Below are 57,671 nucleotides of genomic sequence, written 5' to 3' on the forward strand. Positions count from 1 at the left end.
ACTACTTAGGATCATGCCGACGACAATAAAGAAAACGAGGGAAGGCAAGCCGAGCCGCGAGGAAAACTTGGTGGTAAACACTCCGATGAACAACAGCAGGGAGAAGAGAAGAATCGTATTGTCGATGGTAAAGGGCAAACGATCACCTTCCTTTATCTGCTTGATAACTATATTTTAACTTTTCGTTGAGGTGCTCGACAATTCATTTATATGCCTCGTACCGATTTTTTCGACCTTTCGTGTTTATTTAATCCATACCTAGATTCATGATATAGTGAATGTTTTCGCAAATAAGTCCGCTTTTTGGCCGCCTCCTGTCCTTTGCATGTCCGTTTATTGACCGATGGAAGCTGTTGAAAGGGCCTAAAATGATAGTGTCGATCACAAAATATTAACCTTGCAGGGCTGCGATGGATTTATCGTGGCTCTTTTTATTGCAATTATAGGCAATGCGATGAAAAGAGCACGGTTCGGCGAAGGGAGGTAATGGTGTTGAGTTGGGATATATAGGTACATTATCCCTATTTATCAATTATATAGGAGATCCGATAAGAAATAAGGGAGAATAAACCCTTAATATGGAATTGGAGGGAATTTGTATGAGGGTAAACAAGGCAATATTATCTTGTTTTGCCGCCCTGTTGTTTTTAGGAAGTTTGGGGCCGGTGTCGCTAAGGGCAGAAGGAGAATCCAGGTGGAATTCCCTTGAGGAGGCAAAGCCACCTCTTGAACACAATTCTAGCCCATCCGTGACTACGGACGTATATACCGTAACGAATAGCGTCTATCTGCTCGCAGTTGAGAAGACGGAATTAGTCATCTATCCGGGGGAGAGCGTCCGATTTACAAACGATACATCCAGCTCAATCTCGATTACAACGGACGCCAAGTCCAGCAATGATATTCGCTACGATTATGTTTCTTACAACAGTGAAGGAAAGGTAACCTATGACGATCTCGCCCATACTGGCAGTGCAAGCGTGCTATCTAAAGGGGGAACCACGGTAATTACTGTGGATTATCCTTATCCTCTGACTGTCAGTTTTAATTCGGAACTATCATATGCTTACTCCCCGGTTCCTGCCCTGTTAAAAAGAACGCTGCACCGAGGAGAGAGCTACTTCATTTCCAATCAAGCTTATGCAGGTCGATCCATTATGAGTGATGCGACTTCGGCAAACGGGAAACGTTACGATTACGCGGTTTATAGAGAAGATGGTTCTTTAGAAAAGTCGAGTTTTGATACGTATACCAAACCATCCTTCAGCGTTGGCGATTCGATCATTCTAACTGGAGCATCGGATGAGCCTGTAACGGTTGGTGTTCCATATGAAGGCTTTATTGGTTATGAAACGGATGAACCAGCCTATGACAGCGTGTTATTGTATCCGGGAGAGAGCTACATGTTTACAAACGTAGGCACGAAATCGGATCGAATTGAACATTCTGGAACCACCAAAGACAAATTTGACTATGTAGTTTATGACGCGAATGGTACGGAAACCTCACGGGGGACGAATACCTCCACCATGCCTTTGGTTGCCGTGGGAAGGTATGTGACGCTAACCCTTCTCACCAATAATCCGGTTCGGGTTGGGGCCCCGTACAGATCCTTTATGGGCGGGAATCGCCAGGATGACGCGATAAGCCGGGTAACGTTATCCCCCGGTGTTTCTTACAAGTTCACCAATAACGGCACCCTTCGTAATCCTGTGAATAACAATGCCAGACAGGTGGATGGTCTGTACGATTATACCGTTTATGAGGCGGATGGCAGCTACTCCTCCCAAGGCTTTGACTCGATCAGCACACCGCAGCTGCCTCCCGGCGGGTTTGCGATTATTACCGTGCAAGGGTCGGTCCCTGTGACTTTTGATTATACGGACGATTTTTCTGCTGAAGCCAGTGCGGAGCCATCCCATTTCCGGGTAACTCTCTCGCAAGGAGAGAGCTACGAATTTACGAATATTTCTTCTAAACTTCGTACATTGCGTTCCAATGCGACCTCCAGCAACCGATTTGATTGGGTAGAGTACTATCCAGACGGAACGCAGCAAGGGAAAAGGGAAAATACGTATACAGACCCTCAGGTATCTAGCGGGAACTCGATTGTTGTTACGGCAGTTTCGGCTCCGGTAACCTTCGGTGCGAATTATCGCCTGTTCTCGTGGAAGGACAAGCCCGGGGAGGCGATCTCCAAACAGATCGTTCGGTTAGGCGAGTCTTATACGTTTAGTAACTCAGGCTCAAAGTCGATTGTTATCAACAGTGATGCGCGGGATGTTGGAGGCATATATGACGCCGCCGTTTACCGCACTGACGGCAGCGTCTATAACGTATCGTTTGAAGAGACAGGGAATGTGACGATTCCCGCCGGGGGGTATGCGATTATTACAGGCCAATCTGCGAGCCCGGTGACGATCTCTTATACGGATACGATCACAGTAGTTTCTTCGGCGAATCCTGCATTACTTCGGGCTACGGTTGCTCCGGGCAATGCTTATACCTATAAAAATATTAGCAATGAAACAGAATTCTTGTACAGTAACGCCACCATGAATACGAATGAGTTTGCCTATGTCATCCGGCGTCCGGATGGGACAGTGCACAGTGAAGCGACGAGCAGGTATATGTCTGTGCAAGTTCCAGCAGGCTACTCCATTGCGGTAACCCCGTTGACGTCTCCGATTACATTCGGAGCGGTATACACCTCGTTCACAGGTGAATCGGGCGAGGATCCGACGATTAAACGAGTGACTTTATACCAAAACGAAAGCTATCTATTTACCAACCTGCAAGCTTCCTCTCAGACTTTGATGAGCGATGCGAAGGCAAGTCTTGGAGCGTGGTATGACTATGCAATTTACCGGGCGGACGGTACACCGGAAACGGCTAAATTTGATCAGGACGGTAATCTCTCCATTCCAGCGAACAGCCAGGTCGTGGTTACGGTAACATCGGATCGTTCTGTGACCTTCACCTACGGACAAGCTTTTCAAGCAAGTCCAAGCGCTGAACCGGCACTACTGAAACGCGTACTGGAACCGGAACAACGGATCGGTTTCAAAAACATCGGCAGCTTTGAGGCGAAGCTGACGACCAACGCCAACACTTCGGCTAACCGGTACTTTGACTTCACGATTCTGGATGCAAACGGAAACATCGTCCGGCAAGGGAATAAAACCGCGACCTCGTACGGTGTTCCCGCAGGTGGGACGATCCAAGTGAAGACGACTTCGGCTAACGCGGTTCTCTTCACGGCTCCTTACCGCAACTTCGAATTTGTGGACGGACAGGAGTACGTGTTTGAGGATTTGTTGCACCGTCAGGTTTTGTACGTGTACAAAGAAGCCGGACAGAGTGGCTATTACCGATTTACGGCTCCTGAAACAGGACGTTACCGTTTTGCAACCAAAGAGTTGCAAAATTTTGCGATTCAACCGATCCTTACGTTGTACGATCAACCGGATTTGCGTACGGCGCTTGCCTCAAGCAGTGAGGAGGAGCAGGAGTTCGGACTCGATTACACCGTTCTGGAGTTTGATCTTCAGGCCGGCAAGACGTACTACTTGAGACTTGAGGAGAAGAACGCTCTTCCACTTGAACTGCAATTGATGGCGTCGATCATGACAGTGATTCCGGAAGCGAAATTTAATTATCGTCCGGATGGACGGCTCACAGAGATTGTGTTTCCAACTGGAGACAAGTTGATTTACGACTATGACCCGAATGGGAATCTGAAATATCGAACGAAAAAAGTATTTCCGTTCCAGTAAAGTGAGGGCAATTGAACCAAATATAAAACTCACGGGGTGATCAAGGATGTTTAAGAAAGTCATGGGCCTAGTGCTATGTATATCACTGATTAGCACGGGTTTATTGGAGGCCGTGTCTTTTGGCGCTACTGCGGATCGCGGAGGAACGGAGAATACAACAGCCGGTTCCTCGGCTTCCGCTGATTTCCTGACTGTATCCGGGATCATGCGTCAATTTGACGTTCATGAAGACTGGATGGACGAGCAGCTGTCCAAAGGATACACACTTTATCAGATTTATAAGGCATTACTTGGCGGAAAGGACGGTTATAAAACGGCCATTTCTCAGTTCAAGCCAGCGTGGGAGATCGAACAAGCTATGGATTCGGCCCTGACGTCCGGGTGGGCGAAAGAACCTTCGGCGCAGGTGGCCAGCCTTCCAGCAGTATCCGCCGCTGCCGCCGATTACGATCAATCGGCTATCGAGCAGCTGTCGCTGCTGGATGAATCTTCGATGTATGAAATGGGTTACGCCGAGGATTCAGTTGACGCTGCTACTGGCGACGTGAAGCTTCGCGCCACGGATTTGACCCTGCCCGGGGCACTTCCTTTCGGACTAACGCGTATATATGACAGCGCTCGGGCCAGCGAGGAAATCGGCGTTGCATTGGAGAACGGAGTGGTTGTGAACCGGACGGCCGTCCGTCGGGAAGAGCGGGATTCTGCGCTGGGCCGGGGCTGGAGATGGGCACTTCCCTTCATCGAAGAACGGGAAGGAACGCGGATTTTGGATTTTCCGGGAATTGGGCGTTATTCAATATCGGATGATCTGAAGCTGCAAGGGTATCCATGGAAAGACCTGTTGCTGACCGCGGATGCAACTAAGACGGTTGGAGGTCTAACCAGCGACACGAAGGTTTCGGTGCTGAACGGGAATCAGTATTATTTCAGCGCTTCAGGCCATCTCATTCTGATTGCCGACAACTATGGAAATCAGGTTGAATTCCACTATACCGCGCAAAATAACGCAAAGGTTCTGTCCCGAATCAAGAACAGTGACGGGAATGAATTGACTTTCGCATATGCAGCGGGACGGGTTACCGTAACCCAGACGGGTACAGATCGGAAAATGGAGTACTACACGGCAGTCGATGACGGCCAACCTGTTTTGAAAGAGGTTAAAGATGCGCTGGGCCGGAGTACCAAATATTTCTATTCTTATCCGGAGTCTCGCTATAATTTCTTGGCGGCATTAAAGGATCAGGAGGGGCAGCAGCCGGTAAAGCATTCGGCCCTTTTGATGCGTGTGATCTATCCCGCTTCAGGAACAACCGAGTTTGATTACGTACCCGCCCGCAAGCAAATCGGTGAGTATGCAACAGATTTTGTTTTTAAAGCGAAGGAGCGCAAAAACGTCTACTCGACACCGCTAGGAGATGTTGTTCTCCGCCCTGTGGAGTTTAGTTATTCCGGTGAAGACTTGAACAGCTTTGGTCAGGCGGCAGCCTGGACAACAACTATTAAGGAAGCTCGCACCACAGATACTTTAAAATTTCGGAAGGCTTTTCACGGTAGCGGTCAACCGGATCGGTTGTATCTTGATGAGCAGAGAAGCGAAGAAGCGACTACGGGATATAAGCGGCAATTTAGTTATGATGATACGACGGGCTGGAATGTGCCTGTGCAGGTCTCTGAAAACTATTCGCAAGGAGGCAGCGAATCGCAGCCTCTGACGGTAACCTACCGATACAATGAACAGGGGCAAGTGTTATCGGAAAACTGGAGTACGGGACAAGAGACGATTTACGAGTATGCCAGTTCCTCCGCTCCTTACTTCTGGTCTCTGCCGAATCAGGTTCAAGCCAAGATCAGGGATGGACAAAAGCGAATCAAGCGTTTCCAATACAATGACCAGGGAAGCGTGTCTCAATCCTCGGTAAGAGAAAATAGCGCTACCGGCAAGCTGCTGGCTCAAACCGATTGGGAATATGATAATTACGGCAATCCGTTAGTAAAGAAGGTTAAGGACGATAAGCGGACGAATACAGTTAATTTTTCTTATGCATCTCCTTACGGGAAGCAATTGCTCACCAAGCAATCGATGGTCATTCACGCGGTTGACGGAACATACACTGAAACGAAGCAGAATTTTACCTATACGGCCGCGGGTGATCTTCTTACGGCGGAAGATGAGGCAGGAGCCGTCACGACTTACACGTACGATGCGCTTGGACGAGTCATAAAGGTGCTGTACAGCGATCAGACCCAGACAACGGTTCAATATGACGATGACCATAATACCGTCACAACGACTGGACCAGAAGGCATCGTCACCTTGGAGAAGTACGACCCATTTGGCTTTTTGGTTAAAGAAGTGGTGGATGACACCATTTTTGAATACACCTATGATGAAGCAGGGAACTTGGACCAACAAATTGATGCCGAACAAAACATCACAAAATTCACTTATGACGGGTTCAATCGACTAACAAAGACGCTTTACGCTGACGGGTCGCAGGATGAAACCAGCTATGATATGGTGAATCGCACGGTAACCTACACGGACCCTGCAGGAGTTAAGCAGCGGCAGAAGCTGGATTTGCTGGGGAACACTCTAGCCGTGGAAGAATGGAAGAACGGTGCCTTTACCCCATTGCAACAAGCTACTTATGATCTGGAAGGTAATGCACTGTCCGTGACGGACGGCAAGGGGCAGCAAACCCTTTATGAGTATGACACATTAGGACGGCTTGTGGCCATAACCGACCCGGAGCAACGTGTTACGAAATATACGTATAGCTTGGCCGGCGATTTGATCAAGATCGAGTACCCAGACAACACTTACGTGGAAAAAGAGTATAACGAAGCGGGCAGCTTGATTCGTCAAATGAACGAAGAACATTTGGTGGAAGCTTATTTTTATGATTCAAGAGGGAATCTGATCAAATCGTTAGACCATTCAAGCCGGTTTACGGAGTATCAATATAACAGCGATAACTTACTTACAAAAATCCAGGCCCCGGATCAAACGATTCAGTACGCCTATGACGCGATGGGCCGACGTACAAGGATGACCGATGCCACGGGGAGTACGACATACAGCTACGATCCGATGGATGGCTCATTAACGTCCATTCGGTATCCGGATGGCACGCGTATCGACTATACCTACAACAAACAAATGCGTACGGGATATACGCTGACGGACGCCAATGGAAAAGCGGCAGGCGCAAGCTACACGTTAGATAAAATGAACCGGGTCAGCACATTGGGTGTAGTGCGAAATGCAGCGGGGACTAGGAAGTCCGCGTTGGCGGCTGCCCCAACGGCCTTGTCGGAAATCGACCAGATTACATTTGATTACAAGGCCAATGGATTGCTGGAACAAGGTGCGTCTGTTAACGGACCAAGTACGTCTTACAGCTATGAAGGTTATGACTTGACGGAGATGACGGTAACTGCTGGAGCTGCGGTCACTGCAAAGAAAGCGGCTGTAAACGCAAAAGAGAACTCCGCGACCGTAACCGAAGCGGCATATGGCTTGGCCAAGATGAGTGTAGCCACGGGGCATACGTTTAAGTATGAATATGACCTTAACAAGAACATCATCAGCCGTACACAAAACGGTGCTGTCGATACTTTTACGTACGATCCGCTGAATCGAATTCAGACAGAAAGCGGGTTAAAGAACAAAAGGTACGCTTATGATGAACGCGGTAACTTACTGAATGTGGAGGGCCGGGACCTTCGGGGCTTAACGAATGCGACTTTCACCTTCGATAGTCTGAACCGTTTAACGAAGGTAAAACTGGAAGATGGCAAAGAAGTGAGCTATGTCTATAACGGGGACGGCTTACTCTATGAGCGTGTAGAAGGGGATAACCGAACCCGGTATTATTATGATGAGGAAGCGAAGTTGATCGCCGAGGCCAACGTCAGCGGCGGCACACCAAGCGTGACCTATACCTACATCTATGATCTAAACGGTCGTCTATGGTCCCGCGTAGATCAGGCTACGGGCGAGGTGCAGTATTACCAACTCAACGGACATGGCGACGTCGTTGGCCTGACCGACAGCCAGGGCAACCAACTCAACACCTACACCTACGACATCTGGGGCAACCCGGAAACCGAAGAAGAGACGGTTCCGAACGTCTTCCGTTATTCGGGAGAGTATTGGGATAACACGACGGATCTGCAGTATCTTAGAGCTCGTTGGTATGATCCGAACGCGGGAAGATTCGTGTCCAAGGACCCGTACCAAGGCAGCATTGCTAACCCGCTAAGTTTGAACCGGTATTCGTATGTGGAGAATAATCCGTTGATTTATGTGGATCCGAGTGGGCAGTATATCATGCCTATGGGACCAACTCCTTCGTTAACTTGCGCTGCGGACATGAAAAATTGTAAGACGAACCTTGATGCGCAGATCAAGGGAGGACAACAAGCCTTTGATATTGTTTATCTGGATGATGCGAAAACTTTAATGAGCAAAGATGCAAGTGGTCTTGAAAAAGCTGGGACGCTTATTCAGATAATTCCCATTTTCAAGGCATATAAAGTTGTCAAAAAGACAGAAAAGGCAATAGACTCAGGTAAGGAAGTTATTAAATATACAAAAAAAGTAGAGAAAGCGTGTAACTGCTTTACAAGCGGAACGAAGGTTCTTACAGACGAAGGGGAGAAACCTATCGAGGAAATCGAGGTAGGGGACAAAGTTCTGGCCAAAGACGATGAAACTGGTGAGCTTGCTTACAAGGAAGTCGAGTGGCTCTTCCAACGTGATGTTGAGGAAACGTATAATATCACTGTTGGCGGAGAAGTCATCACGACTACTGACGAGCATCCGTTCTGGATTGTCGGCAAAGGTTGGGTGGAAGCACAGCATCTAACGGTGGGAGATGTTTTGACAACCTCAGATGGTAAAGAACTAGCAATTGAGAACATTGAGGTTAAGAAAGAGCATGCTACGGTTTACAACTTCAAGGTAAAGGACTTCCATACGTATTTTGTTTCTAACATAGGTATTTGGACACATAATGCTTGCAGTACGCCTAATACAACTAAGAAGTGGGATATTAAATCAAATGCACAAGCAGAATTAACCTATAATTTCCATGGGCAAAAAGTAAAAGCCTATCAAGACAGTAATGGGTACTGGTGGGCGAAAGATACCACTGGTCATGGCGGCTCTGCTTACAAGGTATTTGTAAAGAAAGGTAAAGAACTGCATTGGGTTGCGGACGCAGATGAGTACGGTAACTGGATTACTGATAAGCATAAGAGTCAGACCGGTATGATAATCAAACTGAATTAATGCATTTGGTGGAGGGAGGGGAATGTCCCCCCCCCCTTCCGTCATACACATATCATGGGTGGTGTATAAATGGGTTATAATAAACAATTAGATGAGTTTTTATCGAGTACGTTTCCAGGGCTTCAATTAAAAAACCCCCTTTTTTACAGTTCGGAAATTGCAATTAGATTTGAACTAGGGGGAAATCTTAATGAGAGTAGTAGGATCGAAAGAGTAGTTCATAGGGCATTGTCTATATTTAACGAATTTAATCAGCCTACTGATGACGTATATCTAACGGTTTTTGTTGATAGTTGGGATGAAAATCCGGTTGCTTCTTTTGAGAAGGATGTTTATGAACTATTTCTCACGTATGCGTCTGGAGTCAGATATGAAAATATTGACAAGCTAGAGCAAGAGTTTCGCTACAAAGACCCGGATGACAATAACGACGACGATACTATTACGTTACGATATTGCACAAAGGTGAAAGTGAAAGATTTGAAGTTAGAAGAATTACTAGGTGCAATTGCAAATCGAGAAATTGGTTACGAGCCGCGCGTTATTGGAGATATCTTTGTGGTCAATGAAACGAAGAGATCCATATTTTATGTTTACGATGACAGAGGAATGGATGTTGTAGCAGATAATACAAAGACGTTAAGAGCAGTTTATGAAAAATATAATAACTGGATATTAGATTATGACCGCAGTCGAATAGATAAAATATTTTCTTGATAAGTCCTTGGAGGATATTCCCTCAAAGGCATTTTTGTACCCCAGCCAGTGCCGGATGAAGGGGTCAGTTGCGTTAATGCTTAGTGTTATTGTTAATGAATCAACTATAGAGATGAGTAATTCTGGAATAATTACAGGACAAATCTATTTTCAAATTGAGGATATATATTTTCCTGAGTTATATTGGGACGACTTTGTTGTAAAGACGCTTGAAAAAGCTGACGCAGGTGCCATAGCTGAGTTTAACTTTATGGATAAAAATCGTGAAAAGTGGCGTTGAGTTTTTTGTGAAGAAAAAAGTTGGTGAAGAAGTAATTTTTAAAATAGAAACAGAGTTTAAACTTCTCCAAAAATCCATAGCTCGAGCTACTAAACAAGTAATTGGGGTAATTGATACTGAGCAATGGTTAACTGAAGATATTGAAAATCTAAAGAGATTTGTTTTGAGATTTAATTTTGAGCCGACCGTAAGGGGATTTCCCCGAAAGTTGCTTTTTTGAAAGCCAACGGTCGTCATCTATAGAATTCTACTTATCACAATAATTACAGCAATAACTCCAACTAAAATCAGCAAATTAGTGATTTGTCTTAACAACCCGGGCACTCCAGTGGAGTGGAGTTTATGTTCATTCGTATCAAAATGCGCCTTGGCGCCGTGCGGATCGGCTAGATGAGAGAAGGGTTTTCCATGATCGTTATTATCCATGAAGTGTACCTCCTTTCTTAATTGAAATTATTGTACCAGTTATTTACTTTCACTACACCGTTATGAGCTATACTAGATTCAAACGATATGGGAAATGGGGTGCCAGATGAACGAGGAACGGAGAGACGAGATCGGGCGGAGTTTTCTGTTGACGCCGGAGATTTCGCAGGAAGAGCTGGATGGGCTGGAGATTCAGGAGCTGATTTTTCTGGTGCATGCGGCCAAACGGTTTAAGGCGGAGGAGGCTTTTCCGGATGTGTATTTGGATGAACGGATGAAGGCCTTTATTGGCGTGCTGTACGAAAAAATAAAAACCGCCGAAACGCTCTACCTCGCGTGCGACCAGGCAACCGGATATCCTTACGTGGATGGGGACGATCGGGTATGGATGTTCTCGCGGAAGGTATTCGCCGAGAACGCGGAGGATTATTTCCGGCAGCAGCTGCTGATGCTGGAGATGCAACCGATCGGCGGGGAAGAAGTGCTAAAGACGTTCGCGCAGCTTCATATTTTGGGGTTATCGAAGGTCCTCGTGGACAACGGGCAATATCATATTGAAATCCAGCGGGATGAGATCTTGCCGCCACCGGATTGGACGGGGACGCCGGAGATCAGCATTCCCGTCACGAATCCGGGGTTGCAGCGAGCAATGATTCGTTTCTTCCAGACGTTGCACGCACCGACTGGCGATCCGGAGGCCCGGGGGCAGCAGCTGAACGCGCTGGAGGCTGAGATGCTGGATGAAATCCTGCAGGCGAAGTTTCTGGTGCCCATGCAAGTGAAGGAGTCCGACGCCTCGCCCGCGGATGAGCACGGCATGAAAACCTTAAAGCAAGGGACAATCCTGCAATTTGGCGTGCTCAGCGCGAAGGATGGCTCGGCGTGGCTGCCGGCATTTACGGATTGGCCGGAGTTCGAGAAGGTCTACGATAAAACGGCTTGGAGCAGCAACATCGCATCCTATGACGACCTGCTGACGGTATCTGGTAACTTGGAGGGGGTCGTCATTAACTGCCGCGGCATCTCCCTGCAAATCGACGCGAAAAATCGGGAGCGGATCGAAGCCTTTCGTCAGGAGCGCGGTGTGTAGCCGCAGCGGTCCACCGCTATAGTGCAAAGTAACCCGCTACTGTCTGCCGAAGCCCCGTAGCAGTGCGGTCTTTTTCGCATAAATCCCCCGACTTTGGCACAACCTTCCTGCATGGATGTCATTTGTTCAGGGAAGGTGGATGGGGCTGATGATGTGGCTCTTTGTTTTGATTGCTTTTGTGGTGCTTCTGGCGGTTGGATGGGATTTATTTCGGAAGCTGTACCCGCCTTTTGGAGGGAAGCCGTCGCCTGCAGACCTGCAGCGCTACCGGAAATCTCCGAATTATAAAGGAACGAAGTTCGAGTACCCCTTGGAAACAAAAATATATAAGCCGTCACTGGGCAGTTTCTTTACGGCGATGCGCGAATATGTGCAGCGGAAACCCGAACTGAAGCCAAAGCGGCCATTGCCCCAAGTCAAGCTCGACCGGGAGGTGATGGAAGAGATCCAGGAGGATACGGTGATCTGGTTTGGCCATTCGGCGCTGCTGTTGCAGATCGGGGGAACCCGGCTGTTGTTAGACCCGATGTTTGGCCAGACTTCGTCGCCGATTGGAGGCGGCAAAAGATTCAACCGTGAGCTGCCCTTCGGCCATCTGGACGAGCTTCCTCCGGTGGATGCTGTCGTGTTGTCTCACGATCACTATGACCATCTGGATTACGGGACGATCCGGCGAATTAAGGATCGGGTCGGGCAGTTCATCGGACCGCTGGGCATCCGTTGTCATCTGGAGCGGTGGGGCGTCAAGCCTGCTCGAATCAGCGAATACGATTGGTGGGAGGAGCTGGAGCTTCATGGTGTCCGGTTGGTCTGCACGCCGGCTAGGCACTATTCAGGCAGAGGGCTGCTTAGCCAAAACGGCGGGCTCTGGTGCTCCTGGGTCATTACCACGCCGGAGAAGCGGGTTTATTTTAGCGGGGATAGCGGGTATGGCCCGCATTTTAAGGAAATTGGCGACAAATACGGCCCCTTCGACCTCACTTTGATGGAATGCGGTCAGTATGACGACCGATGGTGGGATATCCATATGCTGCCGGAGCAAACGGTACGGGCTCATCAGGACGTGAAGGGGAACGTGTTGCTTCCCATTCATTGGGGGACTTTCTCGTTGGCGATGCACAGTTGGTATGATCCCATTCGCCGGCTAAGTATAGAAGCTAGGTTGCGGGAGATATCGTTAACGACGCCTAAAATCGGGGAGCCGGTCCGGATTGGGAGTTCGGAATACCCGACCGAGGTTTGGTGGCCAGCCGTCAGCGCAGCGCGAAAGACTCCCAAGTTTCGTGGGGCTCGTCCCTCCGGTACAATGGAGTAGGGAACGATGAACGTCTTGCGGGGAGATCCGTCAGGGGTAACCTTGCAAGGACGATGAGAAGGAGAACGTGATGAACGAACCAAGCGCAAATCCGAACGCCGGATGGAATTTCGATCATAGTTACGCTAGGTTGCCGGAGTTTTTCTATACGAAGCAGGAGGCCAAGCCGGTTCGGGCACCCCAGCTGATCGTGCTCAACGACAAGCTGGCGGCAGAGCTTGGGCTGAATGCGGAGGCGCTGCGAAGTGAGGAGAACGTGGCCGTCTTTGCCGGCAACCGGCTGCCGCCGGGGGCGGAGCCGCTGGCCCAAGCTTATGCGGGCCACCAGTTCGGGTATTTCACGATGCTGGGGGACGGCCGGGCCCTGCTGCTCGGGGAGCAGATCACGCCTGGCGGCGATCGCTTCGACATCCAGCTCAAGGGCTCCGGCCGGACGCCGTATTCGCGCGGCGGGGACGGGCGTGCCGCGCTGGGGCCGATGCTGCGGGAGTATATCATCAGCGAGGCGATGCACGCGCTGGGCATTCCGACGACCCGCAGCTTGGCGGTGGTGACCACCGGCGAGACGGTGGTCCGCGAACAGGACTTACGCGGGGCGATTCTCACCCGCGTGGCGTCCAGCCACGTGCGCGTCGGCACGTTCCAGTACGCCGCGCAATTCGGCGAGCTGACGGACGTCCGCACGCTCGCCGACTACGTGATCCAGCGCCATTACCCGCAGCTGGCCGAGCTCGCCGACACCGGCGAGGCTGGCCGCTACCTGGCGCTGTTACGGGAGGCGACCCAGCGCCAGGCCGCCCTGATCGCCCAGTGGCAGCTTGTCGGGTTCATCCACGGCGTGATGAACACCGACAACATGACCCTCAGCGGCGAGACGATCGACTACGGGCCTTGCGCCTTTATGGACGCGTACGACCCCGCGACCGTGTTCAGTTCCATCGACCGTCATGGCCGCTATGCCTACGGCAATCAGCCATCCATTGCGGTATGGAACTTGTCCCGGTTCGCCGAAAGCCTGCTGCCGCTGCTGCATGACGAGGAGGAGCAAGCCGTCCGGCTCGCCGAAGAAGCGCTGAAGGGCTTCGCCGGACAGTTCGAAGCGGCATGGCTGAAGGGGATGCGGTCGAAGCTGGGCTTGTTTGGCGAACAGGCGGAGGACGCCGCCCTGATCCATGATCTGCTTGGCCTGATGCACCAGCACCATGCCGACTACACCAATACGTTCCTCGCTTTGACCTTTGGCCGGTTGGAGGAGCCGCCGATGGCGTGCACGCCGGAATGGGCGGAATGGCTGGAGCGTTGGCGGGCACGGCTCGCAGGACAGCCGGAAACGGACGACGCGGTCCGGGAGCTGATGCACCGCAGCAACCCGGCGGTCATCCCGCGTAACCATCGGGTGGAGGAAGCGCTCGAAGCCGCCGTGAAGCGGGAGGATTACAGCGTGATGGAGCGGCTGCTCCAAGCGTTGGCACAGCCTTTCGCCCATACGCCGGAGCAGGCGGACTACGCCGAGCTGCCGCCAGCCAGCGACCGGCCGTACCGGACGTTTTGCGGGACATAACCGTGCGGCGGGTACGCAACTTTTTTACGTTGAGGAGTGATTTTTTTCGTTATGAGCCTGATTGCGAAACTGGATAAATCCGATGTCAAACAAGCGATTCTGGAGGCTTATCACTTCCGTCATGCCTGCAAGCAATTCGATCCGGACCGAACCCTTCCGGAGGAAGATTTCCGGTTTATCCTGGAGGCAGCCCGCTTATCCCCCAGCTCGGTTGGCTTAGAGCCGTGGAAATTCGTTGTGCTGCAGAAGCCGGAGCTCCGCGAGAAACTTCGCGCCGTCTCCTGGGGAGCTCAAGGGCAACTGCCGACCGCCAGCCATTTTGTCGTGATTTTGGCTCGGACGATGAAGGATCTGAGATATGACGCCCCTTACGTCACGCATATGATGAAAGAGGTCCACCACATCCCCGACGAAATTGTGGACCAGATGCTGATGGGGAATTACCGGACCTTCCAGGAGTCCGATTTCCGGCTGCTCGAAAGTGACCGTGCGATGTTCGACTGGGCGTGCAAACAGGCTTATATCGCCCTCGGCAACATGCTGACAGCCGCGGCGCTGATCGGCGTAGATTCCTGTCCGATCGAAGGCTTTGATCGAGACAAGGCAGAGCAGATCCTCCGGGAGGAAGGTCTGTTGGAAGATGACCGGTTTGGCATTGCTTGCTTCGCCGCCTTTGGCTACCGCGTGAAGGAGCCGCGTCCCAAATCGAGGCAGGCGCTGGACGACATCGTGACCTGGGTGCGGTAACCGCCTATCCTTCGTCTACGCCTTGTATAAGTTCGGCAGGATTAGTAACATTATCTACAAAGAAAAATCAAGAATAGAAGCAGAAAGCTTAGGAGGCGGCTAACATCCTCGGCTCTGCACACGAATTACGCCTATCGGCGTTCGGCTTCCTTCTTGGTGCTGTACGATCAGAAATAGACCGTTTCCTTGGTGAGTGGGCGGTCTATTTCTTTTTTAAGTAGCCTCATACCCCCCATTTGGCAACGCCCCCCGCAATGCAGTATACTCTGCTTGAATCCTTCGATCATCCACTCTTCACATAGGAAAAGGCGGTATCCTACATGTATATCACTTTAGGTATTTTACTTGTCATCTTCATCGGCGTTACGCTCTTTCTCCGACTGCACCCGGCCTTTGGCGGGAAGGCCTCTCCTGCGGAGCTGGCGCGTTACTCGCAATCTCCGAACCGGCAGGGAAGGAAGTTTGTGTACACCGCACCCACTTCCTTGCTCCAGCCTGCTTCGGGCAGCATGGTTTCGGTGCTGCGGGATTACCTGCGGGGGAATCCGCGGGTAAGGCCGGATCGGCCGCTTCCGGTCGTGCAGCTGACGCCGGAGACACTGGGGAACCTGGACCGCGACATGGTCGTTTGGTTGGGCCATTCGGCACTGCTCCTGCATTTCGGAGGTAAGCGTCTCCTGCTTGACCCGATGCTCGGCCCGTCGCCCACGCCGGTCCCTCCGTTTGGCGGCAAGCGGTTTAACCAGCAGCTGCCGTTTGATCTGGAGGACTTGCCGGCCGTTGATGCGGTGATCTTGTCCCATGACCATTATGATCATTTGGACTATGGGACCATCAAGAAGTTGAAGGATAAGGTGGGGCGGTTTTTCGTCCCGCTAGGGGTGGGCAGTCACCTGGAACGCTGGGGCGTGGATCCGGGGCGGATCAGTGAGCATGACTGGTGGGAAGAGCTGGAATGGAACGGCTTGAAGCTCGCCTGTACGCCAGCTCGTCATTTCTCGGGTCGGGGCCTTGCGAATCGGAACGGCACGTTATGGTGTTCCTGGGTGATTGCGTCGGCGGAGCGTAAAATATTTTTCAGCGGGGACAGCGGGTATGGTCCACATTTCAAGCAGATTGGTGAGAAGTATGGGCCGTTTGATTTGGCTTTGATGGAATGCGGACAATACGATCCACGCTGGATCGACATCCATATGCTCCCCGAACAGTCGGTGCAAGCCCATGTGGACGTACAGGGCGGCTTGCTCCTCCCGATTCACTGGGCGGCGTTCACGTTGTCGCTGCATGATTGGAACGACCCTATTCGCCGTGCGACAGCAGAAGCCGAACGCCGGAACGTGCCCATCGCCACGCCGAAAATCGGCGAATCGGTCTATATCGGAGACCCGGCCTATCCCAAAGAGGCCTGGTGGGCTTAATGCAGGCCATAACGAACATGAGGCTTTCCCGAGGTGGCGGCCATTCGGAAAAGCCTCTTTTTGCTAAGAATCTACTTATACCCCCGGAACGTCTGCTTCATGATCTTCTCTTCCAGCCGAATGCGGTTGAACAAGGTGATCAGATGCAGCACGAACAAAGGTGTAAACACGACCCAGCCCTGCGAAATGATCGCGAAGCTAAGCACCTCCGGGATGATGTTCAGGTAATAATTGGGGTGCTTGACGCGCCTGAACAGCGGGGTTTCAATCAACTGATGGCCCTTGGCAATATAGATTTTGAAGGTCCAAAAGCGTCCGAGCGTTCGCCTGAGGGAGTGGACGCCGTCAGCCGGTTGGTCGCGGCCTATACAGCGCTGATCAATCCGCATACGGTCGTGTTCTGCCATGATGAGGTCAGTGTTCTCTTGTTGAACGAAATCCAAGTGCAAAGCAGCTGGGACTTCATCTGATGATTTCAACCCGTGGATAAGGAGAAGGAGATAAAAACAGATGGCAACATTTTTTCTATTGATCATTTATTTGGCCTTCATCAGCTTAGGGCTGCCCGACTCGCTGCTGGGCTCGGCCTGGCCGATCATTCGCGGTGAGCTCGGCGCTCCGCTGGGCACCGCCGGCGTATTATATATGATCGTCGCCGCCGGCACGATCGTATCGAGCTTGGCCAGCGGCTCGTTGTTAGGCCGGTTCGGCACGGGCAAGGTGACCCTGGTCAGCTGCCTGATGACGGCTGCAGCCTTGCTTGGCTATTCGGCGGCACCGTCGGTGTTCTGGCTGGCCGTTTGTGCGATTCCGCTTGGCCTGGGTGCCGGGGCGGTTGACGCCGGCCTCAACAACTACGTGGCCGCGCACTACAAAGCGCATCACATGAGCTGGCTGCATTGCTTCTGGGGTGTTGGCGCGACGCTGGGGCCGGTCATCATGGCCGGGTTTATGTCCGGCGGCGGTCACTGGCGCAGCGGGTACTTGACCGTGTCGATGATTCAATTTGCGCTGGTTGTTATTTTGCTCTTCTCCCTGCCGCTTTGGGATCGTGTGGCCCGGATCGCCGGCGGTTCGCGGAAGGAAGAGCTAAGTGAATTGGAAGCGGAGCAGCCGGACACCGGTCCGGTGAAGCCGCTGCGGATTCCCGGCGTCAAGCTGGCCCTCGTCTCGTTTCTGTTCTATTGCGGGGTAGAATCCACGGTGGGCCTATGGGGCAGCAGCTATCTCGTTGGCATCAAAGGGGTTGATGCGGCGACGGCGGCGAGCTGGGTTTCGCTGTATTTTGCCGGTATCACGGTTGGCCGCTTTATAGCCGGATTCGTCACGTTCAAAGTTAGCAACCGCATGATGATTCGCGCTGGCCAGATCATCGCCCTGCTCGGCGCAGTCGTGCTGGTTCTGCCGTTGCCCGCGGCCCTGTCGTTGGTCGGCTTACTGATCATCGGCCTTGGCCTCGCCCCGATCTATCCGTGTATGTTGCATGAAACGCCGGTCCGCTTCGGCAAGCGGCAATCCCCGACGATCATGGGCTACCAGATGGCCGTGGCGTATACCGGCAGCACGTTTATGCCGCCGTTGCTCGGGTTCCTGGCTTCGCACTCGACGATTGGCGTGTTCCCGGTGTACATCGTGCTGTCGGCGGCAGCCATGTGGCTGTTCTCCGAGCGGTTGAACGTCTTCTTGAAAGCGAGAAGCCATGCCCCGCAAGAGAGCGTGGTCTCTCCGCAATAGTCCGTCCCTTCAGAAGCTAGCTTCGTAGGTGAGTCAAACCCTATGAGCCAGCTTCTTTTTCATGCCCCCGATTTTCATCCGTCAACCGGCTTTCTTGGCTAGAAACACGCCATAGGATAAATGCTTCCGGTAACGTTGCAGGAAGGCTTCATTTTCTCTGAAAAATATGCCCACGGCGGGATCCTGCAGCGCCTCTAAATCAATGATACGGTACGGATCCAAAGCGTTCTGCCAATCGAAGGACATCGCTCCGTCTGCGTCCCCTTTCTCCTGCTGCTGTCCGCTTGGGTCTATTCCGGTTTCCGGTCCCCACTGCCGAACGTCCTGAAAACCGGCATCCCGCAGCATCCGCATCCAGGCAGCAGCGTCAGGCAAACGCGGATTGCCGTACAGCTCGCGCATCTCCCGCTCCAGCGCCGGATGAGGCTGCGTCCGAAACAGCTCACGGTCCCACGCTTGCCCGCCCTTACGCAGGACGCGGTGATATTCACGGAACGCCTTCACGGGATCGGCGGCGAACACCGTCACCGACTCGGCGATGACCGCATCATAGGTGTCCGAGCGCAGCGGGATGGCGGTGATATCACCTTGAATCCATTCGATTTGCAGTTGCTGCTGCTGCGCTCTGTGCTCGGCTTTCTCCAGCATCACGATACTTTGATCCATCGCCGTGACCTGCGCTCCCATCTGGGCTAACAGGCAGGCCGTTCTGCCCGTTCCGCAACCAACCTCCAGCACGCGCATTCCAGGTGCAATGCCAACAAACTGAATAAAATCGAGGGTTCCCTGAAATCCCCCCGGATGTGCCGAGCCTTCCCCAACGGCGGCGATGATTTCGTGATAATTCATCCTATAGCTGCCCCTCCTTTATCAACTTCCCCCACTTCTCTCAACAGCAGAATATGCCGCCGCGTCTCCAGCGCGATTAAGATAGGCTTTCACCTCGGGAGGAGGCCGCGGTTTTGAAGATTTGTTTCGTGAGCAGGACATTCGCCCTGTACAAATATCCGGGTGGTGAATAGGATAAATGAGCATTCGAGAGGGGAGGCACGAGTCTATGCAACAGATCTATCCGCTTGGCGTAGAAACCTGCAAGCCGCATATCGGCAAAACCGTATGCGCTGTACTTCGGGACGGCCGCTATTACATTGGTACGATCACCGATGTGAACGAAAAGGGCATTCAACTGAACGGAGGATACGCTTCGGGGGCCAACGTTCTCTCTACCCAACCCGCCAAAGCCAAGAAGCAGCTCCAGCAGCTGAAATCCAAATCCAAAGGCAACCATAAAGCTTCAACCAAAGCGGTTCCCCAAGCCAACGACCAGGCACAAACGAAGGCGTACGGCTATGGGCCGGGGTATCCGGTTTATGGAGGATATCCGGGGTACGGTTTTCCGGGCAATCCTTATGGCGCCTATGCGCTGGATTGGGCGGCGATCGCTTTGCTGTTCCTTATTCCGTTTTTGTTTATCTGATGAAGCCTGTGCCGTCATGCGGCGATCCGAGTCAATTTCGTCTTTACGCGAAAATTGGCTCTTTTTTTATGCGCGAAGCAGAAGAAAACGCTTCATAAAAGGGCTTTCCGATGTATAATGAACATAGTTGTAGACAAGTAGACAAGATTACGCGGAAAAGAGGTTGAACCATGTTCAGAGCCACGGAGGATCAGGAATTCTACGAGTTGCTAAGTCCTACACTTCTGCCTAAAGCGTCGGGATTCCTATGGAACGAAACGATGATGATTCACATGAACTGCCGGGGATATGCTGTTGCCCAATTCATGCAGCCGGAGCCGGCCAAGTATTCGCATGCCCCGAATCTGGAAGCGAAGACGTTTATGCAGCCGGAACAGCCATATTATGCGCATCATCCGGGCCGTTTCGTGTTTGTGAAGGACGAGGAAGATCAAAGTCTGTTTTCTGCGCCATATGAACCGATGCGGGTCAAGACCGACAGCTATGCCTTTGCCTTGGGACAGAGCCGGATCGTCTGGAAGGTCGAGCATCAGGGCGTGTTGATCGAAATGAGCCTCAGCTTGCCGAAGAAGGATCCGCTGGAGCTTTGGCGGGTGAAGGTGACGAATGTGTCGCAGCGGGCGCGGAAGCTGAGTATCTACCCTTACTTCACTGTGGGTTATATGTCTTGGATGAACCAATCCGGCGAATACCATGAGGACCTGCAGGCAATCGTCTGCTCTTCGGTGACGCCGTATCAGAAATATCAGGATTACGATAAGATCAAGTTTTTCCGTGACAAAACGTTCCTGATCGCCGAACAACCGCCGGTGTCCTGGGAAGTGAATCAGGAGGCGTTCGAGGGAGAAGGCGGGATCACCCGTCCGTCCGCCTTGGAACAAGCGGAGCTCGCGAAGGGAGATGCGCGGTACGAGACGCCAGTAGCCGTTATGCAATACCGGATGGAACTGGCGGCAGGGGAAACGCGGGAATACCGCTTCCTGTTCGGCCCGGCCCGGGATGAGCAGGAGATTGCGCAAATTCGGGAGACATACTTCGGCAAGGCTGGCGATCTGGGAGAAGACGGATTTCTGGCTGCCGAACGCGAATACGACCAGTATATTCGGGAAGGACGGGGCTGCCTGACAATCTCCACCCCCGACAAGGATCTCGATCTGTTCGTCAATCGCTGGCTGCCGCGGCAAATTTATTATCATGGACAGACGAACCGCCTGACCACCGACCCGCAAACCCGGAACTATTTGCAGGATCACATGGGTATGAGCTATATCAAGCCGCAGGTGGCACGGGCATCGTTCTTGACGGCGCTGAGTCAGCAGAAAGCAAACGGCGCCATGCCGGACGGAATCGTGCTGCATCCGGACGCTGAACTGAAATATATCAACCAGGTGCCGCATACGGACCACTGTGTCTGGCTGCCCATCTGTCTCAGCACGTATTTGGATGAGACGGGAGACTACTCGATTCTGGAGGAAAAGGTGGCCTATGCCGACAGTGAGGAAGCCGAACCTGTATATGTCCATGTCGATAAAGCGATGCGTTGGCTGATGAACGACCGCGACGAGCGGGGGCTGAACTACATCAACCAAGGCGACTGGTGCGACCCGATGAATATGGTTGGCTACAAAGGGAAGGGCGTGTCCGGCTGGCTGACGATCGCCACGGCGTATGCGTTCCAGGTTTGGGCCGGCATTTGCGAGAACATCGGACGGCCTGAGGCTGCACGGGATTACCGTGCGGCGGCGGAGGAGACCAACGAAGTGGTGAACCGCTACTTGTGGGACGGCGAATGGTATGCACGGGGTATCACCGATGATAACGTCGTGTTTGGGATTAGCACTGATGAGGAAGGCCGGATCTTCATCAACCCGCAGGGCTGGTCGATGTTGAGCGGCGCGGCCGACGCCGACAAACGCGAGAAGCTGATGCGTGCGGTGCGCGAGCAGCTGGAGACGCCGTACGGCGTTGAGAAGCTCGCTCCTTCCTACACGAAGATGCGCGAGGATGTCGGCCGGGTCACGCAGAAGCACCCGGGCTCGGCGGAGAACGGCGCGGTGTACAATCATGCCGCTGCCTTCTACATCTACGCGTTATATACGGTGGGTGAGCGGGACGATGCCTTTCGGCTGCTGCGCAAAATGCTGCCCGGCCCGGATCTCGAGGATATCGTGCAACGGGGACAGCTGCCGGTGTTCATCCCGAACTACTACCGGGGAGCCTATCGGCAATTCCCGCGGACGGCAGGACGCTCCAGCCATCTGTTCAACACGGGCACGGTGCCGTGGGTGTACCGCTGCTTAATCGATGGGCTGTTTGGCGTGCAGGGCACGAAGGACGGCATCCGCGTGAGCCCGCAGCTTCCGTCCCATTGGAACGAAGCGGCGATCACGCGCGAATTCCGGGGTGCCACGCTGCACGTAGATATCCGGCGGGACGCAGCGGTAACAGAGACCGAGGTTTACGCGGATGGCGAGCGGCTGCCGGAAGGCGTGCTGCGGAATGTGCAGCCGGGCAAGACTTACCGCGTGCAGGTGAAGCTGCCAGCCGGAGCGTAAGCGAAAGCGGCGGAAGCAAGAAGAAGCAAGAAGCGCAAGCGTGTCGGGGAAGATCCCCTGCGCTTGCGCTTTTTTTCGCGTTGCCTGTGTTTCATGCGTCTCCCTCCTGCAATTTAAGAAAAACTTTATTTTTTCCTCCCATTCTTCTTAAATTATAAAAGTTATCCTAAGGGGGAAGAAAAGCTAGGGGGAAATCGACGTGAAAAAGTGGATAATTTGCCTAATGCTCCTGGTGCTGCTGGGATACGGGGTTTCTAAATTTAAGACCGAAACGGCCCGATCACCGCAGGATTCAGCGCCGCCCGTAGAGGACGTTGAGCCGAATGAGGTTTCGGATTCGTCGCTGGCTGCAGAAGGAATGACGATCCACGTCACCAAGGAGATGATATATCAGGGCGATTTGCTGCTGGTGAACAAGGACCATCCGGTTCCGAAGGGGCTGCACCCCGATAAGGAAGCCGTTAGTCTGGTGAAGAACCCCGAATTGATCGACGGATTTGGAGTGTTGGATAATAAAGTGCTGTTGTCGCCGCGCATGGCGGAACGTTTTGCAACGATGGTGAAGGCCGCCGGGGAGGAAGGAATCAACCATTTCCTGATCAGCAGCGGGTACCGGGACGAAGAGAAGCAGGACGAGCTGTACCGCCAAATGGGTTCCAAGCTGGCGCTGCCTGCCGGATACAGCGAGCATAACCTGGGGCTGTCGCTGGACATCGGGTCGTCCCAAGCGGAGATGAATGTCGCCCCGGAAGGCCGGTGGTTGAAGGAGAATGCATGGAAATATGGATTTATTTTGCGATACCCGGACGACAAAACGGCGATCACAGGCATTCAGTTCGAGCCTTGGCACTTCCGGTACGTGGGTCTGCCGCATAGCGCCATCATTCACGAAAACGGGTTTGTGCTGGAGCAATACTTGGATTATCTGAAGGAGCAACAGTCGGTGAGCATCACAGTACAAGGCCAGAAGTATCACGTCTTCTACTATCCGGTATCCAAAGATCGGACCATTGAGGTGCCGGCGCAGGGCAGTTATGAGATTTCCGGCAACAACATGGACGGAGTTATTGTGACCGTTCGCGAGTAATCCGGCAGCGAGGCAGGAGATCATGAAAGCGAGGGGATCCAATGGGGCCAATGGGAACGATTGCAATATACAAGAGAGGGCTGAATATGGGAATACCGGGGGCGATGATCGTTCCCTTTCGAGAGCTGCCGGATTCGGCGGCCTTTGGTTTGTTCGGCTTGTTTCGCGTGTTTGGTGAGAGCATTTGTTTTGCAAACTTTTTGTAAGTTTCTTGACAAAAGGAATCTTGGTGACTATCATTAACTCAAGTTTGATTAATTCAAATAAAGGATATTGGAGAAGTTCGGAATCGTACCTGATGGTGTAACAGCATTGTTTTGGGGCAAAATAATGTCAGGTGGATTAACGAAGCCAAGAAATCAATCGAGGAGGAAAATAGCCATGTCTAAATTGAACATCGGGATTATCCTGGGAAGTACCCGCGATGGGCGCGTGAGCCCGCAGGTCGGAGAATGGGTGAAGAAGCATGCGGATGCTCGCGGCGACGCCAATTATGAAATCGTTGACATCGCGGATTACAAACTGCCGTTGCTCGGCGAAGCCGATGCCAGCGAGCAAGCAGCGGCTTGGAATAGCAAGCTGAACAGCTTGGACGGTTTCGTATTCATCGTGCAAGAATACAACCACAGCATCACAGGTGCCCTGAAGAACGCGCTGGACTATGCGCGTGAAGCGTGGAACAACAAAGCAGCCGGGATCGTCAGCTATGGTTCCGTAGGCGGCGCTCGTGCAGCAGAACACCTGCGCGGCATTCTGGGCGAACTGCTGGTTGCGGATGTGCGTGTACACGTTGCCCTGTCGCTGTTCACCGATTTCGAGAACTACAGTGTCTTCAAGCCGGCAGACCTGCACTTGAAGAACCTGAACGACATGCTGGACCAAGTGCTTGCTTGGAGCGGCGCGTTGAAGACGCTGCGTTAAGATTCATTTCCGACTTCGATTTTGAAACCCCTGTGCCTAATGATATGGCGCGGGGGTTTTTTGCATGATTGCCGGTGCAGGTAATGCCTCGTATAACGATATCGATCTCCTGAGGCGCGCTATTGCTGTGACGTTTGTCATATCGATGAGACGGTACGTTTGCTAATTGTACCTTAGGAGGTGGACGACGCATGAAAGTCAATTATCCCTTGAAGGGAACTCCGGATCTCAAAGAGATCAAGGAATCCCTCAAACCGTTTGGCGGTCGCTGCGCAAAAATTGTCGATGGTACGTTGGAATATCAGATTAAGAATGAGAATGAGAAAGCCGCTTATGAAGCCATGAAGGAACAAGGCTACATTGAATAATTAGCAGCAATGAAAAAAAGGGTGTTCCCTGTCACGAAGTGACATGAGGGGCACCCTGCTTTTTAGTATAGATGTACATAAAATGTGGTGGATTCACCCAGCTTACTTTTGGCATAAATTTTTCCCTTGTGCTGTTCGACAATCGATTTCGCGATGGCCAGCCCAAGTCCATAACCGCCTTCTTTGCAGCAGGATCATCACCACCTGCGGAAAACGTATAGAACCTTCCGGGCTGTGACATCCAGGAAGACGAGTATATATCCGCTGTCCGTAGAGCGTACGTTGTAAATCCAGCGGCTTCCGTCCAGGCTGAATTGCCCGCTACTCTGGCGCTTGTCCACCGCCTTCTCCAACGCTTCGTTGTAAAAATCCTCATCCATGTCAAATTTGGACATGTAGGAGATCAACTCGAATTCTTGATCCGTTTGCAGCATAAATGAAATGGACCGATCAGGCGGTGCTTCTCCGGAACGATCCAGGGGCCGGTTTTTGCCCGGTGCGCCGCTTTCGACACTGCTGCTCCCGATTCCAGCGCCTATGGGGGGCCGTTGCGGCCGGGGGATTTTTCATAGGAATCCATGACTTTGTGTAAATCCATATTGATGTCGCTGTTCACGTTACCTTTAATCAACCTTAAGCTCAGATTTGGATGCGGTTGCTTCATTAATGAGCTGCGAATGATCTGATCTGCTAATGGGCTGCTTGTAGACACTTGTATGTACGTATGCGTTTGTATACACTTGTAGGCGCTCGAATGGCACGTATACGCTTGTATGCACTTGATTGTATGCCCTAACGCTGATGAGAAGCGCTAATGTGACGAAATCGAGGGTTTGGAAATTTTAACGCTGCTGAGGAGCACTATTTCAACAAAATCACTACTATTTAGTCGCAAAAAGAGGAAATAAGCACGTTGATCAGCGTTAGAGTCATAAAAAGAGCATTTTAGCCAATTTAAGCGCTGTGGCAAGCGTTAGATCCTTCGCGGTAAAGTGTCGAGGACGAATAAATTACGCCTCTCTGAGGTCCGTTACGGCTATGCTCCGCGCCGAATAGCTGTTGCTTGTCTTGCCCTTGTGCCCGGAGTAGCCGAGGTGGGGAGAGCATTTTAAACATGCCTTTCACATCTTTAAGGTTCGTTAAAGGTTAGGGGGCTATGATACAACCATGGCAAGCGGGAGATCACCTGCTGCAAGGCCGATAGCACTAGGAGAGAAAGGAAGGAACTGAAGTGTATGGCGATCAAGGTTTTCAATCGATACGAGAACAAATACCTGCTCGACGATGCGGCTTACCGACGGTTATATGCAGAGCTGCTGGAATATATGGAACCGGACGATTACAACAAACAACATGAATTTTACTCCATCAGCAACCTGTACTTCGATACCAAGGATGACACCTTGATCCGCACGAGTCTGGCCAAGCCCAAATATAAGGAGAAGCTCCGACTGAGAGCTTATGGTGTCCCGGACCCGAATGCGAAGGTGTACCTGGAGATCAAAAAAAGGTGTACGGGCTGGTGAACAAACGCCGGACGTCGTTGAGGCTGCAGGAGGCCTATGAGTTTGTACGGACGGGCATCGAGCCGGAGTACAAGGACTACATGCGGTGGATATCTCTATGTCGATGCGATGACCTTCTCGCAAACGCAGAAAGCAGGGACATTGGTCCATCTGGAGGATAAAGCAGGCAACGAAATCCTGACGTTTGCCCCGACGAAGAATTTCCAAAACGTCGTGATCAGCTCGCCGAAGTTGAAGAAAGGTAGCTATAACCTGTACACCGGCGGGACATCGACGGGCAGCGCGAAGGACGGACTTTATACAGATGGAAAGTACTCGGGTGGTACTGTTTTTGTCGAAAAATAGGGATTGACGGATTTGTATATACAAGTTAAAATGAAAACGCAAACAAAAAACATGTATATACAAGTTGAATAAAGGCGGTTTGGCATCATGTTCTATCGTTTGCTGCAAAATAAATTGATCATCTTTTAGGACATCAAGAAGGAGGAACCATCCATGAGTAACTACACGCAACCGGCAAACGATTTGCTGAAGCATGTCGGCGGCCGCGAAAATATTTCGGTTGTCACCCACTGTGCGACCCGCATGAGATTCGTGTTAAATGACCCGAAGAAAGCGGACGTCGAACAGATTCGGGCGATCAAATTGGTGAAAGGCACGTTTACCCAAGCCGGTCAGTTTCAGGTCATCATCGGTAACGAAGTGGCTTCATTTTATAACGAGTTCATTAAAATCGCCGGCGTCAGCGACACCTCGAAAGAGGAAGCGAAGGAAGCCGCCAAGCAGAACATGAACTTCCTGCAGCGGATGATTGCGCACTTGGCGGATATTTTCACCCCGCTGATTCCAGCCATCGTAGTTGGAGGTCTGATCCTCGGCTTCCGCAACATTATCGGGGACATCAAAATGCTGGACGACGGTACGAAAACCCTGGTCGAAGTATCGCAGTTCTGGGCCGGAACCCATGCGTTCCTCTGGCTGATTGGTGAAGCGATCTTCCACTTCCTCCCGGTCGGCATCACTTGGGCCGTCGCACGGAAGATGGGGGCTACGCCGATTCTCGGTATTGTGCTGGGGATCACGCTCGTCTCGCCGCAGCTGCTTAATGCTTATAGCGTTGCCGGTGCAACGGACATTCCGTTTTGGGACTTCGGGTTTGCCAAGGTGGAAATGATCGGTTATCAGGCACAGGTCATTCCGGCGATTCTGGCGGGACTGGTGTTGTCCTTCCTGGAGTTGAAGCTGCGTAAAATCGTGCCGCAATCGATCTCGATGATCGTTGTTCCGTTCTTTGCGCTGGTGCCTACCGTTCTGCTTGCCCACACGGTGCTTGGGCCGATCGGCTGGCATATTGGTTCGTTTATCTCGAATGTGGTTTATTCCGGTCTGACTTCGTCGTTCGGCTGGCTGTTCGCCGCGATCTTCGGATTCGCGTACGCGCCGCTGGTCATCACGGGGCTGCATCACATGACCAATGCGATTGACTTGCAATTAATGAGCGAGCTCGGTGGGACAAACCTGTGGCCGATGATCGCGCTCTCGAATATCGCGCAAGGCTCGGCCGTGCTGGCCATGATCTTTATCAATCGAAAAAATGAAGAGGAGAAACAGATCTCCATTCCGGCAACGATCTCTTGTTACTTAGGGGTTACGGAGCCGGCGATGTTCGGGATCAACCTGAAATACGGGTACCCGTTCCTCGCGGCGATGATCGGGTCGCTGGTGGCGGCGGTCATCTCGGTTGGCACGGGCGTCATGGCCAATTCCATCGGCGTTGGCGGCTTGCCGGGCATCTTGTCCATCCAGCCGCAGCACATGGTGACCTTCGCTTTGGCGATGGCCGTAGCGATCGTTATCCCGTTTATCCTCACGATGGTTTTTGCGAAAGCAAACATCGGCAAAGTATCTTTCAAGAAAAATTAAGCTCATGGCGGAGGAACAGGATTGTTCCTCCTTTGCGATTTTTGTGGGAAAGGGCAGGTGTTGGAAATGACGGAACCTTGGTGGAAGAAAGCGGTCGTGTATCAGATCTATCCGAAGAGCTTCAACGACACGACGGGCAATGGAGTCGGCGACCTGCAAGGAATCATTCGCAAGCTGGATTACCTTGCGGAGCTGGGCGTCGACGTGATCTGGCTGACGCCAGTGTACGACTCACCGCAACGGGACAACGGATATGATATTCGCGACTATTATCGGATCTTTGAGCCCTACGGCACGATGGAGGATTTCGACCAGCTGCTGGAGGAAGCCCATCGGCGCGGTCTCCGGATTCTGATGGATATCGTCGTCAACCATACGTCAACCGAGCATCCGTGGTTTGTCGCTGCCAAGTCGTCCAAGGACAACCCCTATCGGGATTACTATATTTGGCGGGACGGGAAGGAAGGCGGGCCGCCAAACAATTGGGTGTCCAAATTCGGCGGGGACGCTTGGCAATACGACGAAACAACGGACCAATACTATCTTCATCTCTTTGATGTGACCCAGGCGGATTTGAATTGGGAGAATGCCCGGATGCGCCAGGAAATTTACCAGATGATGAAGTTTTGGCTGGATAAAGGGGTAGATGGCTTCCGGCTGGACGTTATCAATCTGCTTTCCAAGGACCAGCGGTTTCTGGACGACGACGGATCGGTGGCTCCCGGAGACGGGCGGAAATATTACACCGACGGCCCGAAAATCCACGAATATCTGCAGGAGATGAACCGCGAAGTTTTTGCCGGGTACGATATGATGACCGTCGGGGAAATGTCGTCCACTTCGCTGGAGCACTGCATTCGCTATACGCATCCGGAACGGAAGGAACTCGACATGACCTTCAGCTTCCATCATTTGAAGGTGGATTATCCGAACGGGGAGAAATGGGCGAAAGGCGAGCTTGACTTCCTGCGGTTGAAGCAGATTTTGGCCGAGTGGCAGACCGGAATGTACGAAGGCGGCGGATGGAATGCGCTGTTCTGGTGCAATCACGATCAGCCCCGCGTGGTGTCACGGTTTGGAGACGACGGGAAGTATCACCGGGAATCGGCGAAAATGCTGGCCACAGCGATGCACATGCTGCAAGGGACCCCTTATATTTTTCAGGGGGAAGAATTCGGGATGACGAATCCGGGCTTCGAGCGGATCGAGGATTACCGCGACGTGGAGTCGCTCAACATGTACCGCATCCTGAAGGAGCGCGGCATGTCCGAGTCCGACATTCTGGAGATTCTGGCGCAAAAATCGCGGGACAACGGCCGAACGCCGGTGCAATGGAATGACGGACCCAACGCCGGGTTTACGACCGGTACGCCGTGGATTCACCCGGCGAACAATTACAAGGAGATCAATGCGGAGCGGGCGCTCGCGGATCCGGACTCGATTTTTTATCATTATCAGAAGTTAATCCGGCTGCGCAAGGAATATGAGGTGATTACAACCGGGCGGTTTGAACTGCTGGCCGAAGAAGACCCGGCGGTGTTTGCTTATGTGCGTGACGGCGGGGCGGAGAAGTTGATTGTGGTGAATAACTTTTTTGCGGAGGAGACGGAATTTCGGCTGCCTGACGGAGACGGCTGGCACGAGTACGAAAGCCGGTTGCTGCTGTCCAACTACGCGGATTCCCCGGCGGACCCGCAACATCTTCGGCTAAGACCCTACGAATCTGTGGTATATTATCTTCATAGAACGTAAAAAAGTTTGGGGTCGGAAGCATGACAAACAAGTATTTGGCGATTCACAACGACATTGCGCGGCAGATCGAAGCCGGGGAGATTGCGCCCCACTCGCTGCTCCCGTCCGAGCATGAGCTGAAGGAGCGTTACAACACGTCGAGGGAGACGATTCGCAAAGCCTTAACCCTGCTGGCACAGAACGGGTATATCCAGAAGGTGCAAGGCAAGGGCTCCATTGTGATCCGCAGCAGCATGGTGGATTTTCCCGTATCCGGGCTGGTGAGCTTTAAGGAGCTGGCCGGCAAGATGGGCGAGAAGCCCCGGACCCTGGTGCATGAGCTGTCCCGGGTGAAGCCAGATGCCTACGTGAAGCAGCAGCTCAATATCTCCAGTAAGGACGAGGTATGGAAAGTTGTGCGCATCCGGGAGTTTGGCGGGGGGAAGGTCCTGCTTGATAAGGATTTTTTGAACGCGAAGTACGTGCCGTCCTTAACCCGGGAAATCTGCGAGAACTCGATCTACGAGTATTTGGAGAAGGAGCTTGGGCTGAAGATCAGTTTCGCCAAAAAAGAAATCGTCATCGAGGAGCCTACCCACGAGGACAAGCAGCTGCTTGACCTGGAAGGCTTCCACAACATGGTCGTCATCCGCAGCCATGTCTATCTGGAGGACGCCAGCTTGTTTCAGTACACGGAATCCCGGCACCGGCCGGACAAATTCCGCTTCGTGGACTTCGCGCGGCGGATCCATTCCAATGGTTGAGCGTTACTCGCGCTAAGTCAGAAAGATAGCAAAGTTTGGAGCGTAAAGTAAAGACCGCCCTGAAATGGGGCGGCCTTTTTTGATGCAGTTGGACATTCAAATCAGCTTATGCGCATACCACTTCTTCCCGCGGAAGCGCCAGAGGAAGATGGCCCCGCGCACGCCCCACTCGCTGCACATCGCCACCCAAACTCCGAGGATGCCGAAGCCAAGCGTGATGCCAAGAACGTAGCCGAGAATGACCCGGAACAGCCACATCGTCAGCATCGAAGTGATTGAGGTGAAGCGCGAGTCACCCGCCGCCCGCAAGGCGGATGGCAGAATGAAGCTGATCGGCCAGAGCGGAACCTGGGCGATGGAGCTCACCAGGAGCACGAGAAAGATGTCGCCAACGATATCGGACGGCGGCGAGAAGATGCTCACGAGCGGTCGGAACAACGGCAGCAAAATTAAGCTAATCAAGGCCAGCGATCCGGACCCCAGCCAGAGGAAGGACTTAATGAACTTCCGCGCATCACTAACGCTGCCGCTGCCAATACATTGGCCAACGACGGTGACAATCGTCAGCGAGAGGGCGCCGGCAGGAATTTGGAACACCCCGGCCAGGGAACCGCCAATCGCATTCGTTGCAATCGCATAGGTGCCAAGGCTGACAATAAACACCTGAGTCAGCAGCTTGCCGCCGTTAAAGAATAGCTGTTCGGCGGCGAACGGGATGCCAATGAAAAGAATTTTTCGCAGTATCTCAATCGGGAAGTGGAACAGGTCGATCAGATGCAGGTGAAGAGAAGCCTCCATTTTGAACAAATAATAAAGTGCACAGGCCGCACCGGCGAACCGGGCGATATTGATCGCTAGAGTCATCCCGAGAACGCCCATGTCCAGAAGCGTGATCAGCAAGAGGTTCAGCAATACGTACAGCAGGTTCATGATCAGGGAAAGGGTTAAGGACGCCCGAGTTTTACCGATGCCCCGAAGTGCGGAGCAGACGGCCTGAACGACGGCCAGCCCGACGTAGGAGATGCTGCTGCCGATCAGATAGACGCGAGCATTGTCCAATACATCGGCCGACGCGGCGCCGAACAGCAGCTTGAGCAGCGGATTGTGAAAGCCGATCAACAGCAGCCCAATTACGACGGCGAGCAGGGTTACCGCCGTAACCGTAGCCGCAGAAGCGCGGGAGACGTTACGGTCGTTGCGGCTGCCTTTGTATTGGGCGACCACCACGGTTCCCCCGGTCGCGACAGCGACAAACACGCTGATCAGGAAGATATTCAGCGAGTCCACGATGTTCACCGCGCTGACAGCGGCGACGCCGGACGAGCTGATCATGGCGGTATTGACCAGATTAAGGCCAACGATAAAAGCCTGATCGATTAGAATAGGCAGAAACAAGGCAAAGATCTGCCGATAGTCCATGGACTCGCCGGACAGATGCTTTTCGAGGAAGGCGTTATTTTGCAGACGCGAAAATAGGGGCTTCAATCGTCATCACATTCTTTTCTTTATAATTGGTAGATCAAGCCAACACATTAATCTTATTATCGGATAATTCGTAATCAGGCTAAAGCAACTAAGTAACTAACCCGGATATCGCCGGGCAGGGTTGAAGATACCATTTCCGAAGGAGCCATGTCAATGCATTTCAGCGATCCTTGTTGCGGGGGGAGTTGGCGAGACGGGGGACATTTGGAAATTGCGGTTAGAGGTGGTACGATGTAGGGGATTGGGTGAATTTGACTTGGGAGGGGATTATTTTGAAAGCGCTATTTATTGGAGGCACGGGAACGATCAGCTCGGCGATTACCCGACAATTGGCGGAGGACAGCTCCTGGGAGCTGTATCTGCTGAACCGGGGGACTCGCAATAAGGATTTGCCGCCGGGCGTACATGTCATTGAGGTTGATATTCATCAGGAAGCCGAGGTGGCGAAGAAGCTCGAAGGTTATACCTTTGATGTGGTGGCGGATTTCATCGCGTTTGAACCGGCGCAGCTGGAACGTGATGTGCGCTTGTTTGCCGGGAAGACAAAGCAGTTTATCTTCATTAGCTCGGCTTCGGCGTATCAAACCCCTTTGTCGGATTACAGAATCACTGAAGGGACGCCGCTGTCCAATCCATATTGGGCCTACTCCCGCAACAAAATTGCCTGCGAGGAATATTTGATGAAGGAGTATCGCGAGAACGGCTTCCCCATCACGATCGTGCGGCCGAGCCACACTTATGATGAGCGTTCGATCCCGCTGGGTGTTCACGGCAACAAGGGGTCCTGGCAAGTGGCCCAGCGGATGCTGTTGAACAAGCCCGTTCTGATTCATGGGGACGGTTCGTCGCTGTGGACGTTAACGCATAACAGCGATTTTGCCAAAGGCTTTATCGGGCTGATGGGCAACGTTCATGCGATAGGAGAGTCGGTGCATATTACATCGGACGAAAGCGTGACCTGGAACCAAATTTACGAAATCATTGCGGATGCGCTGGGCGTGAAGCTGCGCGCGGTGCATGTCGCTTCTGAATTTTTGGCGGAGAACGGCCCGTACGACTTCCGCGGCGGACTGCTGGGTGACAAGGCCAATACGGTTGTCTTTGACAATAGCAAGCTGAAGCGGCTCGTGCCTGGCTTTACAGCTACGGTTCGCGTGGATCAGGGGATTCGGCGAACGGTAGAGCATATTCTGGCGCACCCTGAGCTTCAAGTGGCTGACCCTGAATTCGACGCCTGGTGCGACCGCGTGGTCGGGGCGATGGAAGCCGCCGCGAAGTTCATGAAGGAATAGGCGAGAGGCCATCGATGAGTATCGTACGTCAACCTACGTTCGTGTTGGCGCCGGATTCGTTTAAGGAGAGCATGACCGCCAAGGAAGTGTGTGAGGCTATGGAAAAAGGGCTTCGCAAAGCGTTCCCCGATGCGCATTACGTCCACATCCCGATGGCCGATGGCGGGGAAGGAACCGTTCAAGCCTTGGTTGACGCCACGGGCGGCAGGCTGTGCTCGCTGGAGGTGACGGGCCCGCTGGGGGAGCCGGTCCTGGCACAGTACGGCCTGCTGGGCGACGGGGAGACAGCGGCCATTGAGATGGCCTCGGCCAGCGGGCTCCACCTGGTGCCGCCGGATCGGCGCAATCCGCTGCAGACCACGACGTACGGCACCGGCGAGTTGATCTACGCCTGCCTGGATCAAGGCGTGCGCCGGATCATCGTCGGCCTGGGCGGCAGCGCGACGAACGACGGCGGCGCCGGCATGGCCGAGGCGCTGGGCGCGCGCTTCCTGGACGCGGCGGGCCGGCCGTTGGCGCGCGGCGGAGGCCGCCTCGGGGAGCTGGCGCGGATCGACGTGTCCGCGCTGGATCCCCGCCTGCAGCAGGCGCGCCTGATCGTGGCCTGCGACGTCGACAACCCGCTCTGCGGCGAGCGTGGCGCGTCCCGGGTGTTCGGGCCGCAGAAGGGCGCCACCGCCGCAATGGCGGAGCAGCTGGACGCCGCGCTCGCGCATTACGCGGAGGTGGCGCGGCGGCAGCTGGGCCGGGACGTGCGTGACGTCCCTGGCGCAGGGGCAGCCGGCGGGTTAGGCGCCGGGCTGTTGCTCTTTACGCAGGCCGAACTGCGCAGGGGCGTCGAGATCGTGCTCGACTTTACCGGCCTGCGGGAGAAGATGGCGGCGGCGGACGTGGTGTTCACCGGCGAGGGCGGCATCGACTTCCAAACGAAGTTTGGGAAGGTGCCCTACGGTGTCGCCCGAATCGCCAAGGCTGCCGGCAAGCGCGTGATCGCGATCGCCGGGACGATCGGCGACGGCGCAGACGCGCTTTACGCCGAAGGGATCGACGCGATCTTCGGCATCGCCCCCGGCGCGGCCGCCCTGCCGCAGCTGCTCGCTGACGGGCCGCGCAACGTGGAGCGCGCCTGCGAAAACATCGGCCGCCTGCTGCGGCTTGGCTGATGAGTGCACGGGCAGCGTCGTCGCGGCCTGCGGGGACGTATGCCGTCTACTCTCTTTGGACCATTATCCCGTTGCATCAGGGGATGGAGAAGATATCCATTCCCCGTTTCTGAACGAAAGGGATAATCGTGCAAAGAGGCGCGAGAAGAACCTTCATGCCGCCGCCCCCGCGCAGCAGCTCAAAGGGGAGAAATGTTGTATGGCCTACCTACAACATTTCTCCCTTTTTTAATATTTCGAGGTTGGAGGGGATACCAATGCAATCCGCTCTTTTTGACGATTATCCCGTTGCATCAGGGTGGAGAAATCCAACCTCCACTTCTGAATGAAAGGGATAGTGGTGTAAAGAGGAACAAAAGGGATAATCATGCAAAGAGGCGTAAGAAGGGGCATCCCCCAGGCTCCTCCAAAGGCTCCTACAAATACAGCTCAACCAGCTAGTGGACGAGTTCAGCAGTTTTTCTTTTGCTCTAATAAAAAAAGTATAGTAAAATACAAAAATATAGTTAATAAACGAAGACGAAGCGGAGGAACGAAACATGGAAATCGGGATCAGCACGTTTGTGGAGACGACGCCGGATGTTGTCACGGGTGAAACGATCAGTCATGCGCAGCGGTTGCGCGAGGTGGTAGAGGAGATCGTCCTGGCCGACAAAGTCGGATTGGACGTGTTTGGCGTAGGGGAGCATCACCGCCAGGATTATGCGGCTTCCTCGCCTGCGATGGTGTTAGCTGCAGCTGCTCCGCAGACGACGCGTATCCGGCTGACCAGCGCCGTAACCGTGCTGTCTTCCGATGATCCGGTCCGCGTGTTCCAGGACTTCGCGACGCTGGATGGCCTCTCAAACGGGCGCGCGGAGATTATGGCTGGGCGGGGCTCTTTTATTGAGTCGTTCCCGCTGTTTGGATACGATTTGAACGATTACGAGGAATTGTTTGAAGAGAAGCTGGATCTGCTGCTCAAGCTGCGCGAGTCGGAAAAAGTAACCTGGCAAGGCAAGCACCGTCCAGCGATCAACAATCTAGGCGTCTATCCGCGTCCTGTACAAAACCCGCTCCCGGTCTGGATCGGCAGCGGCGGCAATACCGAATCCGCCATTCGAGCCGGTGTGCTTGGTTTGCCGCTGGTGCTGGCGATCATTGGCGGCCGGCCGACTCAATTTGCGCCGCTTGTTAAGATTTACAAGCGTGCTGCAGCCCAAGCCGGGCATGATGTCTCGAAGCTGACCGTGGCTTCCCATTCGCACGGCTTTGTCGCCGATCGGAATGATGTGGCCGTAGAGAAGTTCTTCCCTTCGACGCAGGCGGTGATGAACATCATCGGGCGCGAACGCGGCTGGGGCCATTACAGTCGAGCTACCTACGATTCGGCTCGCAGCCTGGAAGGTGCGCTGTACGTCGGCGATCCGGAGACCGTGGCAAATAAGATCATTTACTTGCGCAAAAATGTCGGCATCACCCGCTTCTTCCTGCATTGTCCGCTTGGCACCATGCCGCATGAGGATGTGATGCGGGCCATCGAGCTTCTCGGTACGGAGGTTGCGCCGCGCGTCCGCGAGGAAGTTGCGCGCTGGGAAGCCGAGGGCGGAGATCTTCAGTAAGATCATTAGTAAAGGGGCTAGAGGATAACGGCTGCATTCCCCCCCTCGTACCTCCGCCCGAAACGTCCTCCCCAGCGGCTCCCCGAGCCCGAAGTAGTTCGAAGAATACAAACGAGTTCCCTCCCTGGTTTTCAGTGGCTTCTCGCTCATTGTATAATGGGAACATTACAATGAGGATCGAAATATGGATGACATCCTCAAAAAGGAGGAATCAATCGCCATGAGAGTTGCATCCATGCCTACACAAGCGGCGGTTATCGCCTCGCTCGTCAGCGACCCCAGCCGGTCGGCGATGCTGACGGCCATGCTGGACGGAAGATATCACGCGGCCGGTGAGCTGGCCCGGATGGCCGGGATTCAGGCGCAAACCGCCAGTTTTCATTTGGCCAAGCTGACGGAGGCCGGATTAGTTGCCGTCGAAAAACAAGGCCGTCACCGCTACTACGGGATTGCAAGCCCGGAAGTCGCCCGGGTGTTGGAATCGTTGTTGTCGATTGCACCGCCGGCCCCGGTCCAATCCTTGCGACAGGCGACGGAGGACCAGGCGCTGCGGTATGCCCGAACCTGCTATGATCATTTGGCAGGGAATCTCGGTGTTCGCCTGACGCAAAGCTTGGTGCGCGCTGGGATCCTTGCCGAAGGAGACGGCGTATTTGAAGTTACCGCAGAGGGCGAAGCCTTGCTGAACCGATTTGGAGTCGATATCGACCGAGCGAAGAGCAAGCGCCGTTCTTTTTCTCATAAATGCCTGGATTGGAGCGAACGCCAACATCACCTGGCCGGGGCGCTTGGCAACGTGATCTTGGAACGGCTGCTGGAGCTGGGGTGGGTGGAACGAAGTCCGCAGAGCCGGGCCGTTAAGCTGACCGCGAAAGGGCGGGCAGGGTTAAAAGAAACCTTTGCTCTAGATATGGACACAGAGGAAGGGATCGGCTAACGCATACAAGCCGGTACAGGCGGTACCGGCTTAGTCGTTCCAAAGGACCCTCGATGCTGGCTTATTTTATCCGCCTAACTAGGCTCCACGCATCAAAAAACGGGCTGCCCAGCCGTATTCGGCCGAGACAACCCGCTTCTGTTTAGATTTTGTCCTGCAAAAAAACCTTAATCTTCGCCAGCGTCTCGGCGGGATCGATGTTTTGCAGTAGATAGTCGGATTCCTTCTTGTAAATCACCTGCTCGGAGTAGTTCCTTAAATACTCTTCGACGACCTCGGGTGGCGCCCCTTCCCGTTCCTCGCGCAGTCGAATGTCCTCCTTCGTCACGTAGAGGAAAATCCGAATCGCCTGCGGGCCAAACCGTTTCCGCAGCGTCTGCATGCCTTCATGATTCACGACGACGACCGCCGCGCCATACTGCTCCAGCGCTTCGCTTAGATCGCGCTCCGCGATGCCGTAGCTGCCTCGCTCCAAGCGAACGCTTTGGCTGAACTCCTGTCGGCTGGCCATCGCCTGAAAGTCCGCTTCCGCAATAAAACGGTAGTGCTCGCCGTCCCGTTCCCCCGTACGTATAGCACGGGTTGTATAAGGCAGCACATAAGGAAGGCCCAGGTCAGTGCTCAGCTGCTTGGCGATGCTCTTGCGGCCGGAGCCGCTTGTCCCGGTAATAATGATGACCTTGGGCTGCGGGGGGAGATCATCCGTCAGGGGCGCGTCAGCTTGGGTTGCCGCGGCGGCTTCGCTGCGGGCAGGATCAGAGGTTGCTTTCGAGCCTTTCAGCCATTTCCACATCGCGTCTCCATGCGCCTTATCCGGCTTAATTAGTTTGTACGTCGCCGGCAAAACCGCACGGATTCACCTCCTTTGCCAACTCTTTAATTATTATGTCGGCAAACCCGGAGGAAAACTGAATGTACTCGATCTAGAACCAGCAGACGTCTAGAGCACCCGCCGCGCGGTCACAAACCGCTTTTTCCACTGGCCGTCAAACGCTTCGATATGGACGCCTTTCTCTTTGGAGTAGGTGTGCAAAATTTGATTATCCCCGATGTAAATGCCAACATGGCCGATGTCCAGCCCGCGTGCGCTGAAGAACAGCAGATCCCCTTTGCGCAGTTCGTCTAGACTAACCTCCTTGCCCTCTTTGGCTTGGCGGATACATAACCGGAGCGCCCGTCGGGGGTACGCACCTCCAGCCAGAGCGCGCTGGCCTCACGAACGACATGCAGCTTGCTGCCGGCAGGAAGCAGTTCCTCGCTGACCGTAGCGCTGCTCACATCCTGTATAGCATGGTTTCGTCATCATAAATCACCTATTTTCTGGATGGATTTATATAGTTGGACGAAACCCAAGCGGATTTGTTTTGTGGAAAATGTTACCTATCCCTGCAGGTCCAATGGTGTCAGGCGTTCTAGTCCATTCATATATTTACGAAGCGCCAGCGGAATCCGGATGCTGCCGTCTTCTTCCTGATGATTTTCCAGCAGCGGGATCAAGATTCGCGGCGAGGCCACCATGGTATTGTTTAATGTGTAGCAATATTGCAGCTTACCGTTGCGGTCCTTGAAGCGGATGTTCGAACGCCGTGCCTGAAAATCCAATAGCTGCGATGACGAATGGGTCTCCCCGTAAGCGCCGCGGCTAGGCATCCACGTTTCGATGTCGTATTGTTTATACGTTTTTTGCGACATGTCGCCGGTACATACCGCCATCACCCGGTAAGGCAGCTCCAGCAGCTGAAGCATCTCTTCGGCGTTTTGGGTGATTTCCTGAAACAGCTGCTCCGACAGATCCAGATTGTTTTCACAGAGCACCACTTGCTCGACCTTCGAGAACTGATGCACGCGGTATAAGCCATGCACATCTCGGCCTGCCGAGCCGACTTCGCTGCGGAAGCATAACGAGGCCGCTGCAAGCTTGATCGGCTGGGTGAGTTCAACGATTTCGCGGTCGTAATACGACACGAGCGGAACCTCGGCGGTGCCGACCAGCCAGCGGTCGTCCTCCGCCATCCGATACGTCTGATCCGCACCCAGCGGGAAGAACCCGGTGTTCACGAGCGCCTCCGAGCGCACCATTAACGGGACCTCCAGCAGGGTGAAGCCTTTGGCTGCGAGGAGATCCATCGCGAGCTGCTGCACCGCCCGGTGGAGCAGGACTCCTGCGCCGCTCAGGTAGTAGTTGCGTGCGCCAGCCGTTTTGACTCCGCGCGGGATGTCGATCATCCGGTGGAGCTCGCCTAAAGCGACGTGGTCACGCGGTGTAAATTCAAATGTTGGAGGTGCGCCGACCCGCTTCACCTCAACATTGTCGAGATCCGACCGGCCCTTGGGCGTATCGGGAGAGACCCGGTTAGGGACGAGCAGCATCAGTCGTCGATACTCGTGTTCGGCTTCCTCCAGCTCTTTCTCCAATCCGTTCAACCGCCGGTTCAGCTGCTTGACTTCGTCTTTTAATGCGGCGGCGGCCTCCGGCTCTTGCTCCCGAATTAGTGCCTCTATTTGCGGCGTCAGCCGGTTGCGCTCCTGGCGCAGCCGCTCCGTCTCCTGCAGCAACGCCCGGCGTTGGTCGTCCCAGCGCAAGAGCTCGGGAACCGACAACTCGATGCCCTTTTCCTCCGCCACCGTTTGAACCTGTTCTTGATGCTCCCGAATCCATTTGATGTCTAACATAGGTGATCCGCTCCTTTTTTCGATATGAATACAAAAAAGCGCCCTTCGTCCGATTGGGACGAGGAGCGCTTATCGACTCGCGGTGCCACCCAAATTGATCAAACCGGCAGGTCCGGTTCAATCCCCTTTAGTTCCGCGGTAACGGGCGGACCCGGTTAGCTTAGGGGGAAGGGCTTACGCATTTAACGCGATGTTCCCCTTGACGAAAACGCCTCCGAGTTGGATGCTCTTCATAGGCATGATTCCGAGATTTGATTTGTTTAGCAGTATAACGTAAGCGACCATCGGTTATCAAGAGGGAGAGGAAGATCCAATGAAAAAATTATTGCTTACCGGCTTCGAACCCTTTGGCGGCGAACCCGTCAATCCGGCGGTTGAAGCGGTGCGCCGGCTGCAGGGCCGTGTGATCGGCTCCTTTGAGATTGTAGGTCTGGAGCTGCCCACAGTGTTCGGACAATCCACCGAGCGACTGCTGACCGCCATCCAGCAATACGAACCCGAGGTGGTAATCGCGTTGGGACAGGCCGGCGGCCGAGAGGGGATTTCGTTCGAACGGATCGCCGTCAACTTAAACGACGCCAACATCGCCGACAATGCCGGATACCAGCCGGTTGACGAGCCGGTCGTGCCAGTGGGCCCGCCGGCTTATTGGACCACGCTGCCGGTCAAGCGCATGGTCGACCGTCTACGGGGCGAGGGGATTCCCGCGTCGCTTTCGCTTTCGGCCGGTACCTTCGTGTGCAACCACCTTTTTTACGGGCTGATGCACCACCTCGCCGTCAGCGGGAAGTCAATCCGCGGCGGGTTCATCCATGTCCCTTACCTGCCGGAGCAAGCGGAACGGCATCCCGGCGCCCCCAGCATGTCGCTGGAACAGCTGGTTATCGGCTTGGAACGGGCGATCGAAGTGTTGGGGGAGTAACGTTTAGATCACCCTCTGCGTTTACGGCCGTGTTTCTTATGGCGTCCGCGACCGTACTTGTTCGCAGCCACGCTGCCGCTGCCGCCGCCGACGGCGTGCTGCTGGCGCGTCCCGGGGCTGCTGATGGCGGAGTTGGTGCCGCCCGTGCTATATCGTCCGCCGCCGCTGGCCACCTGCGTGGCGGCGGCGCTTTGCTGGCCGCGGGGCAGCTTGACAACTTGGTCGTTCACCACGATCACGACCTCCTTGCCGCGGTGGATCAAGCCTCGCCCATCGCGTTGGCTTCTGTGGTACCACCCAGGCGGGTTGGCGCAGCCCCCATCATGCGGGAGAACGCATCCCGGAAGCCGCTGCTCGATTCATATCCCGTGGAGAGCTGAGCATCGATGACCGGCCGGCCAGCGCGAATGTTCCCCAGGGCTAGTCCCATGCGCCGGGCACGGGCGTATTCCACGAAGGTCATGCCGAAGCGCTTCTTGAATTGGCGGCGCGCTGTGGACGCATCGACGGAGAGCTGCCGAAAATCCTCGTCCCTCCAGCGCTTCTCCGGATTCGCTTCTACAGCTTCCACCAGCATGCGGACCCAATCAGACACGTGGTTTGGATGGGACAACGGGCGGCAGAAGACGCCGGTCGTTTTAACGCCGACGTAAAAGACTCCTTCATACTCCGAGTTTTTCTCCAGCAACGCTTGATAATATTCTTCTTTTCGCTCAGCGGGAATCATGCGGGACGAAAGCCTCCTTGACGTGTTGATTGATGCCCCCATTATAGCGCTTGCGACGAGACGATGTCGCCGAAAATCAGGCATTGATTTTTCGGACAACACTTCCATTTGTAGGCGCGGAAAATTTGTTATATGATATCATGGTAAATTGGGTGAACGCGCTAGAATTTCAGGGTAATCCGCAAGTCTAACGCTTGCCGCAGCGCTTAAGTCGGCTCAAATCGCTGAGATACCATTTTAACGCTGCTCACCGCGCTTAAATCCGATTTTTCGAGCCGGAATCAAGCGGTTTGATGAAAATAGCGATCCACAGCATCGTTAGAAATTGAACAACGCGAAAATCCGTCCAATAGCGTTTCTCATCCGCGTTAGGGCATGGGAAGCAGCACCCATGGGGGCATCTCATGGAGAAGCAGCGATGAGGACAGTCCCGGATTTAGCTCGAAAACGATAAATTATTTTTTAGTGGAGGAAACGATGTATCCAAAAGATTTGAACTATAAAATGCCGGCCGAATGGGCGCCGCATGAACGTACTTTTATCTCCTGGCCGGTGCAGGCGTCGATGGTCTATCCGGATCGGTATGCCGAGGTATGCGACGGATATGCCGAATTTATTACGGCGATTGCTGAGTTTGAACCGATCACCGTGGTTGTGAATCCGAACGATTTACCTCAGGTGAAGGCTCGCTTTGCGCAGGATCCGAACACGGAACGGATCTCTTTTATGCCGATCGAGCATAACGACGCCTGGCTGCGTGACAACGGCCCGACGTTCCTCGTGAATCCGGAAGGCGAGCTGGCCGGGGTCAACTGGCGCTTTAACGCTTGGGGCGGCAAATATTCGCCATGGGATCTGGACGATGCGGTAGCGCCGCAAATTCTGGAAGCCCTGAACGTCAAGCGGTTTGATGCCCCGCTGGTGCTGGAGGGCGGATCCATCCATACGGACGGGGAAGGTACGCTGCTGACGACCGAGGAGTGCTTGTTAAACGAGAACCGGAATCCGCAGCTGAGCCGGGAAGAAATTGAGGCCGCTGTGAAAAACTATGTTAACGTCGACCAAATCATCTGGTTGAAACGCGGTCTAGACGGGGATGAAACGGACGGTCACATTGACAACGTGGCCTGCTTCGCCGCACCGGGTAAGGTCATTTTGCAGGTATGCGATGATCCAAGCGACGAGAACTATGCCATCACCCAGGAAAATATCGCCATCCTCAGCGCAGCAACGGACGCCCAAGGCCGCAAGCTGGAGATCATCCCGATCCCGCAGCCGCCGAAGGCTTTTTATGAGGATAGCCGGCTGACGCTGAGCTATTTGAATTTCTATTTCGTCAATGGCGGCATCATCTTGCCGATCTTTGGCGGCGCAGCGGAGGCAACCGACCGCAAGGCCATTCAGGTGCTGAGCGACACCTTCCCGGATCGCAAGATCCGCACCGTCGACGGGATGGCGATCATCCGTGAAGGCGGCAACGTCCACTGCACAACGCAGCAAATGGCGGCAAGACGCGCATAAACGAGAATGAAGGAGGTTCGACCAACGACATGAGAAACGTAAAAGTTGCGGCTACGCAAATGAGCTGTTCATCCAATAAAGAAGAAAATATCGCAAAGGCGGATCGACTGGTCCGGGAAGCGGCCCGGCAGGGGGCACAAATTATTTTGTTGCAGGAGCTGTTTGAAACGCCGTATTTTTGCCAAAAAGAAAAGTCTGACTACTACGTCTACGCAACTGAACTGGAGGAGAATGCCGCGATTCAGCACTTCCGCAAGGTCGCCAAGGAGCTGGAAGTGGTTCTGCCGATCAGCTTCTATGAGAAAAAAAACAACGCACGCTACAACTCGCTGGCGGTGATTGACGCGGACGGCGAAGTGCTTGGCCTTTACCGCAAAAGCCATATCCCGGACGGCCCGGGGTATGAGGAGAAATTTTATTTTAATCCGGGAGACACCGGGTTTAAAGTGTGGAAGACGCGTTATGCCAAAATCGGCGTTGGCGTATGCTGGGATCAGTGGTATCCGGAAGCTGCCCGCTGCATGGCGCTGATGGGCGCCGAGCTGCTGTTCTATCCGACGGCGATTGGTTCGGAGCCGCAGGACAGCTCGATCGACTCCAAGGATCACTGGCAGATGTGCATGCTTGGACATGCCGCTTCCAACCTGGTGCCGGTGATCGCCTCGAACCGCGTTGGCGTTGAGTCCGACGAGGATTCGAGCATCACGTTCTATGGCTCGTCCTTTATCGCCGGGCCGCAGGGCAACAAAGTTGCAGAAGCCAACCGTACGGAGGAGACGGTGCTGGTAGCGGAATTTGACCTCGATCAGCTGGAGATCCAGCGTATTGAGTGGGGGATTTTCCGCGACCGCCGGCCGGACCTCTACAAAATCATTACCTCTTACGACGGCGAGCTTCGCATCGACTAAACCACATAAGCAACGCTAGATGAGATAGCCCCCAATTGCATCGTACTTTGTGATTGGGGGCTTATTGCTGATGTGTCGGGTTCGGCGAGTCAAGCCGAGCCGGGTTTGATAGCGGGGTTGGCGTCCACGATGGCCTGCGCAACGGCCATGAGGCGGGGGAGATAGCGGAGCACCTCATCTGCTCGCTGCAGTAAGGCCGCCGTGGTTCCGACGCCAAGGTCGGCCAGCAAGGCGTGGAAATCCGGGGCGAGCCGCTCCCCTTCCTCCGGTGCGTCGGCTGCCAGCATCTTATGGCAACGCGCAAACGTGGCGGTGATCCAGAACACCGCCTCTTGATGGCGGCCGCGCTCAATCAGCTCGCGGCTGCCGTCAATGGCGACCGAACGCGCGCCGGGTGTGATGTCGCTTAAGAAGGGGAACGGCGTGGCAACCCGCGCTGCCGCCGTGTCATACGTACGCTCCAGCGCCTTCAAATGCTCCTCCGTCCTTTGGGCGGTGAGCTGTGAGCAACCCAGGAGCGGCAGCAGTTCGGCATAGGTCTCGCTATGCCCATACGCCTCGAGCACCTCGCGGGCCGCTAGGTAACGAAGCCGTATGGTGGGGTTGCGAAGGGCCGCGGTCAGCAGCACATGGGTTGTCACCCCGGTTGGGAACAACCATCCTAAGACTTGGTCCTGCCGCGGCGCCTCGGGATCGATGCTGCGGAGCCCGCGTTCGATCCGATCGTGCGCATGCTTGCAGCGCCGCAGGACCCAAGGCTTCTCGGCGAAGCGGGGGGCCACTTCCGCTTGCAGCCGGCGTAGCCGCCCCGTAGGGTCGGCGATGATCGTATCCGTCCGGAAGCTCCCGGCCAGATGATAATCTGATAGTACCGCTTCCGCCGATGCCAGCTGGCTCCAGGACAGGTAGGTTGCTTCAAGTAATGCTTGCTCGTAACGGAATTTTCCCAGTTTCGGCGGAGGCTCTGTCGGCTGAGTTACAACGATCAGATCGATGTCGGAGCTTTCCGGCAGATCTGCTTCTCCCGGTAATCCCACCGTGGAGCCGCTGAAGTAAGCACCTAGGAAACCGGCTTCCCGGCTGGCATGTTGGTCGACCCATCGGGCGGCAGCCTTTCGAGCTTCCTCGACTTTCATCCATACCTCCTCAAATTTGCAGGCATGCTTCGATGAACATCGAGGCATCCTCGTGATACAATCAAGATCATTAGAGATCCGGGTTACGTTATTAGATATGCCCGAGAGATCCTAGAAAGAAGGGATAAGAGTGGGACGTACGCTGTATTTTGCCTTAATTATGCTTAGTTTAATTTGGGGCGGTTCGTTTTTCTTCATCAAAATCCTGCTGCCCGACTTCGGCCCCTGGACCGTAGCGTTCCTGCGATCTGCCTTCGGGCTGGCAACGATTACGGGCGTCATGCTCGTCTTGCGCAAGCCGTTTGGGTTCCGCTCGATTCCTTGGCTGGCGATGGTCATCATGGCGCTGATCAACACGGCGATTCCGTGGGCGTTGATCGGCTTCAGCGAGACGCGGCTGACGAGCAGCCTGGCGTCGGTGCTCAACGCCACGACTCCGCTGTGGACTCTGGTGGTAGGCGTCATCTTCTTTCGCGTTGCCACGAGCCGGATGCAGTGGGCCGGGATGGGAATCGCTTTCCTCGGCTTGCTCGTACTTGTAGGCGTCAGCCCAACTTCGCTTGCCTCGGTAGACATGCTTGGGTTCGCCTGCATGCTGGCGGCAACGTTGTGTTATGCCGTCGGCACGCACCTGTCCAAGCGCCTGTCCGGCGGGTTGTCGATGTATCAGGTGACCTTCGGCACCTTGATCAGCGCGATGGGCGGCAGCGGTCTTATGGCGCTGATCGCCGAGCGGGACTCGCTGGCCCCGCTGGCTAAGCTCCCTACGCTTGGCGCGGTGATCGGGCTGGGCGTGTTTGGCTCGGGGGTGGCGTATATTTTGTTCTACTTTATGGTCCAAAAAGGAACCCCGCAATTCGCCACCACCGTCACGTATCTCGTTCCGGCGAGCGCGATTATTTGGGGGTTCACGCTGCTGAACGAGCCGGTGAGCTGGCGCTTGCTGGTCGGGCTGGTGTTCATCCTCGGCGGGGTGTACTTGGCGAACCGAAGCGGCTCGGGCAGTGCCGGGCAGGAGGCCAAACGCCAGGAGCTGCCGGTGGTCTCCGACCCGGATGCAGCAAGCATCCCTGATGTACCGCGATCTTTATGAAGGAGGAGAAGCGATGCTGCATGTGGTGAACGGTCTTGGCTGCGTTGAGCAAACGGTGTTGGAACTGGTCGCGCAAGGAGCCGAATACCCCAAGGACCTGTTCCGCCAAGTTGAACATCTTCTGAATCGCCTTGGCTTAGGGGATGTGAAGTTCCGCTATCGTTTGGCGGGGTTCATCTGCAAGGATTCCCTTGCCCTTGGCGCTGGGATCCGGCAAGCGAAACCATTCGTCGAGGTTGATCCGCGGTTCTCCGCGCCGATGGGACCACTCATTGGTTCGGGGATCGTAGCTGTAATCTCTAGCCCAATCTTGGCCTCGGGCGGCCACCTGACGGAGCGCGTATCCGATAAAGGCGACCTCGTCGGCCGTCATGATCGGATGCAGGGAGATCCGGATCCAGCCAGGTTTTGCGGTGAAATCGCCGCTAGCGATTCGGCGGGCGATCCGTTGCGAGGTAGCCTGATCGATGCCCAGCAGATAATGGCCATACGTTCCCGCGCAGGAGCAGCCGCCGCGGGCCTGGATGCCAAAGTGGTCGTTCAGCAGCTTGACGGCCAGGTTATAGTGAACCTGATCCAGGGTGAACGAGACGATCCCCAGACGCTCGCGGCTAGGCCCGCCCAGGATGGTCAGCCCTGGGACGGTTTCCAGCTCCGACAGCAACCGGTCGGTTAGCTCCCGTTCCCGGCGGAGCAGGCGGCCTGCGCCCATCTTCTCTTTGAGCCGCAGGCATAGCGCCGTGCGTGCCGCCTGCATCACCCCCGGCGTCCCGCCATCCTCCCGTGATTCGGCGTCGGATAGATACTGGACTAAGCCCCACGGGCTGGTCCAGGACACCGTGCCGCCGCCCGGGCGGTCCGGCGACGCCCCCGCGCTGAGCCCCGCATTCATCACCAGCACCCCGCTCGTGCCGGGGCCGCCCAGAAACTTATGCGGGGAGAAGAGGATGGCGTCAAGCCGCTCCTCCGGCGCTCCCGGCGGATGCATATTGATCGGGACGTAAGGGGCGCTGGCGGAGTAATCCGCCACGCAGATGCCGCCGTGCCGATGCATCACCCGCGCGAGCTCATGAATTGGCGTCACGAAGCCGGTCACATTGGAGCAGGCGGTAAACGCGCCGATTTTGACGCGGCGCTCCCGGTAGCGGCGGAGCAGGAAGTCCAGCCAAGCCGGATCCACGCGGCCGTCGGCCCCCGGCGGGAGGCAGACGACCTCGCCGATCGTTTCCGCCCAGGAGATGTGGTTGGAGTGATGCTCCATATGCGTGATGAAAACAACCGGCCGCTCCCGTTCGGCCATTCCAATCCGGTAAGCTGCCCGCCAAGCGGCGGGGACCTTTAATCCAAGCAGGCGCTGCAGCTTGTTCACCGCCCCCGTCATCCCCGTTCCCTCGAATAACAGGATGTCGTTGGGGCCGGCGTGGACATGGTGCTTGATGATCCGCTTCGCCTCCTCATAAGCGGCGGTCATGGCCGTGCCGGTCAAGCTGGCGGCGGTGTGGGGATTGCCCGCCAGCGGGCCGATCTCCTGGGCTAGCTTCTGTTCAATCGGCCGATATAGGCGGCCGCTGGCGGCCCAATCGGCATAGAGCAACGTTTGCGTCCCGTACGGCGTAACAAAAGGATGGCGGTAGCCGATCGTATTTTTCCGGTAAACCTCAAATTCCAATTCCTCTATCTCCAGCAAACCAAGTCTCCCCCTGTTAGGTTACTGTAATAACGCTTTAGGTTATGTGCATTCGCCTAGGGGGGTTAGGGCTGCGGGGGAAAGTTCAGAAAACCTCCACAAAGCGGACAGCGGCGCGCCTTACGTAGGCTTCGTCTTCAGATAAACAGCTGAATATCCGATTCCAAGGCATCGCGCAGGTACGTTTGGGCATCGATGATCTCCACCTCCGGGAGGAATTCCTCCGGCTTAAAGCCCATAATCTCCACCGACAGCTTGCAGCCGTAGAACTTGATGTTTTTCTTGCGGGCTCCTTTGAGAAAGTGGATCAGACGGGGGGCCTCCTGGTCCTCGATCATCTCATCCAACATCCATTTGCCCAGCCCGCTGTAATTCATTTTGGAGAGCGGCAGCTCGTCCGGCCCTTTGGGGGTCATCCAAGTCATCAGCTTCTCATACAGCGTTTTGTCCTCCAGCGTCATCTTCTCCGGATCGCGCACGAGAAACAGGCCCCAGAAGGCAAAAAACATCGTCACCTCCACACCGATATCCCGCGCGCTGTTCGCCAGAATCAGCCCGGCCATTGCTTTGTCGTAATCCCCGCTGAACATCAGCAGATTCATTCTTTTTTGCGCCATTACGGTCCAGCCTCCATCGTTGATGATTTGGATAAAGCTGGTATTAGTATGGTTCCGGGAAGGCAGCCTATCCTCGGTTCACAAATCGCTCAAAAATGGCGGTTGTCCATGCGCGTTCATCCGCGGGCTGACCGAGGGTCCTTGATTTCATGGGTACCTTTGGGGTACCCTTTCTTTAAGATTTAAGAACGTCCTTCTGCAACAAAACAGGCGGGATGTCGTCTTTCATTTTGAGGTGATGCGGATTGAGGAAATACGCGTTAGGTTTGACCGTGATGCTATTGGCGCTCCTGCTTGTCGGATGCGGCACCTTCGATCCGGTGAACAAAGCGATCAATAAGCTGAGACCGGCCGTACCCGAAGATCCAGCGCAGGATGCGGAAGGTCCTTTTACCGTAGAGTTGTCTGTTCCGAAGCGTGCTGGGATAGACGAGACCTTTACGTTAATCGCCAGCCTGCATAATTTGTCCAAAACCGAATATGAGCTGATGAGTCGCCCTCGGGTGTTCCATTACCTGATCGTGGACAGCTTGGGCAACCGGGTGAACACGATCACCCAGGTGGACAGTGCGGTGGTTCGCAGCATGGGGGGAGAAACGGATATTAACGAGTTTTTCGAGACCCGGATCGATCGGATCGGAACGTATGAAATATATGCGGTCGCCGAATTTTCGATCAAAGAGAATGGAAAATACAAGAGTCTCACCTATGAGACCGAGCATCATTACATCGAAATCGGTCCCTACAGCTGACAAAGAGCAGACCCGAAGGATCCAGCGGATCCACGGTATCTGCTCTTTTTTGGTAGGCTTAGAAATCAAAGTTGTCGGGGTCCGGACCCACGCGAAGGTTCTCGTTAAGCGCGCTGATCCGTGCCATATCCTCTTCCGTCAACGCGAAATTAAACACGTCTGCGTTCTCGGCAATCCGATCCGGCTTGGTCGATTTCGGAATCGTTACCACGCCGTTCTGTAAATCCCAGCGAAGGATGATTTGGGCGACCGATTTTCCATATTTACGGGCAAGCTCTTGTAACACAGGATGATCCAGCAGTTGCCCTTGCATGAGCGGGGACCATGCCTCCATTTGAATGCCGTGTTCGCGGCAGAAGGCTTGCACTTCCTGCTGCGTCAGACGAGGATGGTATTCGACCTGATTGACCATCGGCACGATTTCCGCGTCTTCCATCAAGTCCTTCAGATGGTGAACTTGGAAGTTGCTGACGCCGATCGCCTTGACCTTTCCGGCTTGGTAGAGCGTTTCTAACGCACGCCAAGCTTCTTTATATTTACCGGCGACGGGCCAGTGAATCAGATACAGGTCCAGATAGTCTAGTCCCAGCTTCTGCAGGCTGGTTTCATAAGCAGCGAGCGTCTCTTCGTATCCGAGGTCGGCGTTCCATACCTTCGAAGTGACAAACAGCGCTTCACGCGGGATACCGGCTTCCTGCAAGCCTTCGCGGATGCCTTGTCCGACGCCTTTTTCATTCGCGTAGATTGCTGCGGTATCGATGCTGCGGTAGCCGTGGGTAATTGCGAACTTCACCGCGTCTACCAGCTCCTGTCCTTCCTCGACCTTGAATACGCCAAGGCCAAACCAAGGCATCTTCACTCCGTTGTGCAGGGTGGTGGTATCTTGTAAATGGGTGATCATAACAAAATGCGCCTCCTATTAATTTTCATGTTGGTTTAGTGATGAAATAGATGATTAGTTATGTTGAAGCGATGGTTGTGAAATGACCGTCTCCTGCCGGTCTTTTCTTTCCAGAGCACGGCTCCAGCCCGTGAGAAGTACGGCAGCTGCGACCATCAGTGCGCCAATCCACGAGGTATGGATCAGACCCAACGAATCGGTGATGACCCCGCCCAGGTAAGACCCCAGGGCAATCCCGGCGTTAAAGGCCGCGATGTTGATCGCGGAGGCCACGTCGACGGCGGATGGGACAAACCGCTCTGCCAGCATCACGACGTAAACCTGCAGCCCCGGAACGTTCATGAAGGCCAGCAGCCCCATGAGGAAAATGGTCACCAAGCCGGCGACTTTGAACGGAGCCGTGAACAGCAAGGCCAGCAGGATCAGCGCCTGTACGATAAACATATAGAACAAGGCCCGAATTGGCTGACGATTGGACAACTTGCCGCCCACCATGTTGCCGATGGCAATCGCGATGCCGTAGACCAGCAAGATGACGGCGACCGCGCTTTCCTTGAAGCCTGTAATTTCAAGAAGGATCGGCGATAAGTAGGTATAAACGACAAAGGTGCCTCCATACCCGAGGGCCGTGATCAGGAACAATAGCAGCAGCCGTCCGTTCGTCACCAGCTTCACCTGGTCACGGAACGCGGTTCGCCCCCCTTTCCGCAAGCCGGATGGCACCAGCAGGCTGTTGGAGATAAAGCCAATGAGCCCCACGACGACGATCAGGATAAAGGCGGCGCGCCAGCCGAACTGTTGACCGATGAAGGTGCCAAGCGGCACGCCGGTGACCGTCGCAACGGTCAAGCCGGTGAACATGATGGAAATCGCGCTGGCCCGGCGGTGTTCCGGCACTAAGTCAGCGGCAATCGTTGAACCGATCGACATAAACACGCCGTGTGAAAAAGCAGAGATCACCCTTGCCGCGAGCAGCATGACAATGCTAGTTGCCGCCGCAGCCAAGGCATTGCCGATCATGAAGACGACCATGATCCACAGCAGCAGTGTTTTGCGCGACATTCGTGCGGTTAGCGACGTGAGTACCGGTGCTCCAAAAGTGACGCCTAACGCATATAAGGAAACCGTCAGCCCTGCGGTGGTCGTAGAAATGTGCAGGTCCTCGGCGATCAAAGGCAGCAGACCGACGCTGATAAATTCGGTTGTCCCGATGGCAAAGGCACTAATGGCCAAGGCGAGCAGCGCCAAGGTGCTTCTTTGATGATTCATGAGTCAATCTACCTCCCAAAAGATAATGGTTTGCAGGTTCGCCGCTGATCTGCCGGGGAATGATGCAGAAGCGAGCGACAAATGCTATTATGGGAGATAGGGTAGTTTTTGAGAAGTACGCACTTTGAAGTAATATAGGAACCTAAAAGTAATGTAGGTACTTTTTTGTGCCTATTAAAAAGAAGGAGCAATCTCAATGAAAGAGAAGAAATATAATATCTCCGTAGAAGCGACGCTTGAGGTGATCGGCGGGAAGTGGAAATGCGTGATCCTGTGCCACTTGACGCACGGTCGGAAACGAACCAGTGAATTAAAACGCCTGATGCCCGACATCACTCAGAAAATGTTGACCCAACAGCTTCGCGAACTGGAGGCCGACGGCGTTATTCGCCGGATCGTCTACCAGGAGGTCCCGCCTCGGGTCGAGTATGAGCTAAGCGAATACGGGGAGAGCTTACGGGGAATTTTGGATGCGCTGTGCGCCTGGGGAGAGCAGCATATCCACAAGGTGTATGGCAGCTATGATGTTCTGGAAGAGAACGTGCTGAATGAACATTTGAAATCGTAAGGTCTCTTCGGTTATGCTGTCCATGAAAAGGAGCGATGATCGATGAAACCTATCACGGTACTGATTGCGGACGATGAGCCGGAAATCGCCGACTTGATCGAGCTGCACCTGGCCCGGGAAGGATACCGCTGTATCAAAGCGTCCAACGGGCAGGAGGCGCTGGATGTCATCCAGACGCAATCCGTGGATCTTGCGATCTTGGACATTATGATGCCGAAGATCGATGGGTATGAAGTGACCCGGCAAATCCGGGAGAAGCACCATCTGCCGATCATTTTCTTAAGTGCAAAAGCAACCGATCTGGATAAAATCACCGGCCTGGTACGCGGGGCGGACGATTATATGACGAAGCCGTTTAATCCGATGGAGCTGGTGGCCCGGGTGAACGCCCAACTGCGGCGCTTTATCCAGCTGAACCCGTCGGTTGCCGGTCCCCCGGATGAGCCGGTGCTGGAGGCCGGAGGGCTTGTGATCCATCCCGAGCACCGGACAGTGTTCCTCTACGGCGAACCGGTAGAGCTGACGCCGAAAGAGTTTGATATCTTGGTCCTGCTGGCCAATCATCCGAAGAAGGTGTTCAGTTCGGAGCATATTTTTGAGAAGGTCTGGGGCGAGGCTTATTATGAAGGCGGGAATACGGTCATGGTGCATATCCGAAGCTTGCGCAAGAAGCTGGGGGAAGACCGGCACAAGAACAAGCTGATCAAAACCGTCTGGGGAGTAGGGTACACGTTCAATGGATAATCACACCGACAAACCGAAATTTCGCAGCTTTCGCTTCCAAATGATCCGGTTGTTCGGGCTGAGCATGATATTGTCTGCAGGGACAACCTTTCTGACTTATCTGGCGCTGCGGGAGTATTATCATACGCTGCTGCGTGAAGACCCGTTGTATAACGTCCGCCGGATGATGCGTGAGATCGGTGACATCAACGTGTTTCTAATCATCTTTATCCCGCTCTCGTTCTTATACTTCTATTTGCTGACTCGGCGTTATGTCGCGTATTTCCGGGAAATTTCCCGGGGAATCAATCAACTGGCGGGAGGAGACTTCACCCATCGGGTTCATATTCCTTCCGGCGACGAGTTCGGAGAGATTGCGCGGGACATCAATTTGGCCAGCGAGAAGCTGCAGCAAGCCGTGGAACGGGGCGACTTTGCCGAGAACAGCAAGGAGCAACTTGTGCTGAACCTGGCCCATGATCTTCGAACCCCGCTAACTTCTGTGATTGGATATCTGGATTTCATCCTGCAAGGGAAAGACCTCACCGCCGAGCAGATGAAGCATTACACCACGATCGCCTACACCAAATCGCAGCGTCTGGAGAAGCTGATCGACGAGTTATTCGAAGTTACGCGAATGAATTACGGTAAGCTGAACATCCATCGCCGGCCGGTTGATTTGAGCGAGCTGCTGAGTCAATTAACCGAAGAGATGTACCCCGTGTTTGAAAAAAATGAGCTGACCGTTCGCCTAAAAACCGAACCGCAGCTGATGATCTCCGGCGATGGCGATCTGCTTGCCCGCGTCTTTGAGAACTTGCTGTCCAATGCCGTTCGTTACGGCAAAGACGGGGAGTACGTTGACGTCCATGGGAAGATGGACGGGGAAGAGGTTGTCGTGCGCGTGACCAACTACGGGGACTCCATTCCGCCGGACGAGCTTCCGCATGTGTTTGATATGTTCTTCACCGGCGATCGTGCGCGTACGTATCAGGAAGGCAGCACCGGTCTTGGCCTGTTTATCGCCAAAAATATCGTGGAGCAGCACGAAGGCACCATCTCGGTGCAAAGCGATCTGATTCGGACCGAGTTTGAAGTGAGGTTGCCAAAGCTTAGAAACTTATGAGTTGAAATCCTGTCTCGTTGTGAGGCGGGATTTTTTGTCGTTAGGGCCTCCGTAGGGCACCTATGCCAGCCGCCTTCCCTTGATGATTATCCCGTTGCCTCAGAAAGTGCGCATCTCATTACCAGTCACCAGGTAACCTTATCTTGCCCTCCCTTGATCTCCTCATTTTTCCGCTGAACGAAAGGGATAATCATGCAAAGAGGCGCGAGAAGGACCCCTTGGGGAAACGACACACAGTATACGAAAAATAATTTCCTTGATCACGGAGCTCCGTCGCGGAACGTTGACCTTGGCGGTGCTAAGCCAGTTGCGAACGCCGCAATACGGGTATTCGCTCGTTCAACGGCTGGATCAATCCGGGATCACCATTGATCAAAGCACATTGTATCCGCTGCTGCGCCGGCTGGAGAAGCAGGAACTTACTCACCGGCTGCCGGAACGGAGCCGGGAGGACATCGCGCTGGAGCTGCGCTCCACGATTGAGGATATGCTGGCGGAGGAACCCAGCGAAGCCGAAGTGAAGGAGGCGCTGACTCAATTGGGCGATCCGGCCGTGTTGGCCGCTCAGTATCGGGACCAACCAACGTTTTTGATCGGGCCTCGCTTCTATGAAACTTATGTTCAGGTCTTGAAAATGATTGTCCCGATCGTGGTCGTAATTACCCTCCTTTCGCTGATTGCCAACCAAATCATTACGTATTCTGGTGAAGTCGTTCCGGCGGAGGCCGCGGCAGTCCTGCTCAGCAAAGCTATAGGGACGGTGTTTAGCACGGGGGTGCAGACCGTATTTTGGATTACCCTGGCGTTTGTCATTCTGGAACGGACGGGAACCGGCAATGAACTGCCGCTGAACGGCAAGTTCAAAGCTTGGACGCCGGATGATTTGAAGGATACCCGATATGTCCCTGCGAAGAAAGTGATCAAGAAAAGCGAGGTATTCGCCAGCCTCATGTGGACGGCGATATGGGGAAGCGTCTATTTTAACGCAGATCGGTTGATTGGCGTATATGAGAAAGGCCGAAACGGCATAGAAATGACGACTCCGATCTTTAATCAGGAGGTACTGCTTTCGTATTGGCCGTTTATCGCGGTGGTTCTTGCGCTGGATGTTGCTCTGGCGATCTACAAATGGATCGTTGCCCAATGGAACGTGAAGATCGCGTTCCTGAACGTGGCCAACCACGTCCTTTTCGTCGGTGGTGTTCGGCACCATCATCGGAAATGCAGAGCTGCTGTCCCCCGGTTTTATCGCGAAGTGGGAGGATATTTTCGGATTGGGAGTTCCGGCTTCAACTCCGGATGGATCATGTGGGTGGTGTTGTTCGCTTACATGTTGTTCGCAGCCTTGGACAGTTACTAAGGGTTCCAGAAAGCTAACCTTTCCAAACCGGCAAAATAAACAATCGTCAAAAAATCCCCACTCTCTTGGTGAAAGAGGGTGGGGATTTTCGTTTAGAAGCTCACTTAGGCGGTCGTTTTCCGGGACCGGTACAGCAGCAAGCCCATCAGAATCGCGAAATACAGGAATAGGGCGCCAAAGGTGTACAGGTACATCACCGGTTGATTTTGCAGATACCCGACGATGGGGATGTTCAAAATCAGCAGCAGTGGAAATCCGAACATAATTGCGGACGCGCTGCCCATGACCAAGTTGTCCGTCGTATTCGACTGAAATTTCGGATCGACGGCTTTGACGAGCGCAAGCCCGGTAGAAATCGTTCCGGTCAGCATCCCGTAAAAACCGAGAACGTTTGGCAATTTGTCCTCCGGCAACACCCGCGGCACTAACCAAACTATAAACCATACCGTTACTAACCCGCCGACTGTCGTTAGGATGAGTACCGGCGTCAAGTATTGCTTCAACGCGTAGATCGAGATCGCAGCGATCGAGGCGGCGATCATGTAATCGAAGGAAAATCCGGAGATCCGCTGCAACAGGTAGTTGTTCGGGGAATGCTCCAACTGGAAGCCCGCTTGCTTCCAACGGTTGAGAATCCACCGGAACAACATGGCGTACAGGCTGCCGATGAGGAAGTGGAAGCCAATCAGCAGTTGGGCCAATGTTTCCCCATAGGTCCCGAGTGGAGTCAGCACCGCCTCCAGTCCACGTAACGTCAAGTAAGTGACCAGGTAAATAAAGCCAATCAGCGCGATTTGGTAGGTCAGCTTGTCGATCGCGTCACTGAGCGGAATTTCGCCTTCTTCTGATTTTTCCGTGACCTCGGTGCGTTCTTTGAGTGGGCGGGATGCCGCCTGTTTAAATTTCGGATGGCGGATCAGGAAGTTCATCAGAATGATTCCGGGAATCACGGCCCAGATGAAGCCGAACCCGGCAATGGTTAGGCCGAGGTTCCCGCCGCCTTCAAGCCCCAAAGCCTCCCAACGGCTGCCGATCGAATAGGCTTGTCCCGGACCTTGTCCATACCCGAGAGGGAGCAGCAAGCCGATGCCTGGGAACATGTCGGGATAGAAAAGCTCCGTCAGGATCAGGAGCAGACCAAATCCCACCAGCCCTTGGATAAGGTACGTCGAGACGATGAGCATCCCAGATTTCATGACCGCCGGGCTGTTGGACACCTCCCGTTCTTTGAGGGAGAGGGCAATGAATCCGATCGCCATCAGATGGTAGACCAGTTGCCCCAGACGATCGAGGTTGAAATTCAGCCACCCGAGCAGCTCCGGACCCACGATCAATCCGAGGATGCCGGCGACCATGGAGGTGGGGACGATGATTTTGCGCAACAGTGGAATGCGCGCCTTGAGGACGGCCGATACGACCATCAGCAGCGAAAGCAGCGTAAAGTCGATCACGAAAGACCATGAATTATCCAAAGGGAGAACCTCCTATTTTCTACCGGAGTGCACGCTGTTCCAGCGCGGTCATAAATTTGAGCCATTTGTAAGCCGAGGTTCGCGGTTGGTAAAACAGGAACCGATACAGCTTATCGCCGACATAAAATTCAAACTTGTGGTGAAGCTGTACGTTGATCCCCTCCAACTCGGTAAATGGGAAGGAATACGGCTGTCCGTTATCCCCTTGAAACGTAAGAGAATCTTCGTGATCAGCGTTCCAGCGCAGTTGTCCCGTTCCCAGCGATTGAAAGGGCTGCTCTCCTTCCGACACATACATATGCACGGGATCCTGCATGACGGATTCCCAGGAGGTGAGCTGTTCCGGTTCTTGTATTACTTGATTCAGCCGTTCCAGCTGCCAGCGATTCCAGTCCCGCGTAGTCGAGAAGCGCAGCGGATGGGTAAACTGCGCGAATTTGCCCTGCGGCGTGTAGCGAACGGTATAGCCGCAGGCCGTGCAGCCGAACAAGTCTTGTTCGGAGCGGAGGCGGCCTGGTACTTCGCAGTGCGGGCAGATAAACAGCAGGCGCTCCAGGTAATGCGCCGGGGCTTTACCGTAATAGGCAGCCCCGGTTTGGGATTGCCACTCTGCATCGTCATGCGCCAACGCCTCCGTCAGCAGGTGATGGATCTCATCTGGGGTATGGTTGGCGAATGCGCCAGCGTCCCATTTTTTCTCGAAGGAGAGGTGAATGGGTCCCCTGCGATGGTTCTCCGCCCAACGGGGAGAGGACAGATGACCGCCGGAAATGGTGGCGATGACCACCGGAACATCCAGCAACTTCACCAGCTTGGCCGTGGAATAGAACAACGGCTCGGTCGTCCCGTCCCAGTTCCGGTTCCCTTCCGGGAAGAGACCGATGACGCGTCCGCTCTGCTTGGCTTTGATCATGCTGCGGATCGTCCGCGTATCGTTTTTATTTTTCATTTTGGGGATCGCTCCGGTGTAATTCAGCAGCTTGGCCAGCAACGTGTTCCGGAACAGGGAAGCTCCGGTCACGA

The 57,671-nt window shown here is 54.2% G+C and carries 50 protein-coding genes and 5 pseudogenes (1 of these 55 running past the window's edge); 36 read left to right on the forward strand and 19 right to left on the reverse strand.

All coding sequences use genetic code 11. The features are described from left to right. Positions 1-749: 749 nt before the first annotated feature. The 5 genes from M3G15_RS03895 (at position 750) to M3G15_RS03915 (ending at position 10,289) form a co-directional block, all read left to right on the forward strand. Complete coding sequence (locus M3G15_RS03895) at positions 750-3,776, forward strand: RHS repeat domain-containing protein (RefSeq protein ID WP_260070135.1); 3,027 nt, start codon at positions 750-752, stop codon at positions 3,774-3,776. A gap of 46 nt (positions 3,777-3,822) precedes the next feature. Beyond that, positions 3,823-9,072: a polymorphic toxin-type HINT domain-containing protein gene (locus M3G15_RS03900; RefSeq protein ID WP_157273304.1), complete on the forward strand. Its 5,250-nt coding sequence runs from the start codon at positions 3,823-3,825 to the stop codon at positions 9,070-9,072. A gap of 69 nt (positions 9,073-9,141) precedes the next feature. Further along, positions 9,142-9,789, forward strand: coding sequence for a DUF3885 domain-containing protein (locus M3G15_RS03905; RefSeq protein ID WP_009223486.1), 648 nt, complete (start codon positions 9,142-9,144; stop codon positions 9,787-9,789). Between the two features lie 76 nt (positions 9,790-9,865). Continuing rightward, positions 9,866-10,069 carry a hypothetical protein gene (locus M3G15_RS03910; RefSeq protein ID WP_036644113.1) on the forward strand — a complete coding sequence of 68 codons (204 nt, stop codon included), beginning with the start codon at positions 9,866-9,868 and terminating at the stop codon, positions 10,067-10,069. After that, positions 10,053-10,289, forward strand: a complete 237-nt coding sequence (locus M3G15_RS03915; protein ID WP_036644116.1) for a hypothetical protein — start codon at positions 10,053-10,055, stop codon at positions 10,287-10,289. The genes M3G15_RS03910 and M3G15_RS03915 overlap by 17 nt, the downstream gene beginning before the upstream one ends. 17 nt (positions 10,290-10,306) lie before the next feature. Here the strand turns inward: M3G15_RS03915 and M3G15_RS03920 are convergent, their stop codons facing one another. After that, complete coding sequence (locus M3G15_RS03920) at positions 10,307-10,495, reverse strand: hypothetical protein (RefSeq protein ID WP_036644118.1); 189 nt, start codon at positions 10,493-10,495, stop codon at positions 10,307-10,309. A gap of 106 nt (positions 10,496-10,601) precedes the next feature. On the opposite strand from M3G15_RS03920, the gene M3G15_RS03925 reads away from it, so the two are divergent. The 5 genes from M3G15_RS03925 (at position 10,602) to M3G15_RS03945 (ending at position 16,626) form a co-directional block, all read left to right on the forward strand. Then, positions 10,602-11,585, forward strand: a complete 984-nt coding sequence (locus M3G15_RS03925) for an SseB family protein (RefSeq protein ID WP_260070136.1) — start codon at positions 10,602-10,604, stop codon at positions 11,583-11,585. A gap of 148 nt (positions 11,586-11,733) precedes the next feature. After that, positions 11,734-12,900, forward strand: coding sequence for an MBL fold metallo-hydrolase (locus tag M3G15_RS03930; protein ID WP_311202251.1), 1,167 nt, complete (start codon positions 11,734-11,736; stop codon positions 12,898-12,900). Positions 12,901-12,970: 70 nt separating this feature from the next. Next, complete coding sequence (locus M3G15_RS03935) at positions 12,971-14,461, forward strand: protein adenylyltransferase SelO (RefSeq protein ID WP_260070138.1); 1,491 nt, start codon at positions 12,971-12,973, stop codon at positions 14,459-14,461. Positions 14,462-14,512: 51 nt separating this feature from the next. Beyond that, on the forward strand, positions 14,513-15,208 hold the full coding sequence (locus M3G15_RS03940) for an NAD(P)H-dependent oxidoreductase (RefSeq protein ID WP_009223490.1): 696 nt from the start codon (positions 14,513-14,515) through the stop codon (positions 15,206-15,208). 320 nt (positions 15,209-15,528) lie between these two features. Then, on the forward strand, positions 15,529-16,626 hold the full coding sequence (locus tag M3G15_RS03945) for an MBL fold metallo-hydrolase (RefSeq protein WP_009223491.1): 1,098 nt from the start codon (positions 15,529-15,531) through the stop codon (positions 16,624-16,626). Between the two features lie 71 nt (positions 16,627-16,697). On the opposite strand, the gene M3G15_RS03950 is transcribed toward M3G15_RS03945, so the two are convergent. Further along, positions 16,698-16,994 (reverse strand): isoprenylcysteine carboxylmethyltransferase family protein, encoded by a 297-nt coding sequence (locus tag M3G15_RS03950; RefSeq protein WP_260070201.1) that lies wholly within the window; start codon positions 16,992-16,994, stop codon positions 16,698-16,700. On the opposite strand from M3G15_RS03950, the gene M3G15_RS03955 reads away from it, so the two are divergent. Both M3G15_RS03955 and M3G15_RS03960 read left to right on the forward strand, forming a co-directional pair. Further along, on the forward strand, positions 16,902-17,096 hold the full coding sequence (locus tag M3G15_RS03955; protein WP_260070205.1) for a hypothetical protein: 195 nt from the start codon (positions 16,902-16,904) through the stop codon (positions 17,094-17,096). The genes M3G15_RS03950 and M3G15_RS03955 overlap by 93 nt on opposite strands. Positions 17,097-17,136: 40 nt before the next feature. Beyond that, positions 17,137-18,360 carry an MFS transporter gene (locus M3G15_RS03960; RefSeq protein WP_260070139.1) on the forward strand — a complete coding sequence of 408 codons (1,224 nt, stop codon included), beginning with the start codon at positions 17,137-17,139 and terminating at the stop codon, positions 18,358-18,360. A gap of 81 nt (positions 18,361-18,441) precedes the next feature. On the opposite strand, the gene M3G15_RS03965 is transcribed toward M3G15_RS03960, so the two are convergent. Beyond that, positions 18,442-19,209: a class I SAM-dependent methyltransferase gene (locus tag M3G15_RS03965; protein ID WP_260070140.1), complete on the reverse strand. Its 768-nt coding sequence runs from the start codon at positions 19,207-19,209 to the stop codon at positions 18,442-18,444. Between the two features lie 208 nt (positions 19,210-19,417). Here M3G15_RS03965 and M3G15_RS03970 point away from each other — a divergent pair, with 208 nt between their 5' ends. From M3G15_RS03970 to M3G15_RS03990, 5 genes are all read left to right on the forward strand, one after another. Continuing rightward, the gene (locus M3G15_RS03970) at positions 19,418-19,837 is read left to right on the forward strand and encodes a hypothetical protein (RefSeq protein ID WP_036644122.1); all 420 of its coding nucleotides are present in this window, start codon (positions 19,418-19,420) and stop codon (positions 19,835-19,837) included. Between the two features lie 170 nt (positions 19,838-20,007). After that, a complete protein-coding gene (locus M3G15_RS03975; RefSeq protein ID WP_260070141.1) occupies positions 20,008-22,392 on the forward strand; it encodes a GH36-type glycosyl hydrolase domain-containing protein in 2,385 nt (794 codons plus the stop codon). A 199-nt stretch (positions 22,393-22,591) separates the two neighbouring features. Continuing rightward, on the forward strand, positions 22,592-23,479 hold the full coding sequence (locus M3G15_RS03980; protein ID WP_260070142.1) for a M15 family metallopeptidase: 888 nt from the start codon (positions 22,592-22,594) through the stop codon (positions 23,477-23,479). Between the two features lie 381 nt (positions 23,480-23,860). Then, positions 23,861-24,400: an NADPH-dependent FMN reductase gene (locus tag M3G15_RS03985; protein WP_009223499.1), complete on the forward strand. Its 540-nt coding sequence runs from the start codon at positions 23,861-23,863 to the stop codon at positions 24,398-24,400. A 191-nt stretch (positions 24,401-24,591) separates the two neighbouring features. Continuing rightward, the gene (locus M3G15_RS03990; protein WP_009223500.1) at positions 24,592-24,768 is read left to right on the forward strand and encodes a hypothetical protein; all 177 of its coding nucleotides are present in this window, start codon (positions 24,592-24,594) and stop codon (positions 24,766-24,768) included. Between the two features lie 62 nt (positions 24,769-24,830). Here M3G15_RS03990 and M3G15_RS03995 read toward each other — a convergent pair. After that, positions 24,831-24,947 (reverse strand): annotated as a pseudogene (locus M3G15_RS03995) (ATP-binding protein); the annotation flags it as partial. Positions 24,948-24,965: 18 nt separating this feature from the next. Then, positions 24,966-25,163 carry a hypothetical protein gene (locus M3G15_RS04000; RefSeq protein ID WP_198136153.1) on the reverse strand — a complete coding sequence of 66 codons (198 nt, stop codon included), beginning with the start codon at positions 25,161-25,163 and terminating at the stop codon, positions 24,966-24,968. A gap of 840 nt (positions 25,164-26,003) precedes the next feature. On the opposite strand from M3G15_RS04000, the pseudogene M3G15_RS04005 reads away from it, so the two are divergent. From M3G15_RS04005 to treR, 5 genes and pseudogenes are all read left to right on the forward strand, one after another. After that, positions 26,004-26,377, forward strand: a pseudogene (locus M3G15_RS04005) (VTC domain-containing protein); the annotation flags it as partial. Beyond that, positions 26,337-26,639 (forward strand): hypothetical protein, encoded by a 303-nt coding sequence (locus tag M3G15_RS04010; RefSeq protein ID WP_311202253.1) that lies wholly within the window; start codon positions 26,337-26,339, stop codon positions 26,637-26,639. The pseudogene M3G15_RS04005 and the gene M3G15_RS04010, both read left to right, overlap by 41 nt. 153 nt (positions 26,640-26,792) lie before the next feature. Further along, positions 26,793-28,220 (forward strand): PTS system trehalose-specific EIIBC component, encoded by a 1,428-nt coding sequence (treP, locus tag M3G15_RS04015; protein WP_260070143.1) that lies wholly within the window; start codon positions 26,793-26,795, stop codon positions 28,218-28,220. Positions 28,221-28,286: 66 nt separating this feature from the next. After that, positions 28,287-29,972 carry an alpha,alpha-phosphotrehalase gene (gene treC / locus M3G15_RS04020; protein ID WP_260070144.1) on the forward strand — a complete coding sequence of 562 codons (1,686 nt, stop codon included), beginning with the start codon at positions 28,287-28,289 and terminating at the stop codon, positions 29,970-29,972. A 20-nt stretch (positions 29,973-29,992) separates the two neighbouring features. Further along, positions 29,993-30,715: a trehalose operon repressor gene (treR, locus tag M3G15_RS04025; protein WP_009223506.1), complete on the forward strand. Its 723-nt coding sequence runs from the start codon at positions 29,993-29,995 to the stop codon at positions 30,713-30,715. 96 nt (positions 30,716-30,811) lie between these two features. Here the strand turns inward: treR and M3G15_RS04030 are convergent, their stop codons facing one another. Continuing rightward, entirely contained in the window at positions 30,812-32,200 is a 1,389-nt protein-coding gene (locus tag M3G15_RS04030) for an MATE family efflux transporter (protein ID WP_009223507.1), read from the reverse strand. 272 nt (positions 32,201-32,472) lie between these two features. On the opposite strand from M3G15_RS04030, the gene M3G15_RS04035 reads away from it, so the two are divergent. The 4 genes from M3G15_RS04035 (at position 32,473) to M3G15_RS04050 (ending at position 37,193) form a co-directional block, all read left to right on the forward strand. Next, positions 32,473-33,492 carry an SDR family oxidoreductase gene (locus M3G15_RS04035; protein ID WP_036644128.1) on the forward strand — a complete coding sequence of 340 codons (1,020 nt, stop codon included), beginning with the start codon at positions 32,473-32,475 and terminating at the stop codon, positions 33,490-33,492. A 14-nt stretch (positions 33,493-33,506) separates the two neighbouring features. Continuing rightward, complete coding sequence (locus M3G15_RS04040) at positions 33,507-34,655, forward strand: glycerate kinase (RefSeq protein ID WP_260070145.1); 1,149 nt, start codon at positions 33,507-33,509, stop codon at positions 34,653-34,655. A 539-nt stretch (positions 34,656-35,194) separates the two neighbouring features. Beyond that, positions 35,195-36,256: an LLM class flavin-dependent oxidoreductase gene (locus tag M3G15_RS04045; protein ID WP_260070146.1), complete on the forward strand. Its 1,062-nt coding sequence runs from the start codon at positions 35,195-35,197 to the stop codon at positions 36,254-36,256. 220 nt (positions 36,257-36,476) lie between these two features. Continuing rightward, positions 36,477-37,193, forward strand: coding sequence for an ArsR/SmtB family transcription factor (locus M3G15_RS04050; RefSeq protein ID WP_232282219.1), 717 nt, complete (start codon positions 36,477-36,479; stop codon positions 37,191-37,193). A 142-nt stretch (positions 37,194-37,335) separates the two neighbouring features. Here M3G15_RS04050 and M3G15_RS04055 read toward each other — a convergent pair whose 3' ends face one another. From M3G15_RS04055 to serS, 4 genes are all read right to left on the reverse strand, one after another. Next, a complete protein-coding gene (locus M3G15_RS04055; protein ID WP_260070147.1) occupies positions 37,336-38,037 on the reverse strand; it encodes a guanylate kinase in 702 nt (233 codons plus the stop codon). A gap of 96 nt (positions 38,038-38,133) precedes the next feature. Then, positions 38,134-38,352, reverse strand: coding sequence for a C40 family peptidase (locus M3G15_RS04060; protein WP_311202252.1), 219 nt, complete (start codon positions 38,350-38,352; stop codon positions 38,134-38,136). Continuing rightward, a complete protein-coding gene (locus tag M3G15_RS04065; RefSeq protein ID WP_260070148.1) occupies positions 38,316-38,471 on the reverse strand; it encodes an SH3 domain-containing protein in 156 nt (51 codons plus the stop codon). The genes M3G15_RS04060 and M3G15_RS04065 overlap by 37 nt, the downstream gene beginning before the upstream one ends. Positions 38,472-38,573: 102 nt before the next feature. After that, complete coding sequence (gene serS, locus M3G15_RS04070; protein WP_260070149.1) at positions 38,574-39,866, reverse strand: serine--tRNA ligase; 1,293 nt, start codon at positions 39,864-39,866, stop codon at positions 38,574-38,576. A gap of 313 nt (positions 39,867-40,179) precedes the next feature. Between serS and pcp the strand changes: the two genes are divergently transcribed. Continuing rightward, complete coding sequence (gene pcp / locus M3G15_RS04075; protein ID WP_260070150.1) at positions 40,180-40,788, forward strand: pyroglutamyl-peptidase I; 609 nt, start codon at positions 40,180-40,182, stop codon at positions 40,786-40,788. Between the two features lie 8 nt (positions 40,789-40,796). Here the strand turns inward: pcp and M3G15_RS04080 are convergent, their stop codons facing one another. Next, positions 40,797-41,018: a hypothetical protein gene (locus M3G15_RS04080; RefSeq protein WP_260070151.1), complete on the reverse strand. Its 222-nt coding sequence runs from the start codon at positions 41,016-41,018 to the stop codon at positions 40,797-40,799. 65 nt (positions 41,019-41,083) lie between these two features. Then, positions 41,084-41,515: pseudogene (locus tag M3G15_RS04085) on the reverse strand (helix-turn-helix domain-containing protein); the annotation flags it as partial. Between the two features lie 477 nt (positions 41,516-41,992). Between M3G15_RS04085 and M3G15_RS04090 the strand changes: the two are divergent. Together M3G15_RS04090 and aguB are read left to right on the forward strand one after the other, a co-directional pair. Further along, positions 41,993-43,036: an agmatine deiminase family protein gene (locus M3G15_RS04090; RefSeq protein ID WP_036644135.1), complete on the forward strand. Its 1,044-nt coding sequence runs from the start codon at positions 41,993-41,995 to the stop codon at positions 43,034-43,036. 29 nt (positions 43,037-43,065) lie between these two features. After that, positions 43,066-43,944 (forward strand): N-carbamoylputrescine amidase, encoded by an 879-nt coding sequence (gene aguB, locus M3G15_RS04095; RefSeq protein ID WP_009223518.1) that lies wholly within the window; start codon positions 43,066-43,068, stop codon positions 43,942-43,944. An 89-nt stretch (positions 43,945-44,033) separates the two neighbouring features. On the opposite strand, the gene M3G15_RS04100 is transcribed toward aguB, so the two are convergent. Continuing rightward, positions 44,034-45,080 (reverse strand): hypothetical protein, encoded by a 1,047-nt coding sequence (locus tag M3G15_RS04100; RefSeq protein WP_260070152.1) that lies wholly within the window; start codon positions 45,078-45,080, stop codon positions 44,034-44,036. Between the two features lie 130 nt (positions 45,081-45,210). Between M3G15_RS04100 and M3G15_RS04105 the strand changes: the two genes are divergently transcribed. After that, positions 45,211-46,173: a DMT family transporter gene (locus M3G15_RS04105; RefSeq protein ID WP_260070153.1), complete on the forward strand. Its 963-nt coding sequence runs from the start codon at positions 45,211-45,213 to the stop codon at positions 46,171-46,173. A 136-nt stretch (positions 46,174-46,309) separates the two neighbouring features. On the opposite strand, the gene M3G15_RS04110 is transcribed toward M3G15_RS04105, so the two are convergent. Beyond that, positions 46,310-47,860, reverse strand: a complete 1,551-nt coding sequence (locus M3G15_RS04110; RefSeq protein ID WP_260070154.1) for an aminotransferase class V-fold PLP-dependent enzyme — start codon at positions 47,858-47,860, stop codon at positions 46,310-46,312. A 137-nt stretch (positions 47,861-47,997) separates the two neighbouring features. Next, the gene (locus M3G15_RS04115; RefSeq protein ID WP_036644137.1) at positions 47,998-48,477 is read right to left on the reverse strand and encodes a DsrE/DsrF/DrsH-like family protein; all 480 of its coding nucleotides are present in this window, start codon (positions 48,475-48,477) and stop codon (positions 47,998-48,000) included. A 245-nt stretch (positions 48,478-48,722) separates the two neighbouring features. On the opposite strand from M3G15_RS04115, the gene M3G15_RS04120 reads away from it, so the two are divergent. Further along, the gene (locus M3G15_RS04120) at positions 48,723-49,229 is read left to right on the forward strand and encodes a hypothetical protein (protein WP_009223523.1); all 507 of its coding nucleotides are present in this window, start codon (positions 48,723-48,725) and stop codon (positions 49,227-49,229) included. Positions 49,230-49,287: 58 nt separating this feature from the next. On the opposite strand, the gene M3G15_RS04125 is transcribed toward M3G15_RS04120, so the two are convergent. Continuing rightward, complete coding sequence (locus M3G15_RS04125) at positions 49,288-50,130, reverse strand: aldo/keto reductase (RefSeq protein ID WP_260070155.1); 843 nt, start codon at positions 50,128-50,130, stop codon at positions 49,288-49,290. Between the two features lie 54 nt (positions 50,131-50,184). After that, positions 50,185-51,399 (reverse strand): MFS transporter, encoded by a 1,215-nt coding sequence (locus M3G15_RS04130; RefSeq protein WP_009223525.1) that lies wholly within the window; start codon positions 51,397-51,399, stop codon positions 50,185-50,187. 196 nt (positions 51,400-51,595) lie between these two features. Here M3G15_RS04130 and M3G15_RS04135 point away from each other — a divergent pair, with 196 nt between their 5' ends. From M3G15_RS04135 to M3G15_RS04150, 5 genes and pseudogenes are all read left to right on the forward strand, one after another. After that, positions 51,596-51,967 carry a winged helix-turn-helix transcriptional regulator gene (locus M3G15_RS04135; protein WP_009223526.1) on the forward strand — a complete coding sequence of 124 codons (372 nt, stop codon included), beginning with the start codon at positions 51,596-51,598 and terminating at the stop codon, positions 51,965-51,967. Positions 51,968-52,009: 42 nt separating this feature from the next. After that, entirely contained in the window at positions 52,010-52,711 is a 702-nt protein-coding gene (locus tag M3G15_RS04140) for a response regulator transcription factor (protein WP_260070156.1), read from the forward strand. Next, on the forward strand, positions 52,704-53,816 hold the full coding sequence (locus M3G15_RS04145) for a sensor histidine kinase (RefSeq protein ID WP_260070157.1): 1,113 nt from the start codon (positions 52,704-52,706) through the stop codon (positions 53,814-53,816). The genes M3G15_RS04140 and M3G15_RS04145 overlap by 8 nt, the downstream gene beginning before the upstream one ends. Positions 53,817-54,054: 238 nt before the next feature. Then, positions 54,055-54,237, forward strand: a pseudogene (locus tag M3G15_RS21605) (PadR family transcriptional regulator); the annotation flags it as partial. Between the two features lie 3 nt (positions 54,238-54,240). Beyond that, positions 54,241-55,176, forward strand: a pseudogene (locus M3G15_RS04150) (HAAS signaling domain-containing protein); the annotation flags it as partial. Between the two features lie 104 nt (positions 55,177-55,280). Here the strand turns inward: M3G15_RS04150 and M3G15_RS04155 are convergent. Next, positions 55,281-56,648 carry a sodium/glutamate symporter family protein gene (locus tag M3G15_RS04155; RefSeq protein WP_260070159.1) on the reverse strand — a complete coding sequence of 456 codons (1,368 nt, stop codon included), beginning with the start codon at positions 56,646-56,648 and terminating at the stop codon, positions 55,281-55,283. 19 nt (positions 56,649-56,667) lie between these two features. Continuing rightward, positions 56,668-57,671, reverse strand: partial view of a lysophospholipid acyltransferase family protein gene (locus M3G15_RS04160; RefSeq protein ID WP_260070160.1) — the 3' portion only. 202 nt of this gene lie beyond the right edge of the window; the window shows 1,004 of its 1,206 coding nt (coding positions 203-1,206); its start codon lies beyond the right edge, outside the window — the gene reads right to left on this strand; it ends in the stop codon at positions 56,668-56,670.

The sequence above is a fragment of the Paenibacillus sp. p3-SID1389 genome (assembly GCF_025151705.1).
Classification (GTDB): Bacteria; Bacillota; Bacilli; order Paenibacillales; family Paenibacillaceae; genus Fontibacillus; species Fontibacillus phoenicis.

What these genes read in the sequence shown, in the direction of transcription:
- M3G15_RS03900 (WP_157273304.1), top strand. Translation starts at nt 3,823, where the DNA reads ATGTTTAAGAAAGTCATGGGCCTAGTGCTATGTATATCACTGATTAGC.
- M3G15_RS03905 (WP_009223486.1), top strand. Translation starts at nt 9,142, where the DNA reads ATGGGTTATAATAAACAATTAGATGAGTTTTTATCGAGTACGTTTCCA.
- M3G15_RS03910 (WP_036644113.1), top strand. Translation starts at nt 9,866, where the DNA reads ATGCTTAGTGTTATTGTTAATGAATCAACTATAGAGATGAGTAATTCT.
- M3G15_RS03920 (WP_036644118.1), bottom strand. Translation starts at nt 10,495, where the DNA reads ATGGATAATAACGATCATGGAAAACCCTTCTCTCATCTAGCCGATCCG.
- M3G15_RS03925 (WP_260070136.1), top strand. Translation starts at nt 10,602, where the DNA reads ATGAACGAGGAACGGAGAGACGAGATCGGGCGGAGTTTTCTGTTGACG.
- M3G15_RS03930 (WP_311202251.1), top strand. Translation starts at nt 11,734, where the DNA reads ATGATGTGGCTCTTTGTTTTGATTGCTTTTGTGGTGCTTCTGGCGGTT.
- M3G15_RS03935 (WP_260070138.1), top strand. Translation starts at nt 12,971, where the DNA reads ATGAACGAACCAAGCGCAAATCCGAACGCCGGATGGAATTTCGATCAT.
- M3G15_RS03940 (WP_009223490.1), top strand. Translation starts at nt 14,513, where the DNA reads ATGAGCCTGATTGCGAAACTGGATAAATCCGATGTCAAACAAGCGATT.
- M3G15_RS03945 (WP_009223491.1), top strand. Translation starts at nt 15,529, where the DNA reads ATGTATATCACTTTAGGTATTTTACTTGTCATCTTCATCGGCGTTACG.
- M3G15_RS03955 (WP_260070205.1), top strand. Translation starts at nt 16,902, where the DNA reads ATGGCCCTTGGCAATATAGATTTTGAAGGTCCAAAAGCGTCCGAGCGT.
- M3G15_RS03960 (WP_260070139.1), top strand. Translation starts at nt 17,137, where the DNA reads ATGGCAACATTTTTTCTATTGATCATTTATTTGGCCTTCATCAGCTTA.
- M3G15_RS03965 (WP_260070140.1), bottom strand. Translation starts at nt 19,209, where the DNA reads ATGAATTATCACGAAATCATCGCCGCCGTTGGGGAAGGCTCGGCACAT.
- M3G15_RS03970 (WP_036644122.1), top strand. Translation starts at nt 19,418, where the DNA reads ATGCAACAGATCTATCCGCTTGGCGTAGAAACCTGCAAGCCGCATATC.
- M3G15_RS03975 (WP_260070141.1), top strand. Translation starts at nt 20,008, where the DNA reads ATGTTCAGAGCCACGGAGGATCAGGAATTCTACGAGTTGCTAAGTCCT.
- M3G15_RS03985 (WP_009223499.1), top strand. Translation starts at nt 23,861, where the DNA reads ATGTCTAAATTGAACATCGGGATTATCCTGGGAAGTACCCGCGATGGG.
- M3G15_RS03990 (WP_009223500.1), top strand. Translation starts at nt 24,592, where the DNA reads ATGAAAGTCAATTATCCCTTGAAGGGAACTCCGGATCTCAAAGAGATC.
- M3G15_RS04000 (WP_198136153.1), bottom strand. Translation starts at nt 25,163, where the DNA reads ATGTCCAAATTTGACATGGATGAGGATTTTTACAACGAAGCGTTGGAG.
- treP (WP_260070143.1), top strand. Translation starts at nt 26,793, where the DNA reads ATGAGTAACTACACGCAACCGGCAAACGATTTGCTGAAGCATGTCGGC.
- treC (WP_260070144.1), top strand. Translation starts at nt 28,287, where the DNA reads ATGACGGAACCTTGGTGGAAGAAAGCGGTCGTGTATCAGATCTATCCG.
- treR (WP_009223506.1), top strand. Translation starts at nt 29,993, where the DNA reads ATGACAAACAAGTATTTGGCGATTCACAACGACATTGCGCGGCAGATC.
- M3G15_RS04040 (WP_260070145.1), top strand. Translation starts at nt 33,507, where the DNA reads ATGAGTATCGTACGTCAACCTACGTTCGTGTTGGCGCCGGATTCGTTT.
- M3G15_RS04045 (WP_260070146.1), top strand. Translation starts at nt 35,195, where the DNA reads ATGGAAATCGGGATCAGCACGTTTGTGGAGACGACGCCGGATGTTGTC.
- M3G15_RS04050 (WP_232282219.1), top strand. Translation starts at nt 36,477, where the DNA reads ATGAGAGTTGCATCCATGCCTACACAAGCGGCGGTTATCGCCTCGCTC.
- serS (WP_260070149.1), bottom strand. Translation starts at nt 39,866, where the DNA reads ATGTTAGACATCAAATGGATTCGGGAGCATCAAGAACAGGTTCAAACG.
- pcp (WP_260070150.1), top strand. Translation starts at nt 40,180, where the DNA reads ATGAAAAAATTATTGCTTACCGGCTTCGAACCCTTTGGCGGCGAACCC.
- M3G15_RS04090 (WP_036644135.1), top strand. Translation starts at nt 41,993, where the DNA reads ATGTATCCAAAAGATTTGAACTATAAAATGCCGGCCGAATGGGCGCCG.
- aguB (WP_009223518.1), top strand. Translation starts at nt 43,066, where the DNA reads ATGAGAAACGTAAAAGTTGCGGCTACGCAAATGAGCTGTTCATCCAAT.
- M3G15_RS04100 (WP_260070152.1), bottom strand. Translation starts at nt 45,080, where the DNA reads ATGAAAGTCGAGGAAGCTCGAAAGGCTGCCGCCCGATGGGTCGACCAA.
- M3G15_RS04115 (WP_036644137.1), bottom strand. Translation starts at nt 48,477, where the DNA reads ATGGCGCAAAAAAGAATGAATCTGCTGATGTTCAGCGGGGATTACGAC.
- M3G15_RS04125 (WP_260070155.1), bottom strand. Translation starts at nt 50,130, where the DNA reads ATGATCACCCATTTACAAGATACCACCACCCTGCACAACGGAGTGAAG.
- M3G15_RS04130 (WP_009223525.1), bottom strand. Translation starts at nt 51,399, where the DNA reads ATGAATCATCAAAGAAGCACCTTGGCGCTGCTCGCCTTGGCCATTAGT.
- M3G15_RS04135 (WP_009223526.1), top strand. Translation starts at nt 51,596, where the DNA reads ATGAAAGAGAAGAAATATAATATCTCCGTAGAAGCGACGCTTGAGGTG.
- M3G15_RS04140 (WP_260070156.1), top strand. Translation starts at nt 52,010, where the DNA reads ATGAAACCTATCACGGTACTGATTGCGGACGATGAGCCGGAAATCGCC.
- M3G15_RS04145 (WP_260070157.1), top strand. Translation starts at nt 52,704, where the DNA reads ATGGATAATCACACCGACAAACCGAAATTTCGCAGCTTTCGCTTCCAA.